Origin of the sequence: Paracoccus yibinensis, assembly GCF_030846195.1 — a bacterium.
GTDB classification, from domain to species: Bacteria; Pseudomonadota; Alphaproteobacteria; order Rhodobacterales; family Rhodobacteraceae; genus Paracoccus; species Paracoccus yibinensis.
In genome coordinates this window covers 168,769-222,874 of record NZ_JAVCWH010000004.1, presented here as the reverse complement: position 1 = coordinate 222,874, position 54,106 = coordinate 168,769, and the positions used below count along the sequence as shown (strand labels likewise).

The 54,106-nt window shown below is 66.5% G+C and carries 60 protein-coding genes (2 of these 60 running past the window's edge); 16 read left to right on the top strand and 44 right to left on the bottom strand.

The annotated features are described in order from the left end of the window. The 3 genes in view from RAH32_RS11355 to RAH32_RS11345 are tightly spaced (each overlapping or abutting the next) and all read right to left on the bottom strand, a layout consistent with a single transcriptional unit that may run on beyond the window. Positions 1-271 carry the 5' portion of a phosphoadenylyl-sulfate reductase gene (locus RAH32_RS11355; RefSeq protein WP_306608051.1) on the bottom strand. The gene continues 461 nt to the left of window position 1, outside the view, so 271 of the gene's 732 nt are visible here — the first part of the coding sequence; its start codon is at positions 269-271; its stop codon lies off the left edge, out of view. Continuing rightward, positions 264-1,922, bottom strand: a complete 1,659-nt coding sequence (locus RAH32_RS11350) for a nitrite/sulfite reductase (protein WP_306608050.1) — start codon at positions 1,920-1,922, stop codon at positions 264-266. Before RAH32_RS11350 ends, RAH32_RS11355 begins: the two co-directional genes overlap by 8 nt. Further along, positions 1,915-2,256, bottom strand: coding sequence for a DUF2849 domain-containing protein (locus RAH32_RS11345; protein ID WP_306608049.1), 342 nt, complete (start codon positions 2,254-2,256; stop codon positions 1,915-1,917). Before RAH32_RS11345 ends, RAH32_RS11350 begins: the two co-directional genes overlap by 8 nt. A 100-nt stretch (positions 2,257-2,356) precedes the next feature. On the opposite strand from RAH32_RS11345, the gene RAH32_RS11340 reads away from it, so the two are divergent. From RAH32_RS11340 to RAH32_RS11330, 3 genes are read left to right on the top strand one after another with little or no spacing between them, the layout of a single operon-like run. Continuing rightward, positions 2,357-2,872 carry an Lrp/AsnC family transcriptional regulator gene (locus tag RAH32_RS11340; RefSeq protein WP_306608048.1) on the top strand — a complete coding sequence of 172 codons (516 nt, stop codon included), beginning with the start codon at positions 2,357-2,359 and terminating at the stop codon, positions 2,870-2,872. A 10-nt stretch (positions 2,873-2,882) separates the two neighbouring features. Next, entirely contained in the window at positions 2,883-3,239 is a 357-nt protein-coding gene (arsC, locus tag RAH32_RS11335) for an arsenate reductase (glutaredoxin) (protein ID WP_306608047.1), read from the top strand. Continuing rightward, entirely contained in the window at positions 3,239-4,219 is a 981-nt protein-coding gene (locus RAH32_RS11330) for a hypothetical protein (protein ID WP_306608046.1), read from the top strand. The genes arsC and RAH32_RS11330 overlap by 1 nt, the downstream gene beginning before the upstream one ends. Here the strand turns inward: RAH32_RS11330 and RAH32_RS11325 are convergent. From RAH32_RS11325 to ileS, 3 genes are read right to left on the bottom strand one after another with little or no spacing between them, the layout of a single operon-like run. Next, entirely contained in the window at positions 4,216-4,629 is a 414-nt protein-coding gene (locus RAH32_RS11325; RefSeq protein ID WP_306608045.1) for an OsmC family protein, read from the bottom strand. The two genes, RAH32_RS11330 and RAH32_RS11325, sit on opposite strands and share 4 nt — an antisense overlap. Before the next feature lie 54 nt (positions 4,630-4,683). Then, a complete protein-coding gene (gene mgrA, locus RAH32_RS11320) occupies positions 4,684-5,727 on the bottom strand; it encodes an L-glyceraldehyde 3-phosphate reductase (protein ID WP_306608044.1) in 1,044 nt (347 codons plus the stop codon). Beyond that, positions 5,724-8,705: an isoleucine--tRNA ligase gene (ileS, locus tag RAH32_RS11315; RefSeq protein WP_306608043.1), complete on the bottom strand. Its 2,982-nt coding sequence runs from the start codon at positions 8,703-8,705 to the stop codon at positions 5,724-5,726. The genes mgrA and ileS overlap by 4 nt, the downstream gene beginning before the upstream one ends. Positions 8,706-8,849: 144 nt before the next feature. On the opposite strand from ileS, the gene RAH32_RS11310 reads away from it, so the two are divergent. Continuing rightward, positions 8,850-9,674 (top strand): DUF6635 family protein, encoded by an 825-nt coding sequence (locus RAH32_RS11310; RefSeq protein ID WP_306608042.1) that lies wholly within the window; start codon positions 8,850-8,852, stop codon positions 9,672-9,674. Here the strand turns inward: RAH32_RS11310 and queF are convergent. Next, positions 9,671-10,132: a preQ(1) synthase gene (gene queF / locus RAH32_RS11305; protein ID WP_306608041.1), complete on the bottom strand. Its 462-nt coding sequence runs from the start codon at positions 10,130-10,132 to the stop codon at positions 9,671-9,673. The genes RAH32_RS11310 and queF overlap by 4 nt on opposite strands. Positions 10,133-10,217: 85 nt before the next feature. Here queF and RAH32_RS11300 point away from each other — a divergent pair, with 85 nt between their 5' ends. Then, positions 10,218-10,631: a group III truncated hemoglobin gene (locus tag RAH32_RS11300; RefSeq protein ID WP_306608040.1), complete on the top strand. Its 414-nt coding sequence runs from the start codon at positions 10,218-10,220 to the stop codon at positions 10,629-10,631. Here the strand turns inward: RAH32_RS11300 and RAH32_RS11295 are convergent. From RAH32_RS11295 to RAH32_RS11275, 5 genes are all read right to left on the bottom strand, one after another. Then, a complete protein-coding gene (locus tag RAH32_RS11295) occupies positions 10,628-11,260 on the bottom strand; it encodes a trimeric intracellular cation channel family protein (protein ID WP_306608039.1) in 633 nt (210 codons plus the stop codon). The two genes, RAH32_RS11300 and RAH32_RS11295, sit on opposite strands and share 4 nt — an antisense overlap. Then, positions 11,257-11,724: a ribonuclease HI gene (rnhA, locus tag RAH32_RS11290; protein ID WP_306608038.1), complete on the bottom strand. Its 468-nt coding sequence runs from the start codon at positions 11,722-11,724 to the stop codon at positions 11,257-11,259. The genes RAH32_RS11295 and rnhA overlap by 4 nt, the downstream gene beginning before the upstream one ends. Next, a complete protein-coding gene (locus tag RAH32_RS11285) occupies positions 11,717-12,322 on the bottom strand; it encodes a glutathione S-transferase family protein (protein ID WP_306608037.1) in 606 nt (201 codons plus the stop codon). The genes rnhA and RAH32_RS11285 overlap by 8 nt, the downstream gene beginning before the upstream one ends. 71 nt (positions 12,323-12,393) lie before the next feature. Further along, positions 12,394-13,350, bottom strand: a complete 957-nt coding sequence (gene ispH / locus RAH32_RS11280; RefSeq protein WP_306608203.1) for a 4-hydroxy-3-methylbut-2-enyl diphosphate reductase — start codon at positions 13,348-13,350, stop codon at positions 12,394-12,396. A 47-nt stretch (positions 13,351-13,397) separates the two neighbouring features. Beyond that, entirely contained in the window at positions 13,398-14,831 is a 1,434-nt protein-coding gene (locus tag RAH32_RS11275) for a cobyric acid synthase (protein WP_306608036.1), read from the bottom strand. A gap of 72 nt (positions 14,832-14,903) precedes the next feature. Between RAH32_RS11275 and secG the strand changes: the two genes are divergently transcribed. Then, complete coding sequence (secG, locus tag RAH32_RS11270; RefSeq protein ID WP_306608035.1) at positions 14,904-15,467, top strand: preprotein translocase subunit SecG; 564 nt, start codon at positions 14,904-14,906, stop codon at positions 15,465-15,467. Positions 15,468-15,631: 164 nt separating this feature from the next. Beyond that, on the top strand, positions 15,632-17,275 hold the full coding sequence (gene pyrG / locus RAH32_RS11265; protein ID WP_306608034.1) for a CTP synthase: 1,644 nt from the start codon (positions 15,632-15,634) through the stop codon (positions 17,273-17,275). 40 nt (positions 17,276-17,315) lie between these two features. Here the strand turns inward: pyrG and RAH32_RS11260 are convergent, their stop codons facing one another. Then, positions 17,316-17,867 carry a LabA-like NYN domain-containing protein gene (locus tag RAH32_RS11260; RefSeq protein WP_306608033.1) on the bottom strand — a complete coding sequence of 184 codons (552 nt, stop codon included), beginning with the start codon at positions 17,865-17,867 and terminating at the stop codon, positions 17,316-17,318. Positions 17,868-17,952: 85 nt separating this feature from the next. On the opposite strand from RAH32_RS11260, the gene folK reads away from it, so the two are divergent. The 4 genes from folK (at position 17,953) to RAH32_RS11240 (ending at position 21,798) form a co-directional block, all read left to right on the top strand. After that, positions 17,953-18,552, top strand: coding sequence for a 2-amino-4-hydroxy-6-hydroxymethyldihydropteridine diphosphokinase (gene folK, locus RAH32_RS11255; RefSeq protein ID WP_306608032.1), 600 nt, complete (start codon positions 17,953-17,955; stop codon positions 18,550-18,552). Between the two features lie 72 nt (positions 18,553-18,624). Beyond that, entirely contained in the window at positions 18,625-18,978 is a 354-nt protein-coding gene (rpoZ, locus tag RAH32_RS11250; protein WP_306608031.1) for a DNA-directed RNA polymerase subunit omega, read from the top strand. A gap of 31 nt (positions 18,979-19,009) precedes the next feature. Next, entirely contained in the window at positions 19,010-21,124 is a 2,115-nt protein-coding gene (locus RAH32_RS11245) for a RelA/SpoT family protein (protein WP_306608030.1), read from the top strand. 35 nt (positions 21,125-21,159) lie between these two features. Next, positions 21,160-21,798 carry a DUF2062 domain-containing protein gene (locus RAH32_RS11240; protein ID WP_306608029.1) on the top strand — a complete coding sequence of 213 codons (639 nt, stop codon included), beginning with the start codon at positions 21,160-21,162 and terminating at the stop codon, positions 21,796-21,798. 51 nt (positions 21,799-21,849) lie between these two features. Here RAH32_RS11240 and RAH32_RS11235 read toward each other — a convergent pair whose 3' ends face one another. Beyond that, positions 21,850-23,205, bottom strand: coding sequence for an alpha,alpha-trehalose-phosphate synthase (UDP-forming) (locus tag RAH32_RS11235; RefSeq protein ID WP_306608028.1), 1,356 nt, complete (start codon positions 23,203-23,205; stop codon positions 21,850-21,852). After that, positions 23,205-23,951: a trehalose-phosphatase gene (gene otsB, locus RAH32_RS11230; RefSeq protein ID WP_306608027.1), complete on the bottom strand. Its 747-nt coding sequence runs from the start codon at positions 23,949-23,951 to the stop codon at positions 23,205-23,207. Before otsB ends, RAH32_RS11235 begins: the two co-directional genes overlap by 1 nt. Before the next feature lie 144 nt (positions 23,952-24,095). On the opposite strand from otsB, the gene RAH32_RS11225 reads away from it, so the two are divergent. From RAH32_RS11225 to msrA, 3 genes are all read left to right on the top strand, one after another. Further along, positions 24,096-25,061, top strand: a complete 966-nt coding sequence (locus tag RAH32_RS11225; protein ID WP_306608026.1) for an NAD(P)H-dependent flavin oxidoreductase — start codon at positions 24,096-24,098, stop codon at positions 25,059-25,061. Positions 25,062-25,122: 61 nt separating this feature from the next. Further along, positions 25,123-25,569 carry a peptide-methionine (R)-S-oxide reductase MsrB gene (gene msrB / locus RAH32_RS11220; RefSeq protein WP_306608025.1) on the top strand — a complete coding sequence of 149 codons (447 nt, stop codon included), beginning with the start codon at positions 25,123-25,125 and terminating at the stop codon, positions 25,567-25,569. Beyond that, positions 25,566-26,072 (top strand): peptide-methionine (S)-S-oxide reductase MsrA, encoded by a 507-nt coding sequence (gene msrA / locus RAH32_RS11215; protein ID WP_306608024.1) that lies wholly within the window; start codon positions 25,566-25,568, stop codon positions 26,070-26,072. Before msrB ends, msrA begins: the two co-directional genes overlap by 4 nt. Positions 26,073-26,081: 9 nt before the next feature. On the opposite strand, the gene RAH32_RS11210 is transcribed toward msrA, so the two are convergent. Then, positions 26,082-26,693, bottom strand: a complete 612-nt coding sequence (locus RAH32_RS11210; RefSeq protein ID WP_306608023.1) for a YqgE/AlgH family protein — start codon at positions 26,691-26,693, stop codon at positions 26,082-26,084. Between the two features lie 102 nt (positions 26,694-26,795). On the opposite strand from RAH32_RS11210, the gene RAH32_RS11205 reads away from it, so the two are divergent. Further along, positions 26,796-27,566, top strand: a complete 771-nt coding sequence (locus tag RAH32_RS11205) for a protein-disulfide reductase DsbD domain-containing protein (RefSeq protein ID WP_306608022.1) — start codon at positions 26,796-26,798, stop codon at positions 27,564-27,566. On the opposite strand, the gene RAH32_RS11200 is transcribed toward RAH32_RS11205, so the two are convergent. Genes RAH32_RS11200 through RAH32_RS11190 form a run of 3 tightly spaced genes read right to left on the bottom strand, consistent with a single transcriptional unit; the run spans position 27,563 to position 29,607 of the window. Next, complete coding sequence (locus RAH32_RS11200) at positions 27,563-28,381, bottom strand: uracil-DNA glycosylase (protein ID WP_306608021.1); 819 nt, start codon at positions 28,379-28,381, stop codon at positions 27,563-27,565. The two genes, RAH32_RS11205 and RAH32_RS11200, sit on opposite strands and share 4 nt — an antisense overlap. Beyond that, complete coding sequence (locus RAH32_RS11195) at positions 28,381-29,085, bottom strand: response regulator (RefSeq protein ID WP_306608020.1); 705 nt, start codon at positions 29,083-29,085, stop codon at positions 28,381-28,383. Before RAH32_RS11195 ends, RAH32_RS11200 begins: the two co-directional genes overlap by 1 nt. A 9-nt stretch (positions 29,086-29,094) precedes the next feature. Beyond that, a complete protein-coding gene (locus RAH32_RS11190) occupies positions 29,095-29,607 on the bottom strand; it encodes a MarR family winged helix-turn-helix transcriptional regulator (RefSeq protein WP_306608019.1) in 513 nt (170 codons plus the stop codon). A gap of 153 nt (positions 29,608-29,760) precedes the next feature. Here RAH32_RS11190 and RAH32_RS11185 point away from each other — a divergent pair, with 153 nt between their 5' ends. Further along, on the top strand, positions 29,761-30,630 hold the full coding sequence (locus RAH32_RS11185; protein ID WP_306608018.1) for a branched-chain amino acid aminotransferase: 870 nt from the start codon (positions 29,761-29,763) through the stop codon (positions 30,628-30,630). A 270-nt stretch (positions 30,631-30,900) separates the two neighbouring features. On the opposite strand, the gene RAH32_RS11180 is transcribed toward RAH32_RS11185, so the two are convergent. The 25 genes from RAH32_RS11180 to chvE form a co-directional block, all read right to left on the bottom strand. Next, positions 30,901-31,179, bottom strand: a complete 279-nt coding sequence (locus tag RAH32_RS11180) for an RNA ligase family protein (RefSeq protein ID WP_306608017.1) — start codon at positions 31,177-31,179, stop codon at positions 30,901-30,903. Between the two features lie 271 nt (positions 31,180-31,450). Beyond that, on the bottom strand, positions 31,451-31,639 hold the full coding sequence (locus tag RAH32_RS11175; RefSeq protein WP_306608016.1) for a hypothetical protein: 189 nt from the start codon (positions 31,637-31,639) through the stop codon (positions 31,451-31,453). A 63-nt stretch (positions 31,640-31,702) separates the two neighbouring features. Further along, positions 31,703-32,164, bottom strand: a complete 462-nt coding sequence (locus tag RAH32_RS11170) for a PTS sugar transporter subunit IIA (protein WP_306608015.1) — start codon at positions 32,162-32,164, stop codon at positions 31,703-31,705. An 81-nt stretch (positions 32,165-32,245) separates the two neighbouring features. Beyond that, positions 32,246-32,821 (bottom strand): ribosome hibernation-promoting factor, HPF/YfiA family, encoded by a 576-nt coding sequence (gene hpf, locus RAH32_RS11165; RefSeq protein WP_306608014.1) that lies wholly within the window; start codon positions 32,819-32,821, stop codon positions 32,246-32,248. 177 nt (positions 32,822-32,998) lie between these two features. After that, positions 32,999-33,748, bottom strand: a complete 750-nt coding sequence (gene lptB, locus RAH32_RS11160) for an LPS export ABC transporter ATP-binding protein (protein WP_306608013.1) — start codon at positions 33,746-33,748, stop codon at positions 32,999-33,001. Then, positions 33,748-34,224 carry a lipopolysaccharide transport periplasmic protein LptA gene (gene lptA, locus RAH32_RS11155; protein WP_306608012.1) on the bottom strand — a complete coding sequence of 159 codons (477 nt, stop codon included), beginning with the start codon at positions 34,222-34,224 and terminating at the stop codon, positions 33,748-33,750. Before lptA ends, lptB begins: the two co-directional genes overlap by 1 nt. 20 nt (positions 34,225-34,244) lie before the next feature. After that, on the bottom strand, positions 34,245-34,814 hold the full coding sequence (locus RAH32_RS11150; protein WP_306608011.1) for a hypothetical protein: 570 nt from the start codon (positions 34,812-34,814) through the stop codon (positions 34,245-34,247). A 3-nt stretch (positions 34,815-34,817) separates the two neighbouring features. Next, a complete protein-coding gene (locus RAH32_RS11145) occupies positions 34,818-35,717 on the bottom strand; it encodes a KpsF/GutQ family sugar-phosphate isomerase (RefSeq protein WP_306608202.1) in 900 nt (299 codons plus the stop codon). A gap of 121 nt (positions 35,718-35,838) precedes the next feature. Then, entirely contained in the window at positions 35,839-36,453 is a 615-nt protein-coding gene (locus RAH32_RS11140; protein ID WP_306608010.1) for a ribonuclease D, read from the bottom strand. A 134-nt stretch (positions 36,454-36,587) separates the two neighbouring features. Next, positions 36,588-37,295, bottom strand: a complete 708-nt coding sequence (locus RAH32_RS11135) for a hypothetical protein (protein ID WP_306608009.1) — start codon at positions 37,293-37,295, stop codon at positions 36,588-36,590. A gap of 116 nt (positions 37,296-37,411) precedes the next feature. Continuing rightward, positions 37,412-38,032 (bottom strand): 2-dehydro-3-deoxy-6-phosphogalactonate aldolase, encoded by a 621-nt coding sequence (locus tag RAH32_RS11130; RefSeq protein WP_306608008.1) that lies wholly within the window; start codon positions 38,030-38,032, stop codon positions 37,412-37,414. Continuing rightward, positions 38,029-38,907: a 2-dehydro-3-deoxygalactonokinase gene (locus tag RAH32_RS11125; protein ID WP_306608007.1), complete on the bottom strand. Its 879-nt coding sequence runs from the start codon at positions 38,905-38,907 to the stop codon at positions 38,029-38,031. The genes RAH32_RS11130 and RAH32_RS11125 overlap by 4 nt, the downstream gene beginning before the upstream one ends. After that, positions 38,904-39,875 (bottom strand): aldose epimerase family protein, encoded by a 972-nt coding sequence (locus RAH32_RS11120; protein ID WP_306608006.1) that lies wholly within the window; start codon positions 39,873-39,875, stop codon positions 38,904-38,906. The genes RAH32_RS11125 and RAH32_RS11120 overlap by 4 nt, the downstream gene beginning before the upstream one ends. Continuing rightward, positions 39,872-40,717 carry an SMP-30/gluconolactonase/LRE family protein gene (locus RAH32_RS11115; protein ID WP_306608005.1) on the bottom strand — a complete coding sequence of 282 codons (846 nt, stop codon included), beginning with the start codon at positions 40,715-40,717 and terminating at the stop codon, positions 39,872-39,874. The genes RAH32_RS11120 and RAH32_RS11115 overlap by 4 nt, the downstream gene beginning before the upstream one ends. Continuing rightward, complete coding sequence (gene yjfF / locus RAH32_RS11110) at positions 40,714-41,685, bottom strand: galactofuranose ABC transporter, permease protein YjfF (protein ID WP_306608004.1); 972 nt, start codon at positions 41,683-41,685, stop codon at positions 40,714-40,716. The genes RAH32_RS11115 and yjfF overlap by 4 nt, the downstream gene beginning before the upstream one ends. Then, the gene (locus tag RAH32_RS11105) at positions 41,682-42,695 is read right to left on the bottom strand and encodes an ABC transporter permease (protein ID WP_306608003.1); all 1,014 of its coding nucleotides are present in this window, start codon (positions 42,693-42,695) and stop codon (positions 41,682-41,684) included. The genes yjfF and RAH32_RS11105 overlap by 4 nt, the downstream gene beginning before the upstream one ends. Continuing rightward, a complete protein-coding gene (locus RAH32_RS11100; RefSeq protein ID WP_306608002.1) occupies positions 42,695-44,188 on the bottom strand; it encodes a sugar ABC transporter ATP-binding protein in 1,494 nt (497 codons plus the stop codon). Before RAH32_RS11100 ends, RAH32_RS11105 begins: the two co-directional genes overlap by 1 nt. A 57-nt stretch (positions 44,189-44,245) precedes the next feature. Next, a complete protein-coding gene (gene ytfQ / locus RAH32_RS11095; RefSeq protein ID WP_306608001.1) occupies positions 44,246-45,205 on the bottom strand; it encodes a galactofuranose ABC transporter, galactofuranose-binding protein YtfQ in 960 nt (319 codons plus the stop codon). Between the two features lie 55 nt (positions 45,206-45,260). Continuing rightward, positions 45,261-46,775: an aldehyde dehydrogenase (NADP(+)) gene (locus tag RAH32_RS11090; protein ID WP_306608000.1), complete on the bottom strand. Its 1,515-nt coding sequence runs from the start codon at positions 46,773-46,775 to the stop codon at positions 45,261-45,263. A gap of 10 nt (positions 46,776-46,785) precedes the next feature. Continuing rightward, positions 46,786-47,697, bottom strand: a complete 912-nt coding sequence (locus tag RAH32_RS11085) for a Gfo/Idh/MocA family protein (RefSeq protein WP_306607999.1) — start codon at positions 47,695-47,697, stop codon at positions 46,786-46,788. After that, complete coding sequence (gene araD / locus RAH32_RS11080; protein ID WP_306607998.1) at positions 47,697-49,439, bottom strand: L-arabinonate dehydratase; 1,743 nt, start codon at positions 49,437-49,439, stop codon at positions 47,697-47,699. Before araD ends, RAH32_RS11085 begins: the two co-directional genes overlap by 1 nt. Positions 49,440-49,448: 9 nt before the next feature. Continuing rightward, positions 49,449-50,438, bottom strand: coding sequence for an AraD1 family protein (gene araD1, locus RAH32_RS11075; RefSeq protein ID WP_306607997.1), 990 nt, complete (start codon positions 50,436-50,438; stop codon positions 49,449-49,451). A 3-nt stretch (positions 50,439-50,441) separates the two neighbouring features. After that, entirely contained in the window at positions 50,442-51,647 is a 1,206-nt protein-coding gene (gene mmsB / locus RAH32_RS11070; protein ID WP_306607996.1) for a multiple monosaccharide ABC transporter permease, read from the bottom strand. Then, complete coding sequence (gene mmsA, locus RAH32_RS11065) at positions 51,644-53,176, bottom strand: multiple monosaccharide ABC transporter ATP-binding protein (protein ID WP_306607995.1); 1,533 nt, start codon at positions 53,174-53,176, stop codon at positions 51,644-51,646. Before mmsA ends, mmsB begins: the two co-directional genes overlap by 4 nt. 50 nt (positions 53,177-53,226) lie before the next feature. Then, positions 53,227-54,106, bottom strand: partial view of a multiple monosaccharide ABC transporter substrate-binding protein gene (gene chvE / locus RAH32_RS11060; protein ID WP_373429705.1) — the 3' portion only. 182 nt of this gene lie beyond the right edge of the window; only the last 880 of its 1,062 coding nucleotides appear in the window; the start codon falls outside the window, past its right edge — the gene reads right to left on this strand; the stop codon is at positions 53,227-53,229.

Genomic DNA, 54,106 nt, shown 5'->3' with positions numbered 1-54,106 from the left:
TGGTCAGGCCCAGCCTGGCCGAAACCTCGCGCTGATAGTCCAGCGTTTCGGGGAACAGCATCTGCGTGTCGATGAACAGCACCGGCAGGCCCGGCGCCGCGCGGCTGACCATGTGCAGCAGCACCACCGATTCCGCGCCGAAGGACGACACCAGCGCCACCCGCCCCAGGTCGGGGTCGGTCACGGCACGGCGCAGAACCTCGGTCGCGGCATGGTGGCGATAGCGGTCGTTCAGCCGCCCCGCCCGCATGTCGAGGTTCCCGTCAAGCATCGGCAGGCTCGGGATAGAGCGCGGCCTTGAAGGGGGCAGGACCAAGACGGCGATAGGCGTCGATGAAGCGTTCGGACGCGTCCTGCCGCACCTCCAGATAGGCGCGCAGCAGCCGGTCGATGGCGGGCACGACCTGGTCATAGGGGAAACCCGCGCCCGCGCGTTCACCGATGGCCGGGATGTCGTATCCGTCGCCGCCCAGGGTGATCTGATAGTTTTCCACCCCTGCCCGGTCCAGGCCCAGGATGCCGATATGGCCGAGGTGGTGATGCCCGCAGGCGTTGATGCAGCCCGAGATACGGATGTTCAGCTTGCCGATCTCGTCCTCAAGGCCCGCATCCTTGAAATGCGTCGCGATTTCCTGGGCGATGGGGATCGACCGGGCGGTGGCCAGCGTGCAATAGTCCATGCCCGGGCAGGCGATGATGTCGCTGGTCAGGCCCGCGTTGGCAGTGGCCAGCCCCGCCTTTTGCAACGCCGCATAGACGGCCGGCAGGTCCGACTTGTGGACATGGGGCAGCACGACGTTCTGGTCGTGGCTGATGCGCAGGTCGGCATGTCCATACTGTTCCGCCAATTCGGCCAGCAGGCGCATCTGCTCAGCGCTGGCATCGCCCGGCGTCTCGCCATGCGTCTTGAAGGTGACGATCACGCTGGCATAGCCATCCACCTTGTGGGCATGCAGGTTGGTGTCGGTCCAGCTGCGGAACGCGCCGTTCTTCGCCCTCTCTGCCTCATAGCCATCGGTCGGGCCGTTGCGGAAGGCGGGCGCGGCGAAGCGGTCGCGGAAGATCGCCAGCGCCTCGCGGTCGGCGCCGTGGAAATCGCGGCGGCGGTTCTGGAATTCCTCCTCGACCTCGGCCTTGAAGACATCCAGGCCGCGCTCGTGCACGGTGATCTTGATGCGGGCCTTGTACTTGTTGTCGCGCCGTCCCGACAGGTTGTAGGTCGAGATGATCGCCTCGATATAGGCCAGCAGGTCGCCTTCGGGCAGGAAGTCGCGGATCACCTTGCCCAGCATGGGCGTGCGGCCAAGGCCGCCGCCGACCCAGACTTCGAAGCCGGTCTGGCCGTCACGCTGGATCAGACGAAGCCCGATGTCATGGGCCGCGACCAGGGCGCGGTCGCGCGCGGCGCCAGTGATGGCGATCTTGAACTTGCGCGGCAGGAACTGGAATTCCGCATGGTCGGTGGACCAGCTGCGCAGCAGTTCCGCATAGGGGCGCGGGTCCATCCATTCGTCGGCAGCCGCGCCTGCGAAGGCGTCGGTCGTGACGTTGCGGATCGTGTTGCCGGACGTCTGGATCGCGTGCATCCCGACGGATGCAAGCTTGTCCAGCATGTCGGGGATGTCCACCAGCTTGGGCCAGTTGAACTGGATGTTCTGGCGGGTGGTCCAGTGGCCGTAGCCCTTGTCATAGGTTTCGGCCAGATGGGCCAGCATCCGCATCTGGTCGGGGCTGATCGTGCCATAGGGAATGGCGATCCGCAGCATATAGGCGTGCAGTTGCAGATAGACGCCGTTCATCAGGCGCAGGGGCCGGAATTCGTCCTCGGTCAGGCTTCCGTCCAGGCGACGTTCGACCTGGGCGCGGAACTGGGCCGCACGGTGGCGCACATAGTCGGTATCGACGGGACGGACGTCAAACATTGCTGGCCTCGGACTGCTTGGCTTGCTTCAGGGTCTGGATGCCGTGGAAATAGTTGGACGGCCCGCGCTGCCGGAAGGCCTCGCGGAAATGGGTAGGCTCGGGGCCGTTGGGACCGCGCCGCGCCTCGACCAGATAGGGGCCGACGACGATGTTCGATTGGCCCACCGCCTTCAGCAGCGCCAGATCGGCGATGGCTTCGTCCTCGAACAGGATCGCCTGCGCGGGATCGGCGGTCCAGCCGTCCTCGCACATCCATACGTTATGGCCTTCGCGCAGATCGTTTGCGGTGATGACGCCGGGTTTCGCGGCCGTCGGGACGAAGGCTTTGCTCATGATCGGACCCTTTCGGATTGGTCTGTCCAATATAGAATTTTGTTCTGGATCTTTACGATAGGGTCGGGAAAATAAGGACATTCAGCCCCTATGGTCAAACATGACGGAACAGCTTCCACAGATTTCGGGTTCGCCGAAAACCAATTTCCGCCTGGACGAGGTGGATCGCAAAATCCTGTCCCTGCTGCAAGAGGATGCAAGCCTGTCGCTGGACCAGATCGCCGATCGCGTGGGGGCGTCCAAGACCCCGGTCTGGAACCGGATCCGCAAACTGCGCGAAGCCGGCGTGATCCGCCGCCAGGTGGCGATTCTGGACCCCGAGGCGCTTGGGCTGGAAGCCTGTTTCTTCGTGCTGATCCGCACCAGCGAACATGACAAGACTTGGGCCGCGCGGTTCCTGAAAGCCCTGCGGGAACGCCCCGAGGTGATCGAGGCGCACCGGCTGGCAGGCGACATCGACTATATCCTGAAGGTGCAGGTGCGAAACGCCCGCGCCTATGACCGCTTCTACCAGTCGCTGATCGGCGAGGTGAAGATCCACAACGTCACCGCCCTTCTGTCGATGGAGGAAATCAAGGCGACCAGCGCGCTTCCCATCCCCGACAGCGCGCGCTAGGGCTGCGTCCATGGCTGACTATACCATCTGGCACAACCCGAAATGCTCGACCTCGCGCTTCGTCCTGCAAGCCTTGCAGGAGGCCGGGGTGGATGTGGAGGTGCGCGACTATCTGGCCCAGCCGCCTTCGACCAGCGAACTGCGCGATGCGCTGGATCGGCTGGCGATCGCGCCGCGCGCCCTGCTGCGGCGCAGGAACACGCCCCATGACGACCTGGGCCTGGACGATCCCGCGCTGTCCGACGATGCGCTGATCACGGCCATGGCGAAACACCCGGCGCTGATCGAACGCCCGGTGGTCTTCGGGCCGAAGGACGCGCGGCTGTGCCGCCCCAAGGAAACCGTCTTCGACTTGCTGGCGGGCTGATGGCCGCGCCGAACCTGCTGATCGTGGCCCAGGCCGGGCGGCTGGAATTCGAGGCGATTATCTTCGCCGCCAGCCTGCGCCATTCGGCACCCGATTTCGCGGGCCGCCTGATCGTGGCCGAGCCGCGTCCTGATGGCGCCTGGGCGGGGCACGACACGCTGATGGGCGATGACACGCGCGGCGTTCTCGAAAGCCTGGGTGCCCAGATCCTGCCCTTCACCGCCCGCCATTTCGGCGCGGCCTACCCTTACGGCAACAAGATCGAGGCGCTATCAGTCCTGCCCCCGGACCAGCCCTTCGCCTTTTTCGACACCGACACGCTGATTGTGGGGCCGCTGGACCAGGTGCCTTTCGACCGCCCCCCTGCCGCGTCCATGCGGCGCGAGGGGACCTGGCCCGAACCGCCGCTTTACGGACCCGGCTATGGAGCCATCTGGAAATCGCTCTACGACCGTTTCGGCCTGGATTTCGCCTCCTCGCTGGACCTGTTGCGGCCTGACGAGCATTGGGAACGATACCTGTATTTCAACGCGGGCTGGTTCTTCGGTCCCGATCCGGCCGTCTTTGGCCAACGCTTCCTGGACTGGGCCTTGTCGGTGCAAGGCGACCCACCCGAGGAACTGGCCTGCCAGAGCCTCGATCCCTGGCTGGACCAGGTGATTCTGCCCTTGGTGATCCACAGCCTGGACGGCGGGCGTCCCGGCCCCGCGCTGGCGGGCCTTGATGGCGCCGTCACCTGCCATTACCGCAAGCTGCCGCTGCTCTATGCGCGCGAACCCGACGCGGTTCTGGAGGTGCTGGAGGCTGCAGCCGCGCCCAATCGCATCAAGCGGCGGCTGAAGGACTGGGAGCCGGCGAAGAAGCTAATCTACCAGGGCAAGGGCCGCGACAAGGTGCGCCCGCTGTTCGCGGGCGGGCTGCCGCCAAGGGAAAAGCCGATCCGGCAGGCGCTGAAGAAGAACGGCTGGTGGTGGGACTAGCCACCCTGCCCCACCGACACCGCAACAGGTATGCCGCGCGGCAGCGAACAGCCGACCATCGAGCTGTCCCTGGCCTCGTCGATCAGGGATTGCGGGTCGGAACCGTCCTCCATGGTGCATTGCACCACCATCTCGGCCCCTGTGGCGATCAGCGGATCGCCCTCCATCGCCAGATGCACCTTCACCGCGACCGAGGCGATCGCCACCCCGCGCCGGTGCGCAATGTAGCGCAGGTCGTTGCAGAAACAGCCGCCGATGGCCAGCGCCAGCAGTTGCGCGCCGTTGAAGCCAAGGCCCATGCCGCCCGCCTTGCCTTCGGGCCGGTCGGCGATGATGCAATGGCTGCCGGCCCAGCCCAGGGCGGCCTCGGTCCCCGGCAGGTTCATCAGGCTGACGCTGACCACGGGCATGGCGATCCCCTTGCTGTCCAAGGCCAGCCTAGCATGATCGGGACGCGCTGTCTGTCACCGCTCGCCCGCGTCCTCGGTCGAGCCGCGCCAGATGTTCACATCGCCGCCTGCCGACAACTCGTCGATGCGCGCCAGTTCCTCGGCGGTGAAGTCCAGCCGGTCCAATGCGCCCACGCAATCTGCGACCTGAGACGCGCGCGATGCACCGATCAGCGCACTGGTCACGCGGCTGTCGCGCAGCGTCCAGGCCACCGCCATTTGCGCCAGCGTCTGTCCGCGTTCCGCCGCCAAGTCGTTCAGACCGTTCAGCCGTTGGATCAGGTCATCGGTCAGCCAGTCCGGCGCCAGCGACTTGCCCTGCGCCGCCCGGCTGTCGGCGGGAATGCCCTTGAGGTATTTGCCGGTCAACATCCCTTGCGCCAGCGGCGTGAAGACGATGCTGCCCATGCCTTCGTGTTCCAGCGTGTCCAGCAGCCCGTCCCGCTCGATCCAGCGATTCAGCATGTTGTAGGAGGGCTGGTGGATCAGGCAGGGCGTGCCCAGGTCGCGCAGGATTTCCGCCGCCTCTCGGGTCCGCGCGCTGTTGTAGCTGCTGATGCCGACATACAGGGCCCGGCCCGACCGCACGATGTGGTCCAGCGCGCCCATGGTTTCCTCCAAGGGCGTGTCCGGGTCGAAGCGGTGCGAATAGAAGATATCGACATAGTCGAGGCCCATCCGCTTCAAGGATTGATCGCACGAGGCAATCAGGTATTTGCGGCTGCCGAATTCGCCATAGGGGCCGGGCCACATGCGCCAGCCCGCCTTGCTGCTGATGACCAGTTCGTCCCGGTGGCCCGCGAAATCGCTGCGCAGGATCTCTCCAAAGGCTTCCTCGGCGCTGCCGGGGGGCGGGCCATAGTTGTTGGCCAGGTCGAAATGCGTGATCCCCAGGTCGAACGCGGTTCGGCAGATGTCGCGCTTGGTATCGTGGGGCGTGTCATGGCCGAAATTGTGCCACAGGCCCAGGCTGATCGCCGGCAGCATCATCCCTGACTGGCCGCAGCGGCGGTATTGCATCCGATCGTAACGGGTGTCGGCGGGCCGGTAATCAGTCATGACAGAACCTCATCGCAGCGAGCGCAGACGCCCGGATGCCTGTGCGTGCCCACGTCCGGCAGGATCTTCCAGCAGCGCTGGCATTTCTCGCCCTCGGCAATCTCGAAGACCACGCCGATGCCGGGGGTTTCGGCCATGCGGAAGGCCTCGGCCGGGGCCGGATCGGCGGTCAGCGACAGGTCCGAGGTGATGCAGACATCCGCGAAGGCCACCGATTTCAGCGCAGCCAGCATCTCGCGGTCCTCGACATGGATGACCGGCGCAGCTTCCAGGCTGGCGCCGATGGTCTTGTCGGTCCGCTTCACCTCCAGCGCGGCGGTGACCACGCGGCGGGCGCGGCGGACATGGTCCCACTTGACCGCCAGCGGTTCGTTCAGCCAGTCGGCAGGCGTCACCGGGAAGTCTTGCAGATGCACGCTGTCCTCGTAAGACGGGAAGCGCGACAGCCACACGTCCTCGGTCGTAAACGGCAGGATCGGGGCCAGCCAGGTGACAAGGCGGTGGAACAGGATGTCCAGCACCGTCCGCGCGGCCCGGCGGCGCGGGTCGGTGGGGGCATCGCAGTAAAGCGAATCCTTGCGGATGTCGAAATAGAAGGCCGACAGATCGACCGTGCAGAACTGGAACAGCGTCTGGAACACGCCCTGGAAATCGAACTGGTCATAGCCCTTGCGCACCGCGTGATCCAGCTGCGCGAGCCGGTGCAGGATCCACTGTTCCAGTTCGGGCATCTGCGCCGGTTCGACCTTCTCGGCATCCGTGAACCCATCCAGCGCCCCCAGCAGGAAGCGCAGCGTGTTGCGCAGCCGGCGATAGCTGTCGGCGGTCCCTTTCAGGATTTCCGGCCCGATCCTCTGGTCGGCGGTATAATCCGCCTGCGCCACCCACAGGCGCAGGATATCGGCGCCGTATTGCTCGATCACCTTGGCGGGGACGATGGTGTTGCCCAGGGACTTGGACATCTTCATGCCCTTCTCGTCGAGCGTGAAGCCATGCGTGACCACGTTGCGATAGGGCGCGCGGCCCTTGGTCGCGCAGCCCTGCAACAGCGAGGACTGGAACCAGCCGCGATGCTGGTCGGTGCCTTCCAGGTACACGTCGGCGATCCCGTCGGGCGCCCCATCCGCCCGGTCGCGCAGCACGAAAGCATGGGTCGAGCCGGAATCGAACCACACGTCCAGCACGTCCATGACCTGATCGTAATCGTCGGGGTTCACGATGCCGTCCAGCACCTGCGCCTTGAAGCCGTCGCGATACCAGACATCGGCGCCCTCGGCCTCAAACGCGGCAATGATGCGGTCGTTGACCCGCTGGTCGCGCAGCAGGAAGTCGTCGTCGGTGGGCTTGGCGCCGCGCCGCACGAAGCAGGTCAGCGGCACGCCCCAGGCCCTCTGGCGCGACAGCACCCAGTCGGGGCGGTTTTCCACCATCGAATGGATCCGGTTCCGCCCGGTCTGCGGCCACCATTTCACCAGCTTGTCGATGCTGTTCAGCGCCCGCGTGCGGATCGTGTCGCCATGCGCGCCCATGCCGTCAGCCAGCGGCTTGTCGATGGCCGCAAACCATTGCGGCGTGTTGCGATAGATCAGCGGCGCCTTGGACCGCCAGCTGTGCGGATAGGAGTGCTTGATCTTCCCCTTGGCCAGCAGCGCGCCCGCATAGGCCAGCTGCTTGATGACGCTGACATTGGCCGGGCCGTCCTTGCCATCCGCGTCGATGATCGCCTGGCCCCCGAACAGCGGCAGGTCGGTGCGGTAGCTGCCGTCGGGTTCGACGTTGTAGGTCATCGGCAGCTTGAAGCGCAGGCCAAGCTGATAGTCGTCGTCGCCGTGGCTGGGCGCGGTGTGGACGAAGCCCGTGCCGGCATCGTCGGTGACGTGATCGCCGGGGAGGAGGGGCACGTCATAGTCCCATTCGCCATTGGCGCCTTCGATGCCACGGAACGGATGCGCAAGGGTCACGCCTGCAAGTTCGTCAGCCGGCACGTCGCGCAGGCGGGCAAACTCCTCGACCTTCGCGGCTTTCATGACGCTTTCCGCCAGGGCATCGGCCAGCACCAGCTTCTCGCCCGGCTGCGCCGTCGCATTCTCGGCCACGGTCCCGACCTCGTAAAGGCCATAGGCAATCGCCGGGTTATAGGCCACGGCACGGTTCTGCGGGATGGTCCAAGGCGTCGTGGTCCAGATCACCACGCTAGTACGGGCTTCAAGACCATATGGCACGCCACCAATTTTTGCCTCTCCAGAGTGGAGTGGAGCAATCTCAACATCGGTCGCTTGAACACCGAAAGTCACTCCAAACCGCACCCAGATCGTATGGCTGGTGTGGTCTTTGTATTCCACCTCGGCCTCGGCCAAGGCGGTCTTTTCCACCGGCGACCACATCACGGGCTTGGACCCCTGATACAGCGCGCCGTTCATCACCAGCTTCATGAACTCGGCCGCGATCACGGCCTCGGCGTGGAAATCCATCGTCAGATAGGGATCGTCCCACTTGCCGGTGATGCCAAGGCGCTTGAATTCCTGCCGCTGGATGTCGATCCATTCATCGGCAAAGCGGCGGCACTCCTGGCGGAACTCGACCACGTCCACGGCGTCCTTGTCGCGGCCCTCCGCCCGGTATTTCTCCTCGATCTTCCATTCGATCGGCAACCCGTGGCAATCCCAGCCGGGAACATATCGCGCATCGCGGCCCATCATCTGGTGGCTGCGCACGATGATGTCCTTGATGGTCTTGTTCAGCGCGTGACCGATATGCAGGTGGCCATTCGCATAGGGAGGCCCGTCATGCAGGATGAAGGGCGCACGGCCTTCAGCCCGTTCGCGCAGGCGGTCATAGATGCCGATGCGGTCCCAGCGGGCCAGCCATTCGGGCTCGCGCTGCGGCAGGCCGGCGCGCATCGGAAACTCGGTCTGCGGCAGGAAAACGGTGTCGCGGTAGTCGGGGGCATCGGTCGTAGCGGGGGTATCGGCGGCCATCGGGGCATCCTTCGAGGGCATGAGAGGCGGTCGGGGGTTCGGACAAGCGGCGACCCGGCGGCGCGAAACCTCACGCCACCGGGTTGCTAATTCGGGGTCCGAACGCCAGAAATTCCATGCCGCCCTCTATAGAAAGCCGCCCGCGTGCCCGCAACCCTGACCGACGATGCCCTGGCCCGGCGCCGCGCCGCCGTGTCGCGCTTTGTCCGCGACCGATACGGGCCGCGCGGCACGCTGCGTCTGCACCGCGCCGCGCTTGGGTGGGACCTGCTGCGCGCGCCGGTCAACGTGATGCTGTCGCCGGTCTTTCTTCTGACGCGGCTGGTGGGTTGGGCGCTGCCCCGGCTGGGCCTGCGCCGCGCGGGCGCCTGGCTTTCGGCGCGCCGGGTCTTCCTGCCCTCGGACATGGGCCGGGTGATCCAGACCGACCTGGAGGCCCTGGTGGCCGACCTGGACGCGCAGGGCATCGGCCCCACTGCCCCGCTTGCCCTCACCCGCCAGGCCGCCGCCGCCATGGCCGAGACCCGCAACGCCGTGTCCGAGATCACGACCTCGGTCATCGTTCTGGTCTCGGGCTGGCTGCTGTTCAACCGCGCCACACCCGGCGTGATCTCGCTGGCCGGGCCGCTGGCCGAGATGCGCGCGCATTCGACCGCCGTCAGCGACTTCCTGCTGGGCGACTGGCTGGGCCGCGCCTGGTACTGGGCCTTCCCGGTCGAGCTGTCCCCGTGGGAGGTGATCCTGACCGGGGTGGCGCTTGCGGTGATCGGATCGCTGGTCACGACCTTCGCAGGACTGGTGGCCGATCCGGTGCAGGTCGTGACCGGCACCCATCGCCGCCGCATCCTGCGCCTGCTGGACCGGCTGGACCGCGCCCAGCCAGGGCCGGGCCTGGAACGCGAACATCTGCTGGCACGGGCGGGCGATCTGTCGGACGCCGCGATGATGATCTGGCGGAACCTGCGCTAGCCGCGTCCGCGATAGCCCGCGACACCCTGGTCGGGCAGCCACAACCCCGCAGGCGCCGCCCCGGTCTGCCAGAACACGTCGATGGGCATGCCCCCGCGCGGATACCAGTAACCGCCGATCCGCAGCCATTGGGGCGCGATGGTGTCAACTAGCCGCTTGCCGATGCCCACCGTGCAATCCTCGTGGAAGGCGCCGTGGTTGCGGAAGCTGCCGAGGTAAAGCTTCAGCGACTTCGATTCGACCAGCCAGTCGCCGGGAACATAGTCGATCACCAGATGCGCGAAATCCGGCTGGCCCGTGATCGGGCACAGGCTGGTGAACTCCGGCTGGGTGAAGCGCACGACATAGATCTCGCCCGCCTGCGGGTTCGGCACCCGTTCAAGAACGGCTTCCTCGGGACTTGCAGGCAGGTCAGTCTTGGCGCCAAGCTGGATCAGCGCATCGGTGTAATGGGTCATGGGATCTCCTTGGCGGCGGATGGCGATAGCAGCCGCCGCCCGATGCGTCAAACCGCGCCTTGCGAAACACCGGCAGGAAGGCCACATGGTGCCTGCCATGATCCCGCCCCGCTTCGATGTCACCGCAGACCAGATCGACCAGGTCGTCGCCGTCTTCTACCGTGCCGTCCGGCGGCACGAGGTGCTGGGCCCGGTCTTTGCCAACCACATCAACGACTGGCCCGCGCACGAGGCGAAGATCGCCGCCTTCTGGCGCAACGCGATCCTTTACGAACGCAGCTATGACGGCAGCCCAATGCGCGCCCACATGCAGGCGGGCGACGTGCGGGCCGACCACTTCCCGATCTGGCTGGCGCTCTTCGACGAAACCCTGCGCCGCACCCTGTCCCCGGATGCCGCCCGCGCCTGGTCGGCCCTGGCGCATCGGATCGGCCAGGGCCTGCGCATGGGGGTCGAGGACATCCGCCCCACCCATGACGGCCCGCCGATCCTGCGCTAACGTCGCGGCGGCCGCGCCCGATAGGTAGGCAGGCTCCACCCCAGAAGCAGGCTGCCCGCGCGCAGGGCAATCACCACCAACCCGCAGAAGATCAGCGCCATCGGCCGGGGCATCCCCACCCCGATCAGCGTCACGGCCACCACCGCGCCGCCAAAGGCCGCGGTGACATACAGCTCGCCCTGCTTCAGCACCATGGGCAGTTCGTTGCCCACCACGTCGCGGATCAGCCCGCCGAAAGTGCCGGTCACGACTCCCATGGCGACCACGACGACCGGACTGACACCCGCCTGCAGCGCAATCCCCGCCCCCGCAGGCACGGCCACTGCCAAGGCAAGCGCGTCCAGCCAGACGATCAGGCGATAGCGGCTTTCGAACAGATGCGCGGTAAAGAACACCAGCACCGCCGCGCCCGAGGTCAGCAGGATCAGCTCTGGCTGGCCCACCCAGAAGACCACGTCGCGGTTCAGGATCAGGTCGCGCACCGTGCCCCCGCCGATGCCAGTCAGGGTGGCGAAGAAGATGAAGCCCACCAGATCCAGTTGCGCCCGGCTGGCCACAAGCGCGCCGGTCAGCGCAAAGACCAGCACCGCCGCATAATCCAGCAGCGGAACCAGCAGGCCGGGCGTCACCCCGCGACCTTCGCGGGCTTGAAGGGCGCCATGCCGCCCCGCGCCAGTTCGTCTGCGCGTTCGTTTTCGGGATGGCCCGCATGGCCCTTGATCCAGGCCCAGGTGACGGTGTGGCGGCGCTGCGCCTCGTCCAGGCGCTGCCACAGTTCGGCGTTCTTGACGGGCTTGCGGTCGGCGGTCTTCCAGCCGTTGCGCTTCCAGCCGTGGATCCACTGGGTCACGCCGTTCTTCACATAGGCGCTGTCGGTGGTGATGGTGATCGCCGACGGCCGCGCCAGCACCTCGAGCGCGGAAATCGCGGCCATCAGCTCCATCCGGTTGTTGGTGGTCAGCGCCTCGCCGCCCGCCAACTCGCGTTCCTTGACAACCGTACCGCCATCCATGGCGCGCATCAGAACACCCCAACCCCCGGGGCCGGGATTGCCGCTGCAGGCGCCGTCGGTCCAGGCGAATAGTTCAGCCATCCAGCCCCACATATCCCGGAAGCGCCGCAACGCGGGCCAGCCAAGCGTTGACGGCGGGAAAGCGCGCCATCTCGAACCCGCCCCGCCCGCCTGCCGTATGGGTATAGGCGTAAAGGCAGATATCGGCCAAGGTCGCGCCCTCGCCCACCAGCCATTCGCGACCCGTCAGCCGATCCTCCATGACCTGCAACAGGGCATGGCCGCTGTCCAGCAGCGCGGCCAGCCGGTCAGGCGTCGCCTGCGCACGCCGATGCGGATAGGTCAGCAAGGCGGCCCGGACGGCGATCACGCCCTCATGCTGGTTCTGTTCCCAGAACATCCATGACAGCATCTCGGCCCGCGCGAAAGGATCGGCCGGCACGAAGCCCGTTCCTTCCCCCAGCCAGCACAGGATCGCGTTCGATTCCGGCAGCAGCCTCCCGTCATCCAGTTCCAGCACCGGGGCCTTGCCAAAGGGCAGCCGCCCCGAGGCCTTGGCCCCCTCCAGCGCCTCGGTCATGTATTCCACATCGACCACGCCCACCGAACGCCCCAGCAGCGCCAGCAGCAGCCGCACCTTGTAGCTGTTGCCCGACGAAGGCATGGAATAAAGCCGCATCCCTGGCATCTCTTGTGTCCAAATATCCTCGGGGGGTCCGGGGGGCGAAGCGCCCCCGGCGCATGCGTGCCTCAGGCGGTTTCCCGCAGGACCTTCGGCACCTTGAATTCCACATTCTCCTGCGCGGTCTCGACGATCTCGACCGTCACGTCATAGCGGGCGCGGAAGGCGTCGATCACCTCGTTCACCAGCACCTCGGGCGCGCTTGCGCCTGCGGTGACGCCCACGGCGGTCGCCCCATCGATGGCGCGCCAGTCGATCTGGTCGGCGCGCATCACAAGCTGCGAATAGGCGCAGCCAGCAGCCCGCCCGACCTCGACCAGGCGCTTGGAGTTCGAGGAATTCGGCGCCCCGATCACCAGAAGCGCGTCGATCTTGTGCGCAATCGCCTTGACCGCCGCCTGACGATTGGTGGTGGCATAGCAGATGTCTTCCTTGGCCGGGCCCGCGATGGCCGGAAACCGCGCCTGCAAGGCCGCCACGATTTCCGCCGTGTCATCGACCGACAAGGTGGTCTGGGTGATGAAGGCCAGCCGGTCAGGATCGCGGGGGGCAATGATCGCCACATCCTCGACCGTCTCGACCAGGATCACCTCGCCCTCGGGCAACTGGCCCATCGTGCCCAGCACCTCGGGGTGGCCGGCATGGCCGATCATCACCATCTGCAGCCCCTCGGCGTGATGGCGCGCGGCCTCGTTATGGACCTTGGTGACCAGCGGACAGGTCGCGTCCACATGGATCAGGTTGCGCCGCCGCGCCTCGGCGGGCACCGCCTTGGGCACGCCATGGGCGGAAAAGACCACCGGGCGATCGTCGGGAACGTCGTCCAGTTCCTCGACAAAGACCGCGCCCTGGTCGCGCAGCCCGTCCACCACGAACTTGTTGTGGACGATCTCGTGACGGACATAGACGGGGGCGCCCCATTTCTGCAGCGCCAGTTCCACGATCTTGATCGCACGGTCCACGCCCGCGCAAAAGCCGCGCGGCGCGGCAAGATACAGCATCAGGGGGGGCTTCGCGTGTTCCATGCCCCCGAGGTAGCGCGCCCGGACCGCTTCGTCCAGCGGCAAGCCCGTCACAAACCGGCCAGTGTCAGCAGTCCCGCCACGTCCAGATGCGCCTCGAGGTGGCCCGCCAGGTCATCCAGCACCTGATCCACCCCCGCCTCGTATCCGGGCCGCGACGGTGCGCCGAACTGCGCCAGCCAGGCGGCGCGGAAGCCGTCGTCGGAAAACAGCCCGTGCAGATAGGTGCCCGCGATCCGGCCGTCGCGGCTGATCGCGCCGTCGGGGCCGGACAGGTGGGCAAAGGGCCGCGCACAGTCAGGCCCGGTGGTGCGGCCCATGTGGATCTCGTAGCCAGTGACCCTCTGCCCAAGCGCCGTGCCCGTCACGCGCTCCAGCCGTTTTTTGGGCGCCATCACCGTTTCCACGTCCAGCAGGCCAAGGCCCGCGACCTCTCCGGCCAGTCCGTCGCTGCCTAGGGGATCGCGGACCACCCGGCCAAGCATCTGGAAACCGCCGCAGAGGCCCAGCACATGCCCGCCCCGCCGGACATGGGCGGCAAGGTCGATGTCCCAGCCCTGCGCCCGCAGGAAGGCCAGATCGCCAAGGGTGGATTTCGTGCCGGGGATCACCACCACGTCGGCATCGCCGGGTATCGCCCGGCCGGGACCCAGCATGGTCAGCCGCAGCCCCGGTTCCGCCGCCAGCGGGTCCAGGTCGTCGAAATTGGCGATCCGCGACAGGCACAGGCAGACCACATGCAGCCCCTGCCCTTGTGACGCCCGCAGATCCACCGCATCCTCGGACGGCAGGCGGTGCGCGCTGGCGAACCAGGGCAGGACGCCAAGGCCGGACCAGCCGGTCGCCTGCTCGATCATCTGGTAGCCGTCGTCGAACAGCCGCAAATCGCCGCGGAACTTGTTGACCAGGAAACCGCGGATCATCGCGGCGTCTGCCGGATCGATCACCGCCTTCGTGCCCACGATCTGCGCGATCACCCCGCCCCGGTCGATATCGCCTGCCAGCACTACCGGCACGCCCGCCGCACGGGCAAAGCCCATGTTGGCGATGTCGCGGGGGCGCAGGTTCACCTCGGCCGGGCTGCCCGCCCCTTCGACGATCACAAGGTCATGGGCGGCGGACAGCCGGGCGAAGCTGTCCATCACGCCCGCCAGCAACCGGGGACGCAGCGTTGCATAATCACGCGCCTCGGCGCGCGCGATGGCGCGGCCCTGCAGGATCACCTGCGCGCCGGTATCCGTTTCGGGCTTCAGCAGCACCGGGTTCATGTCGGCCAGCGGTTCGATTCCGCAGGCCCGCGCCTGCAAGGCCTGCGCCCGGCCGATTTCTCCGCCGTCGGCGGTGACGGCTGCGTTGTTCGACATGTTCTGCGGCTTGAAGGGCGCGACCGACAGGCCCCGGTTGCGCGCGGCGCGACACAGGCCCGCCACCAGCAGGGACTTTCCGACATTTGATCCGGTGCCCTGGATCATCAGCGCGGGCATGGGTTTACTCTGCTTGCCAACATCTGCCCGGATGACTAGATAGGCGCGTCCGAAAGCGAAAGGCCGAAAGCCGTGGAAAACGTCGTCCTGACCATCCATCTGATCCTTGCCGTGCTGCTCACCGGCGTGGTGCTGCTGCAACGATCCGAGGGTGGCGGGCTTGGCATGGGCGGCGGCGGTGGCGGCGTGATGACCGGCCGGCAGGCCGCGAACGCCCTGACCCGGCTGACCTGGATCTTCGGCATCGCGCTGTTCGTGACCTCGATCGCGCTGACCATCATTGCCGCGCGGCAGGTGTCCAACAGCTCGATCATGGATCAGTTGGGCGTGCCCGCCGGCCGCCAGGAATCGACGCTGCCGGCGGCGCCGGCCTATGTTCCGCCGCCTTCGACCGGCACCGCGGGCGATCCGCTGACCCCGCCCGCGCCTGATGCGCCCGCGGCAGGCACCGCCGCACCCGAGGCAGCGGCACCCGCTGTCGAACCCGTGGCCCCGCCTGCCGCGGAACCCGCGACCCCGGCACCCGCACAGCCTGCAGCGACCCAGCCTGCCGAACCGCAGGCCACCGCCCCGGCTCAGCCCGAGGCCCCTGCCGCAGCGGCGCCCGCCGCCCCGGCCGAAGCCCCGGCAAACTAAGTCATACCACAACTAGGGGCGGGACTTCTTGCCCCCACATCAACTTGCGGTTCCTTGCGACCACGGGGCGAATCGGCTATATCTCGGGTCCCGTGATGCAGGTCGCAGGACCCGCAACCATTTTGAACTTGCGAAATCACGCTTTCAGGAATCACGGGGGCCTCATGGCGCGTTACATCTTCATCACCGGCGGCGTCGTGTCCTCGCTCGGCAAGGGCCTGGCTTCGGCGGCACTGGGCGCGCTGCTGCAGGCCCGTGGCTTCACGGTGCGCCTGCGCAAGCTGGACCCCTATCTGAACGTCGATCCCGGCACCATGTCGCCCTTTGAACATGGCGAGGTCTTCGTGACCGATGACGGCGCGGAAACCGACCTGGATCTGGGCCATTACGAACGATTTACCGGCGTGGCCGCGCGGCGCACCGACAGCGTGTCGTCGGGCCGCATCTATTCCAACGTGCTGGAAAAGGAACGCCGGGGCGAATACCTGGGCAAGACGATCCAGGTGATCCCCCACGTCACGAATGAGATCAAGGACTTCCTGGCCGTCGGCGACACGGAGGTCGATTTCATGCTGTGCGAGATCGGCGGCACCGTCGGCGACATCGAGGGCCTGCCCTTCTTCGAGGCAATCCGCCAGTTCATCCACGAACGCCCACGCGGCCAGTGCATCCTGATGCACCTGACGCTGCTGCCTTATCTGGCGGCCAGCGGCGAACTGAAGACCAAGCCCACCCAGCATTCCGTCAAGGAACTGCAATCCATCGGCCTGGCCCCCGACGTGCTGGTCTGCCGGTCCGAACACCCGATCCCGGAAAAGGAACGCGCCAAGATCGCGCTGTTCTGCAACGTGCGCCCCGACGCCGTGATCCCCGCCTATGACCTGAAGACCATCTACGAGGCGCCGCTGGCCTATCACCGCGCGGGCCTGGACCGCGCCGTGCTGGATGCGTTCCAGATCAGCCCCGCCCCGCGTCCCGACCTGTCCAAGTGGGAAGACGTGATGGACCGGCTGGAGAATGCCGAAGGCCAGGTGAACATCGCCGTGGTGGGCAAATACACCCAGCTGGAAGACGCCTACAAATCCATCGCCGAGGCGCTGACCCATGGCGGCATGGCCAACCGGGTGCGCGTCAAGGCCGACTGGGTGGACAGCGAGAAGCTGGAAGGCGAAGGCGCGCATCTGCTGGACGGCTATCACGGCATCATCGTGCCCGGCGGCTTTGGCGAGCGCGGCACCGAGGGGATGCTGGCCGCCGCGAAATACGCGCGGGAAAAGAAGGTGCCCTATCTGGGCATCTGCCTGGGGATGCAGATGGCCGTGATCGAGGCCGCGCGCAACCTGGCCGGGATGCCCGACGCCGGATCCGAGGAGTTCGACCACGAGGCGGGCAAGACGCGCTTCACGCCGGTTGTCTATCACCTCAAGGAATGGGTGCAGGGCAATTACACCGTGCAGCGCAAGGTGACGGACGACAAGGGCGGCACCATGCGGCTTGGCGCCTATACTGCCGTGCTGACGCCCGACTCGAAGATCAGCGAAGTTTATGGCGGCGCGACCGAAATCGAGGACCGCCACCGCCACCGCTACGAGGTGGACGCGACCTATCGCGAGGCGCTGGAACAGGCGGGCCTGTGCTTTTCAGGCATGTCGCCCGATGGCAAGCTGCCCGAGGTGATCGAATATCCCGACCACCCGTGGTTCATCGGCGTCCAGTCCCACCCGGAACTGAAATCGAAGCCTTTCGAGCCCGCCCCGCTGTTTGCGGGCTTTGTGCGGGCAGCGATGGAAGAAGGGCGATTGGTCTGAGCCGCGGGAACCCGGTCCTATCGGGGGCCGGGCGGAACGCTCAGCTTTCGCCCGCCTGCTGATCCCGCGGGGGCCGGCCCACGATGTCGCGCAGCGCGTCCAGTTCGATGAAGTTGTCGGCCTGCCTGCGCAGGTCGTCGGCGATCATCGGCGGTTGGCTGCGGATGGTGGACACCACGGACACGCGCACCCCCTGGCGCTGCAAGGCCTCGATCAGCGGCTTGAAGTCGCCGTCACCGGAAAACAGCACCGCATGGTCCAGCCGGGGGGCAAGCTGCATGGCGTCGATGGTCAGTTCGATGTCCATGTTGCCCTTGACCTTCCGGCGGCCCATCGTGTCGGTATATTCCTTGGCCGGCTTCGTCACCACGCAATAGCCGTTGTAATGCAGCCAATCCACCAGCGGGCGGATGGGGGAATAATCCTCGCCCTCCATCAGGGCGGTATAGTAGTAGGCGCGCATCAGCTTGCCGCGACGATCAAATTCCTGCCGCAACAGCTTGTAGTCGATGTCGAAGCCCAAAGCCTTCGCCGAGGCGTAAAGGTTGGCTCCGTCGATGAAGATCGCCAGGCGATCGTCCTTGTAAAACATTCCTGTTGCCTTCAATGAGACTGCTCGTTCCAGGGCGGGACGCCGATGGCCCGGCCGCAAGACTTCATAGAACGAACAGGGGCCTATGGAAAACTTGTCTTTCGGTATCGTTGCCCTGGGTGCCAACCTGCCGTCCGCCGCAGGCGCCGTGACCCAAAGCCTCTGCGATGCCATGGCGATTCTGCATGCCGAACCAAACATTTCAATAGCGGCCGTCAGCCGCATCTGGCGGACGCCCGCGGTTCCTGCGGGGTCTGGACCCGATTACGCCAATGCCGTGGCCGCCATCCGCACGGAACTGGATGCAGCCGCCCTTCTGGACCGCCTGCACGGGATCGAGGCACGGTTCGGACGCGACCGCAGCACGGGCCGCTGGTCGGCGCGGGTGCTTGATCTGGACCTGATCGCCCTGGACGGACTGATCCTGCCCGATCCGGAAACGGTGCGGCACTGGATGGACCTTGGCGCCGCCGATCAGCGGACCTTGGCGCCCGACAGGTTGATCCTGCCCCATCCCCGAATGCAGGACCGCGGCTTCGTCCTGGCGCCCTTGGCGGAAATCGCACCCGGCTGGCGCCACCCCTTGACGGGGCAAGACGTGTCGCAGATGCTGGCGGCGCTTGGACCCGATGCCCTGTCGGGGATGACACCGCTGCCACCGGGCGGCGGGTTGGCGTGTTCTTGACATTTCCAGCCACGACGTTCAGAACCTCGGTTTCCGCCCAGGATATCTGATTCGCAACTGCACAGGTGAGACATGGCCCGCGTAACGGTTGAAGACTGCGTTGACAAAGTCCCGAACCGCTTTGATCTGGTGATGCTTGCCTCGCATCGCGCGCGCGAAATCGCCGCCGGCAGCCCGGCCACGGTGGACCGCGACAACGACAAGAACCCGGTCGTCGCCCTGCGTGAGATCGCCGAGGAAACGCAGCCTGTCGACGACCTGCGCGAACGCATGATCGAATCCACCCAGACCCAGATCGAGGTGGATGAGCCGGAGGAGGACGCGATGGCCCTGCTGCTGGGGGCCGAGGTGGATCGTCCCAAGCCCGCCGACGAGGAATCCGAGGAACGGATGCTGCGCATGATGCTGGAAGCGAACCAGCGTTAACGGCCACGAAACAGGGTCTTCGGCACAAGACATGATCGACGTCGAAGACCTTATCGCGCTTGTCCGCAACTATAACCCTCGCAGCAATGCCCGCCTGATCCGCGACGCCTATGAATACGGGATGCGGATGCACGAGGGGCAGTTCCGCCATTCTGGCGAACCCTATTTCACCCATCCCATCGCCGTCGCCGCCATCCTGACGGAAATGCGGCTGGACGATGCGACTATCGTCACCGCCCTTCTGCACGACACGGTCGAGGATACCCGGTCCACCAAGGACGACCTTGCCGCCGCCTTCGGGGCCGAGATCGCCGATCTGGTCGATGGCGTCACCAAGCTGACCAACCTGGAGCTGTCCTCCGCGCAGTCCAAGCAGGCCGAGAATTTCCGCAAGCTGTTTATGGCCATGTCGCGCGACCTGCGCGTGATCCTGGTCAAGCTGGCCGACCGGCTGCACAACATGCGCACCATCCGGTCCATGCGTCCCGAAAAGCAGGTCAAGAAGGCGCGCGAGACGATGGACATCTTCGCGCCCCTGGCCGGGCGCATGGGGATGCAGTGGATGCGCGAGGAACTGGAAGACCTTGCCTTCAAGGTCATCAACCCCGAGGCGCGCAACTCCATCATCCGCCGCTTTGTCAGCCTGCAAAAGGACAGCGGCGACATCATCGGCCAGATCACCGCCGACATCCGCGCGGAACTGGAACGCGAGGGGATCGAGGCCGACGTGTTCGGCCGCGCCAAGAAGCCCTTTTCCGTCTGGCGCAAGATGCAGGAAAAGCAGCTGGCTTTTTCGCGGCTGTCCGACATTTATGGCTTCCGCATTATCACCCGGTCCGAGATGGACTGCTATCGCGCGCTTGGCGTGATCCACCAACGCTGGCGCGCGGTGCCGGGGCGGTTCAAGGACTATATCAGCCAGCCCAAGTCGAACGGCTATCGGTCGATCCACACCACCGTGTCGGGCCGCGACGGCAAGCGGGTCGAGGTGCAGATCCGCACCCGCCAGATGCACGAGGTGGCCGAGGCGGGGGTGGCAGCCCACTGGGCCTATCGCGACGGCGTTCGCACCAAGAACCCCTTTGCGGTCGATCCCGCCGAATGGATCGACGCCCTGACCGACCGGCTGGAGGGCGAGGACCACAACGAGTTCCTGGAAGCCGTCAAGCTGGAGATGTATCAGGACCAGGTCTTCTGCTTCACGCCCAAGGGCGACGTGATTCAGTTGCCCAAGGGGGCCACGCCCATCGACTTCGCCTATGCGATCCACACCCGGCTGGGCAACTCCTGCGTCGGCGCCAAGGTGGACGGGATCCGCGTGCCCTTGTGGACGCGGCTGAAGAACGGCCAGGCGGTGGACATCATCGCCGCATCGGGCCAGCGCCCGCAATCGACCTGGCTGGACATCGTCGCCACCGGACGCGCCAAGTCCGCGATCCGCCGGTCCCTGCGCGAGGAAGACCGCGACCGCTTCATCCGGCTGGGCCGCGAACTGGTCCGCGTCAGCTTCGAACATGTCGGCCGCAAGGTTACGGACAAGGCCCTGCGCACCGCCGCCAAGCAGATGGGTCTGGCCGACGGCGACGAATTGCTGGCCCGGATCGGCAGCGCCGAGAATTCGGCCAAGGAGGTGCTGCAGGTCCTGTATCCCGACCTCGCCGCCCACCAGGACGAGATCGACGGCACCCGCCCCTTCGCGGGGGTCGAGGCCGATGCCGACTTCAAGCGCGCGCCCTGCTGCCGTCCGCTGCCGGGCGAACGCATCGTCGGCATCACCTATCGCGGCAAGGGGGTGGTGATCCATGCCATCGACTGCCCGGTGCTGGCCGAATACGAGGACAGCCCCGACCGCTGGGTCGATGTGCAATGGCGTGCGGGCAGGCACCCGGCGGTCTATTCCACGATCCTGTCTCTGACGATCCGCCACGATGCAGGCGTTCTGGGCCGCATCTGCAGCCTGATCGGCGCGCAGGGGGCCAACATCTCGAACCTTGAATTCAAGGACCGCAAGCCCGACTTCTATCGCATCGAGGTCGAGGTGGAATTGCGGGACCAGGAACATCTGCATAACCTGCTGACCGCGCTTGAAGCCGAAAGCGATGTCGCGCAGGTTGCGCGCATCCGCGATATCGCGAAGAAGCCCTGAACGGATATTGCCCAGGGAATAAGGGAACGGAAACCGTGTTCAAGCGCAGCAAGCCGCGCACATACGGGCAACTGGCCAGCGAATTCGTCTATCCGCCGGGCGGGTTTCGCCGGTCCACCACCTATCTCTGGTACCGGTTGCGGCGTCTGCCGGATCAGCCGCATCGCATCGCGCGCGGCATGGCGGCGGGGGTATTCCTGTCCTTCACGCCGCTGCATGGGTTTCATTTCATTGTCGCCGCGCTTCTGTCGCTGGCGATCCGCGGCAACGTTCTGGCGGCCTTCGTGGGCACATTCGCGGGAAATCCGCTGACCACGCCCTTTATCGCGCTTGGCGCGGTGGGGCTGGGGCGGACGCTGCTGGGCCTTCCGGGCGACATGTCGCCGCAGGTGATCTTTCGCGAATTCGCCCATGCCACGGCGGAAACCTGGCACAACGTCATGTCCGTCCTGGGTCCCGGCCCGACCAGTTGGAGCGGGCTTTCCGAGTTCTGGCAAGAGATCTTTCTGCCCTATGCGGCGGGCGGCGCGGTCCTGGGCGGAATCGCCGCCGTCGCGACCTATTACCTGACGATCCCCATCGTGCGCCGCTATCACCGGCGCAAGGCGCAGGCGATGGCCGCGCGCATCGCCAAGGTGCGCAAGGCAAGGGATCAGGATCGCGGCATCGGCTGATCGCGCCCTGTGACAGACGGGGCCCCATGACATTCGGGGCAAGGCGGGAAATCAGCCGCGGACCTGTGAAAGGGCGTCCAGATAGGCCGCCGACCACCAGCCGACATCCTGTTCCATCACCCCTTGCAGCAGGGCCGAATGGCGGGCACGGCGTTCGTCCAGCGGCATGTCCAGCGCCTGCTGCATCGCCTGGGCCAGTTCGTCGGGATCGTGGGGGTTGATGATCAGGGCATCCGTCATCGCCTCGGCCGCGCCAGCAAAGCGCGACAGGATCAGGACGCCGGGATCGGCGGGATCCTGGGCCGCGACATATTCCTTGGCGACCAGGTTCATCCCGTCGGCCAGGGGCGTGACCAGGCCCACCCGCGCCTGGCGGTAAAGGCCCGCCAGTTCGTTTCGCGGGATCGGGCGGTGGATGAAGCGGATCGGCGTCCAGTTGACGGTGGCGAACTGGCCGTTGATGCGGCCCGCCAGATGTTCCGTTTCCTCGCGGATCTGCTGATAGGCATCCACCGATTCACGTGTCGGCGGCGCGATCTGCAGCAGCATCACCTTTTCCGTCAGCGAGGGGTTGTTTTCCAGCAGATACTGAAAGGCCCGGAACCGCTGCGGGATGCCCTTGGAATAATCCAGCCGGTCCACGCCGATCATGGACAGGGCCCCGGTCAGGCTGCGCATCCGGTCTTCCTCTCGTGCCCCGCCTGCCTCGGCCACGAAGGCCGCCGCATCTATGCCGATGGGAAAGACACCCGCGCGAAGGGGACGGCCCGCGATGCGGAAATCCGTGTCCGACACCTGTTCGGCATCCGCGAGGCTGCGGGCGCTTGCGGCAAAATGATCCAGGTCACGCTGCGCCTGAAAGCCCACCAGATCGTAGTGGGACAACCATTCGAACAGTTCGGCCGGGTTGGGCAAGGTGGCGCAGTCGGTGGGGCCGGGAAAGGGAATGTGCAGGAAATGCCCGATCGGTCCCTGCACCCCCAGCCTGCGCAGTTCCTGGGCCAGCGGGAACAACTGATAATCCTGAACCCAGATGCGATCGTCCGGGCGCAGATGCGGCACCAGCAGCCGGGCGATGCGTTCGTTCACCCGGCGATAGCCTTCCAGGTATTCCGGCAGGATCCGCATCAGGTCAGCCCGGCCATGACAGACCGGCCACAGGACGGAATTGGAATAGCCCAGATAATAGTCGTCGTGATCCTGCACCGTCAGGTCGAACGAAGCGCGCTGAAAGGCCGCCCCTTCATGAAAGGCCAGGTCTTCGGAAGGTTCCTCCACCGTCTCGCCCGAGAAACCGACCCACAGCCCGCCTGAACTGCGCAAGGCGTCCTCCAGGGCCACGACAAGCCCGCCGGACGGGCTGTCCCCCAGCGGAATACGGTTCGAAACGGCGACCAGACGCGACATCAGCGCAACTCCTCCAGCGCGTCGTCCAGCCAGCGGGCAAGGGCGGCGGGATCGGGCAGGCGATGGCGGGCGACGGTTTCACCGGCGCCGATCTTGATGCCATGCCCGCCCAGGGCCTGGGCGCGGGCCATCGCCACCTCGTCCGTCAGGTCGTCGCCCGCATAGACGGGAACCCGGCCCGCAAAGGGGGCCGTCGCCAACAGCCTGTCCAAGGCGCCGTCCTTGCCGGTGCCCGCGGGACGCAGTTCCATCGCCATCTTGGCTGGTTGCAAGACCATGTCCGGGTGCGCATCGGCCAGCCGGGCCATAACCTCTTCGACCACCGGGCGCAGGGACGGATCAGCGCGGTAATGCAGCGCGACCCCATGCGGCTTGCGTTCGACCAGGATCGCGGGATGATCCGCCACCGCATCGGCCGCCGCGCGGTGCAGCGCGGCGGGATCCAGATCGGCCTGATGCGTGGTTTCGATCACATGCCCCGCCAGCGACAGTTCCGCCCCGTGGCTGCCCGCGATGGCGCCGGGGAAGCCAGGCAGGTGACGGCGCAGATCGGCCACGTCCCGCCCCGAGATCAGCGCCACCGCCCCGTCCAGCACATCATGCAGGCGCGCCAGCCGTTCTGGCAGGCCCAGGGGAATCACCACCGCGTCCGGGCGGGGGGCGATGTCCACGAGACAACCGTCGAAGTCCAGGAACAGGGCGGTGTCTGGGGTCAGGACGGGAAGTGACAGGGCCAGCGGCTGCATCGGCGCGCATTCTCCTTTGCAACGAATGTCATGACCCAACCCCCGGACGTGGTTCTGGTTCACTGGCGTCCCCGGTTTTTCCGCCGCGTCAGGCTTGCCCGATCCCGACACGCAGGCCATCGTCGCGCAAACCCGGAGGATCCCATGCTGCCGCCCATCCTGTCCAACCTGCGCATTCCCGTCGTCGCCTCGCCCATGTTCATCGTTTCGGGGCCGGACCTGGTGATCGCGCAATGCAAGGCGGGCATCGTCGGAAGCTTTCCGGCGCTGAACGCCCGCGAAAAGGATGGCGAGCCGCCCCTGCTGGATGCCTGGTTGACCCGCATCGCCACGGAACTGGACCGCCACAACCAGGCCAATCCCGACCATCCCGCCGCGCCCTTTGCGGTGAACCAGATCGTGCATCGCAGCAATGCCCGGCTGGAACGCGACATCGAGATCTGCCACCGCCACCGCGTGCCGATCTGGATCACCTCCCTGGGGGCACGGGCCGAGGTGAACCAGGCCGCCCATGACTGCGGCGGCATCGCCCTGCATGACGTGATCAACAACGTCTTCGCGAAAAAGGCCATCGAGAAGGGCGCGGACGGGCTGATCGCGGTGGCGGCGGGCGCGGGCGGGCACGCCGGGCCGCAGTCGCCCTTTGCCCTGGTCCAGGAAATCCGCGACTGGTTCGACGGCCCGCTGCTGCTGTCGGGCGCCATCGCCACGGGGCGCGCAGTGCTGGCGGCGCAGGCCATGGGGGCCGATCTGGCCTATATCGGCAGCCCTTTCATCGCGACCGAGGAAGCCAATGCGCCCGGCGACTACAAGCGGATGATCACCGAAAGCGGGGCCATGGACATCGTCACCTCGTCGCTGTTCACGGGGGTGTCGGGAAATTACCTTGCCCCCTCGATCCGGGCGGCGGGAATGGATCCCGACAATCTGGAAACCGCCGATGCCTCGGCCATGAACTTCGGCAGCGGCTCGTCCAAGGCAAAGGCATGGAGCCAGATCTGGGGATCCGGCCAGGGAATCGGCGCGGTGCGCGACATCGTGCCGGCCGTCACGCGCATCGACCGGCTGGCCGCCGAATATGCGGCGGCAAGGGCTGCAATCTGCGGCTGACCTTTGCGATTCCGCCTGGCCTTCCCATATTGGGGCCAAACAGGACCAGCGGAGGATAAGCATGGCCTATCAGAAAACGCCGGAAGCCGTGGCCCGGCTGACGCCCGAGCAGTATCGCGTCACCCAGGAAAGCGGCACCGAACGCCCCTTTACCGGCGAATACGACCACCATTTCGAACCGGGGATCTATGTGGACGTGGTGTCGGGCGAGCCGCTGTTCGCGAGTTCCACGAAATACAATTCCGGCTGCGGCTGGCCCGCCTTCACCAAGCCCATCGACGACAACATCACAGAATTGCGTGACACGTCCCATGGAATGATCCGGGTCGAGGTCCGGTCGAAGCACGGCGACAGCCACTTGGGCCACGTCTTCCCCGATGGCCCGCGCGAGGCAGGCGGCCTGCGCTATTGCATCAACTCCGCCGCGCTGCGCTTCGTGCCCAGGGACCGGATGGAGGCCGAGGGTTATGGCGCCTATCTGTCCCAGGTCGAGGAGGCGGCACGATGACCGAACGCGCCGTTCTTGCCGGAGGCTGCTTCTGGGGAATGCAGGATCTGATCCGCCGCCTGCCGGGCGTCATCACGACGCGCGTGGGCTATACCGGGGGCGACGTTCCGAACGCCACCTATCGCAACCACGGCACCCATGCCGAGGGGATCGAGGTGATCTTCGACCCCAGCATCATCAGCTATCGCAAGCTGCTGGAAGTGTTTTTCCAGATCCACGATCCCACCACGCCGAACCGGCAGGGCAACGACATCGGCCCCAGCTATCGTTCGGCCATCTATTACGCGGACGATGACCAGAAGCAGATGGCCGAAGACACCATCGCCGATGTCAACGCGTCCGGCCTGTGGCCGGGGCGGGTCGTGACCGAGGTGGAGCCTGTGGGCGATTTCTGGGAGGCGGAACCCGAGCACCAGGACTACCTGGAACGGTTCCCCAATGGCTATACCTGCCATTTCCCGCGCCCGAACTGGGTGCTGCCCCGCAAAAGCGCCGCCGAATAAGGCGGCGCGTCAGGCGCGACCCGCCGCAGCGGAGAGCAGCGACGGGTCGATGCCCTGGGCGCGCAGGGCAGCCTGCCACTTGTCGGAATGGGCAGTGCCGAAGACCAGCTCATCGGCACCCTCGCCCGTCAGCCAGCCGTTCTGCAACATTTCCTGTTCCAATTGCCCCGGACCCCAACCGGCATAGCCAAGCGCCAGCACGGCGGAAGCAGGACCGTGCCCATGGGCCAGTTCCTCCAGAATGTCGCGCGTCGTGGTCATGGCCAATGTCTGGCCGATGCGCAGCCGCCCTTCCGGGTCGTCGCCATATTCGGGGACGTTGTGCAGCACGAAACCCCGCCCCGGTTCGACGGGGCCGCCGAACCGCACCTCGATCCGCCTGGCCGAGGCGTCGGTGGCGATTCCAAGCTGTTCCAGCAGGTCGCCGAAGTCGATTTCCGGCATGGGCCGGTTCAGGACCAGACCCATCGCACCTTCGTCGGTATGGGCGCAGATCAGCACGACCGACCGTTCGAACCGAGGATCGGCCATGCCGGGCATGGCGATCAGGATCTTGCCGGTCAGGTTGGTCCGGCTGGGGACGCCGATGGGTCGGCTGCCATGAATGTCGGGACTGCTCATCGGTTCTCCTTCCTGTTCAAGATCGGTTCTGGGCCGTTTCGTTGCAAGGGCTGCGCGCGATTGTGACTTCATCCCTGTTCCGCCAACCGTTATCGCTGGGCCATGATCCGATATCTGTCCTTCACCTGCCTGTTCCTGTCGGCCACGGCCCTGGCCGCGGAAAGCCCGTCGCCCGGCCTGGCGGATGCCCGCATCCTGCCAGGCTGGACCCTGTCTGACGGAAGCCGCATCGGTGCCATCGAGTTCCGGCTGCACCCCGGCTGGAAGACCTATTGGCGGAATCCGGGCGACACCGGCCTTCCCCCCACCTTCGACTGGTCGGGATCGGCCAACCTTGCCGGCCTGACCCTGCACTGGCCCGCCCCCGAGGCAATCCCGTCCGGCGATGGCGTGGCGCTTGGGTATCACGACCGGCTGGTTCTGCCCTTTACCGCCCGGCCTGCCGATCCCGGCCAGCCGGTCGATCTGGCGGTCAGCGTCGATTTCGGCTTGTGCAAGGACATCTGCGTTCCAGCCCATGTCACGCTGACGGCGGGACCGCCTGCCGCTGCGCCCGATCCCGCCATCCTGTCCGCGATGGAGGCCGTTCCCGGCCCCGCCCCCGGCCAGCCCGATTGCACGGTGAAGGCGATCGACGACGGAATGCGCGTGACCGCCACCCTGCCCGGTCCGGTCACGCTGGCGGCGATCGAACTGGCGGACAGCGATGTCTGGACCTCGGGGACCGAAATGCAGGTCACCCCGGACAAGACCACGATGGTCACCGATTTCGTGCCCCCCGAAGCCGCGCCTTTCGATCTGTCCCGGGACCGGCTGGTCTTTACCGTGATCGACGATGACGGCGCGGTCGAGATGCGGGGATGCGCAGGCTAGGCCCGCCCGTCAAGCCGCGCCGACAGGGACAGCAGATCCGCCCAGGCTTCCCGCTTGGCAGGGGGGTTGCGCAGCAGATAGGCGGGATGCGTCATCGGCAGGGCGGGACGGCCGAAAGCCTGGTCCCAGGTTCCGCGAAGCCGCAGGATGCCGCGCCGTCCCAGACCCACCTCGCAGGCGATGTTGCCCATCAGCACGATCAGGTCGGGCGCGGCCAATTCGATGTGGCGGCGCACGAAGGGCATGCTGACGGCGATCTCGTCCGGCTGGGGGTCGCGGTTGCCGGGCGGCCGCCAGGTCAGGACATTGGTGATATAGATCGCCCGTTCCGCGTCCACCGCCTGGCGCGACAGGCCGATGGCGTCGAACATCCGGTCCAGCAACTGCCCCGACCGGCCCACGAAGGGGCGGCCCTGCCGGTCTTCCTCATCCCCCGGCGCCTCGCCCAGGATCAGCACGCGTGCCGCCGGGTTGCCGTCGGCAAAGACGAAATTGCGCGCGCCCTTCTTCAGTTCGATCCCGTCAAAGGCTTCCTGCGCGGCGGCAAGGGCATCCAGCGTCCCGGCCTGCGCCGCCAAGGCCTCGGCCTGGGCCACGCGGGCGGGCAGATCCTCATCGTCCGGGGTCAGCGACAGCGCCGGCGCCACGGGCGCGGCCAGCGGGATCTGCGGTGCTGCGGGGGGGGCCGGCAGGTCGAAGCGATCCAGGGGCGCGTCCAGCAGGGGCTCGTCCGCGCCCATCTCGGCCTGCCATTCCAGCAGGGCAAGCGCCGTTTCCGCGTCAAGCTCGATCCCGTGCCAGGTCGGATGGTCCACTAGTCCACCACCAGCATATAGCCTGTGCCGCGCACGGTTTGCAGAAAGCGCGGCTCACGCGGGTCGGGTTCGATCTTGCGGCGCAGGCGGGTGATCTGCACGTCGATGGCGCGTTCGCTGTTCTCGGCCTCGTCCGCGCCGCCCCGGCCCAGATCCTCGATCAGGTCGGCCCGGCTGACGGGTTCGCCCCGGCTGGCGGCCAGACGGCGCAGCAGCGCCTGTTCCGTGCCGGTCAGGCGCAGGTGATTCTCGCCCTGCCACAATTCGCCCTTGTCGATGTCGTATCGCAGCGCGCCCAGCGTCAGAAACTTGGGCTGGTGCATTTCTGGGGCGGGAATGCGGCGCAGGATCGCGCCGATGCGCAGCAGCAGTTCGCGCGGCTCGAAGGGCTTGGGCAGGTAATCGTCCGCGCCCACTTCCAGCCCGGTGATGCGATCCTCGGTATCGCCGCGAGCGGTCAGCAGCAGGATCGGCGTCGTCAGCCGTTCGCGCAAGGATCGGGTCAGGGCAAAGCCGTCCTCGCCCGGCATCATCACGTCCATGACGATCAGGTCGAATTCCAGCCCCGCCAGCAAGCGGCGGGCCTGCGCCGCATCGCGGGCCAGCGTCACCAGAAAGCCGTTCTTGCGCAGAAACCGGCCCAGCAGCGCGCGGATGCGTTCGTCGTCATCGACGATCAGCAGATGGGCATCGTTCTGGCTCATGGCGGGCCTTTATAGGGGCAGATCCTTCATCGACTGATACTGCGCCCGCGTATCGGGGTCCATCATCGCTTCCAGCACCTGACGAAACCCCGCCACCGCCTGCGGTCCCGCCGCGCGATAGGCCTGGCGCATCCGCGCCCGCTGCGCCTCGGACAGGCGGCGTTCCAGGGCCGCGCCCTCGGCGGTCAGATGGAGGTGGCGTTCGCGCCGGTCGCGGCGGCCGACGCGGCTTTCGACCAGGCCATCCTCGATCAGGGTGCGCAGCACGCGGTTCAGCGATTGCTTCGTCACCCCCAGCACCGCCAGCAGGGAGGTGACGGTCAGGCCCGGATCACGATGGATGAAATGCAGCGCACGGTGATGCGCCCGGCCATAGTCCATTCCCGCCAGGATCAGGTCCGGGTCGGCGGTGAAGGCACGATAGGCGAAAAACATCGCCTCGATCCCGCGCCGGATCTGCTCGTCCGTCAGGAACAGCAGATCCTCGCCCCCCAGGGTATGCACGCGCATCGTCTCGGCCATGGCCTTCCCTTTCCCGAACGCCGCCTTGATAGGGCAGTCTTGTTGACTTTCCAAGATTCGATTGCTAGGCGTCAAGCACTTCGCGCAACAAACTGTTTGGTTCCGGGCAAGCTGGCGCAAGAATCGCAAAGCCCGGCGGGATTGGAGAGAAAGATGACGGCGGCCTATGACGATCGCGACGGCAAGATCTGGATGGACGGCGAACTGGTCGATTGGCGCCAAGCGAATGTGCATATCCTGACCCATGCGCTGCATTATGCAAGTTCGGTCTTCGAGGGCGAGCGGTGCTATGACGGCAAGATCTTCAAAGGCCACGAACATTCGCTGCGCCTGATCGAATCGGCGCGTCTGCTGGACATGGAATCCCCCTATACGGCGGACGAAATCGACGCCGCGAAAGAGGCGGTGCTGAAGGCCAACGGGCTGACCAACGCCTATGTCCGCGCGGTGATGTGGCGCGGTTCGGGCCCGGACATGGGCGTGTCGGCCGCGCGCAACCCGATCCGCATGGCCATCGCGGTCTGGGAATGGGGCAGCTATTACGGCGATGCCAAATGGCAGGGCGCGAAACTGGACGTGGCGAAATGGAAGCGCCCGTCGCCCGAAACCATTCCCACCGCAGCCAAGGCCGCCGGCCTTTACATGATCTGCACCATGTCCAAGCACGCGGCCGAGGCGAAGGGCTGTTCCGACGCGCTGTTCATGGACTGGGAAGGCTATGTGGCCGAGGCGACCGGCGCCAACATCTTCTTCATCCGCGACGGAGAGGTCCACACCCCCCAGGCAGACCGCTTCCTGAACGGCATCACCCGCCAGACGATCATCCAGATGCTGCGCGACAACGGCACGACGGTCCACGAACGCCGCATCAAGCCCGAGGAGCTGGAGGATTTCCAGGAATGCTTCCTGACGGGAACGGCGGCCGAAGTGACGCCCGTGGGGCAGATCGGCGACTGGCACTTCCAGGTCGGCCAGATGACGCGAAAGGTGGCCGAGGATTACGAGCGGCTGGTGCGGGCGTAAGGGAAAGGGCTGCCCCGGGCGGCCCCCACCCGTAGGGTGCGTGCTTGCACGCACCATGATCCTGCCTGATGTGGTGCGTGCAAGCACGCACCCTACGCTTGCTGCTGTCGTTAAACTGTGGCCAAGCGATTTGGGATGAGTTCAGCCTTCATCCAGTGGGTTTCAGACCGAACATGTCCTTGGCGGACATGTTTCCCTACTCGCCTCGGCATGTCGGCTTCATGGAATGAGTCAGCGACCCTTGCTACGAAACCTTCCTGCCGCCCCCAATCAAGCGACTGCGTCAGATCGGCGGTAAGGGCCTCGATACAGCGTCGGAACAGGCTGGATGCGCAACTCTTTGAAACGTGACTGCATCAGATCCCACGATTGCACTTCATCGCCGACGATCCAGGCGAAGCCAAGAAAATATGAAGGCAGTGCATCATAGGCGACCGAATGACGTGCATAAAGGTTCTCACCAACAATGCGTTCGCCCTCTGCCAGATAGGGTGAAATCCCTGCGGCAAACCCCTTGAGCCAGTCTCGGGATGTCAGGACTGCGCGCATGAGAGCCGCCAGCATGAATGGTCGTAGTCTCACCGTCCATCTTTTCAGTAACGACAAGGTCTTCCACCATCAGTCCATCCAGCGAAGACATGATCTTGTCGTCGCTGGTGGCACCGGGTGAGATCGGCAGATGAAATGTGCGACCGTATTTCCTCAAAGGGAAGCGATAGCACGGGTCCTTGGAACAGCCAGAACAGCAGCCGAGACTCAATACAACGGCCGGCTTGAACAAGAAGGCCGCCCTTGCCGAACGGCCCCAGGTCTTCAACCCTTAACTCACCCGTCCGCGTTCGATTCGGGTGTATTCCATGGCTCTGCGGTTCTCCTCGCTCCGCGTCTGCGGGCGGGTCCGCAGCACCTCGATGGCCGGATGGGTGCCTGCTTCGCGCTCCTGCCGGGTGAACGCGCGCAGACGGCTGTTTCCACGGTCCTCGGGCTTGTCGCTGATCGGCTTGGTCATCTTCGCCTCCTGTTTTAAAGGTGGAGGCCCTGTATAGGACCGAATCGGCCCCGATCCAAAGCCTTATGCGGCCTTGACCCCCTGGGCGGCCAGAACCGCGTGCAGGGCCACCGGATCGTCGTTGGCGCGCAGCTTCGCGCGCAGGTCTGTGTCGCGCAGCGTGCGGGACACCAGCGCAAGCGCCTTGAGGTGATCGACGCCGCTGGTCTCGGGCGCCAGCAGGCAGAAGATCAGATCAACCGGCTGGCGATCCACCGCGTCGAAATCCAGCGGCTTGTCCAGCCGCACGAACAGCCCGACCACGCGGTCCAGCCCATGCAGGCGCGCGTGCGGCAATGCCACGCCCTGCCCCACGCCGGTTGGTCCCAGGCTTTCGCGTTCCTGCAGTGCATCCAGAACCTCGGTCGCGTTCAGGCCGTATTCGGCATGGGCCAGGTCGGCCAATTCCTGAAACAGGCGCTTTTTCGACGTAACCTGGCCCAGGGACCGCACGGCGCCCGGTCTGAGGATTTCGGTCAACTGCATGGCTTTGCGTCTTTCCCAAGGCTCAAGCGCCCCCGCAACGGCAGGGGCGCGTCGATTCAGTCAGGGATGCCGCGCGCGGCCCTATCCGTTGCCGCGCGGGTCGATCCAGCCCACATTGCCGTCTTCGCGGCGATGGACCACATTGACGCCCCCGTGTTTTTCATTCCGAAACACCAGAAGCGGCGTCCCCGACAACTCCATCTGCATCACCGCATCGCCCACCGACAGGGTCGGGACGCGGGTTTCCATTTCCGCGATGATGATCGGTTGCAGGCCGCTGTCCTGCGCTTCCCATTCATCCTCGTCAGCGGCCAGCACATACATGCCTGCCTGGCCGAATTCAACCGGCTCGGACCTGTCCTTATGATGGTCCTTCAGGCGGCGCTTGTAGCGGCGAAGCTGCTTGTCCATCTTTTCGCGGCAAGCCTCGAATGCGGCATAGATCTCGGTGGCGGCGCCCCGGGCCGTCACGTTCAGTCCGGTGGACAGGTGCACCACGGCGTCGCACATGAACTGGTGGGCATCCTTGGAAAAAGTGACGGTCGCATCCGTCGGGCGCTGCGAGTACTTGCCGACCGTTTCGCCCAGTTCCGTCTTCACATGCGTCGAAAGCGCATCGCCGATGTCGATCTGTTTTCCGCTGATGGTATAGCGCATCGTCATTCCTCTCGGTTGCCCGTCTTCCAATGCGCCGGCCCGTCTGCCGGCACAGGGCGGAAACGGGGGTGGCGGGATACGGTTCCTGCGCGTCCCGCATATGTTAATCTGGTGATAGCCAAAGCCGTCTGTCAACGGGGCGCTTGCAGAGGGAACGCAGATTCACATGCGCGGCCCTCAGGCCATGCGGAACCCCTCGCCCAGATAAACCTCGCGGACGCGGGGGTCGGCCACGATCTCCTCGGTCGAACCCGACATCAGGACATGTCCATCGTGCAGGATATAGGCGCGGTCGACGATGCCCAGCGTCTCGCGCACGTTGTGGTCGGTGATCAGCACGCCGATGCCGCGCGATTTCAGGTCATGGACCAGGCCCCGGATCTCGCCCACGGCGATCGGATCGACGCCCGCGAAGGGTTCGTCCAGCAGCAGGAAGCTGGGATCGGACGCCAGGCAGCGCGCGATCTCGGCCCGGCGCCGCTCGCCCCCGGAAAGGGCCAGGGCGGGTGCGGCGCGCAGGTGTTCGATGGAGAAATCGCCCAGCAACTCCTCTAGCCGGTCGCGGCGGTGGCGGGGATCCTCGTGGACGACCTCAAGGACGGCCATGATGTTCTGTTCCACGGTCAGGCCGCGAAAAATCGACATCTCCTGCGGCAGATAGCCGATGCCCATCCGCGCGCGGCGGAACATCGGCAGGCGGGTCGCGTCGCGGCCGTCGATCAGCACCTGCCCCGCATCGGGCGGCACAAGCCCCGCGATGCAATAAAAGCAGGTGGTCTTGCCAGACCCGTTCGGACCCAGAAGGGCCACGACCTCTCCGCGCGCAAGATCGACCGAAACATCACAGATCACCGGCCGGTTGCGATAGGACTTGCGCAACCCCCGGACCTTCAGGCCGTCCCCGGTGCGTGCCGCCGCACCCCGCATCAGTTGCCGCCCGGCTGCAGGACCGACCGCACCCGGCCCTGCACCTGCGCGGTGCCCGATGCCAGGTTCACCTGCATGGTGTCGCCGGTCAGAACGTTCTGCCCCTGGGTCAGCACCACGTCGCCGGTCAGCGTGACATTCCCGGTTTCCACGTCATAGGTCGCGGCCTCTGCCTCGGCCGCGTCGGGGCCGGACACCAGCGTCACGTTGCCCTTGGCGTCCAGCGACCGGATGCGGCTTTGCCCGCCCTCGGCATAGATCACCGTCACCTGGTCGGCGGACAGGCGCATCTCGCCCTGGCCGATCACGACATTGCCGGTGAAGACCGCGCTGCCGTCGGCCTGGTTCACGGACAGGTTGTCCGCCGCAACCTCGACCGGGGCCTGGATATCGGCGCGCATTCCCCCGAAGGCCACGTCCTGCGCGACAGCCGGCGGGGCGGCAAGGATCAGGGCTGTCAGCAGAGGGCGCAGCATCGGAATTGTCCTTCGATGGATCAGGGCTGGTATATCAGACGGACATCGCCCGAGAAATTCAAGATCGAAGCATCCTCGTCCGCGCCGGGCGCAAGCTCCATCCGCTGCGCCGAAAGCGTGCCGAAGGGCGCCTCGGCCTTCACCCCCGCCTCGGCGGCGATGCGGGACCGGTCGGTCGCGGCTTCCACGCTTTGGGCGTCCAGCGTCCAGCCGGTGGAGGTCGTGATCCGCACCCCGCCGTCCAGCCGGATCGCCCCATCCGCAAGCCCCCCCTGCGGCGCGGTCACATCCGCGCGCAAGCCGTCAGGGCGTTGCCAGTCCAGCCGCAGGTCGCGGGCGGACCCGCCGCCCTGCCCCGGCGCGGCCTCGGTCGCGCGCAGGGTCAGCTGCGCCCCGTCATCGGTCACGCCCGCATATTCCGGGGCGACCAGACGCGGATCGCGGGCCATTGCCTCGGCATCCACGTCGGCATAGGGGATCCGCGACGGGCTGTCCCCCCCGCGCGAGAACAGGAACAGCGTCGACAGCATCGCAAGCGCCGCCAAGGGCAGCAGCACGCGCAGCCAGCGGACGGTGCGGGTGCGGTTCATCGCCTAGACGATCCCGGCGCGCAGGCAGTCGTGGATATGAAGGATGCCCTGCGGCATGTCGTCGGCCACCGCGAACAGGCAGGTGATCTTGCGGTCCTGCATCTGTGCCAGGGCCGATTCGGCCAAGGCATCGGGCGCGATCACGCGGGGACTGGGGGTCATCACCTCGGACGCGCGGTGATCCAGCAGGCCCTGCATGTGCCGCCGCAAGTCGCCATCGGTGATGATGCCGGTCAGCCGTCCCGCCGCATCGGTCACGCCCGTCACGCCGTAACCCTTCTGACTGATGACCAGCAGCGCGTCGGTCATCGGCGTATCCTCGGACACCAGAGGCATGTCACGATGCATCAGGTCACCCACCTTGGCCAGCCGCGCGCCCAGCTTGCCGCCAGGATGAAAAGTGCGGAAATGTTCGGGCGTGAACTGCCGGTGCTCCATCAGCGCGACGGCCAGCGCATCCCCCAGGGCCAGCGTCATGGTCGTCGAGGTGGTGGGCACGATGCCGCTGCCGCAGGCCTCGGGCGCCGTGGGCAGCACAAGCGCCACATCCGCCTGCCGCAGCAGGGTCGATTGGGACCGCGAGGCGATGCCGATCAGCGGGATCTCGAAACGGCGGGTATGGGCGATCAGGTCGGCCAGTTCCGGCGTCTCGCCGCTGTTGGACAGCACCAGGGCCACATCGGCGGGCGTGACCATGCCCAGGTCGCCATGGCTCGCCTCGGCCGGATGGACGAACTGCGCGGGCGTCCCGGTGGAGGCCAGCGTGGCCGCGATCTTGCGCCCGACATGGCCCGACTTGCCCATGCCCGACACGATGACGCGCCCTTGCGCCTTCAGGATCAGATCGACCGCACGCGCGAAATCGCCATTCAGCCCCTGGGCCAAAGCCTCCAGCCCGGTCATCTCGCAACGGATCACCCGCCGCGCCGTGTCCAGATAATCGCTCAAACCGCCTGCCTTTGCCTTGGTCCAAATATCCTCTGGGGGTCCGGGGGGCGAAGCGCCCCCGGCCTTGGCCGGACATCTAGTGCTTGAAGATGTCGTTTTCATCCCCCCAGCCCAGCAGGTCCAGGTGGGCGCGGGCGGGCAGGAAATCGAAACAGGCCTGCGCCAGGCCAATGCGGTTTTCGCGGCGCAGCCGTTCTTCCAGCGCTTCCTTCAGCCTGTGCAGGTGAAGCACATCGGAAGCCGCGTATTCCAGTTGCGCATCCGTCAGATCCGCCGCGCCCCAGTCGCTGGTCTGCTGCTGCTTGCTGACATCGACATTCACCAGTTCGCTCAGCAGGTATTTCAGCCCGTGCCGGTCGGTGAATGTGCGCACCAGCTTCGAAGCGATCTTCGTGCACCACACCGGCGCGGTGACGACGCCAAAGGCGTTTTCCAGGGCGGCGATGTCGAAGCGGCCGAAATGGAACAGCTTCAGAACCTTCGGATCGGTCAGCAGCCGGCACAGGTTCGGCGCCTCGGTCTGGCCGCGCTCGATCTGGACCAGATGCGCGTTCCCGTCGCCCGAGGACAGCTGCACCAGGCATAGCCGGTCGCGGCGCGGGTCAAGGCCCATGGTTTCCGTGTCGATGGCCACCACCGGGCCAAGGTTGAGGTCTTCGGGAAGGTCGTTGGGGTAAAGATGTATGCTCATCGCATCGTCCGTCCGGGCCAAGGCTGTGATCGCGCCCCTCTCATCAGAAAGCGGCGCGTCATTCCAGCCTTATTTGCCCGAACGGCCATGATCGGCAAGTATGGCGGGGGCATCGGCCCCCGCCTGGGCGTTCATCACATCGATTGTGCTGCCTGCACGGCCTTCATGCAGGCTTCTTCGTCGCCGGCGGCAAGCGCGTCGCGCGCGGCCTGGATATGCGCGTCACGGGTGGAATGGTCTCCGGCGCCGGCCGAATGCCCGGTGGAAGCCTGTTCGCCCATGGCCTGTTCGGCCGCGGTCGGCTGGCCTTCCTGCTGGGCCTGCGCATCGGCGCCCGACATGGCGACCCCCGCCTGCTGGCCCGAGGCATCCTCCAGCGGCATGTGGGATCCGTCCTTGGCAATTCCCTCGCCCCCGGCAGCGGCCGTATCCGTCGATGCCGTTCCGCTGGCTGCTGTGTCCGTTGATGCCATGCCGGTGGCGGCGGTATCCGCCGATGTGCTGCCATCAGGCGCGGCACTGTTCATGCCTGCCGCCTCGGCCGTATCTGCCGCGCCTGCAGCCGCCGGGTCGCTGGACGCAGAGGCGGCGGTTGCCGCACCAGTGGCCGTGGCATCGCTGGTTGCCGTGTCGGTGGACATGGCTCCCGTGGCCGCGGAACCGGTGGCAGCCGCGTCAGATGCACCCTCCAGCGGCGCCAGCGATCCGTCCTTGGAAATTCCCTGGGATGCGCTGCCGGATGCGCCGCCTTCGGTCAGGCGCGCAAGCTCGGCGGCGCAATCGGCCTGTGCGGAAACAGCGGTCATTGCCAGCAAGGCAGCCCCGACAATCCCTGTGGTCATGGGTTTCATCTGATCCTCCCGGATGTTGTCGCGCCTTCCCCTGCGGCGCACGGGCTCAAACGCACCCATTGGGGCAATGTTCCCCCAACGATGGCAGGCTTAACTTAAGTCAAGGCCTACAAGGCCCGCCAGGCAGCCATGAAGTCCTGCGCCCGTCGGCCTGTTGTCGCAGCATCCTGGCCCGGCCGGTAGAGCGCCGATCCCAACCCGAATCCGTCCGCCCCCGCCTGGACGTACTCCGCCATGGTCGCCGGGCCGATGCCGCCAACCGGCAGCAGGCGCGTCTCGCGCGGCAGGACCGCGCGCATCGCCTTGACGGCTGCCGGGGGGATCATCTCGGCCGGGAACAGCTTCAGCGCGCTCGCCCCTGCCTCCAGCGCGGCAAAGGCTTCGCTGACCGTGCCGACGCCGGGACAATAGGAAAGCTCCAGGCGCCTCGCCTCGGCGGCGACGCGAGGGTCGAAGTTCGGCGCGATGATGATGCGGCCGCCCGCATCCGCCACGGCGCCAACCTGATCGGGGGTCAGGACGGTGCCCGCGCCGATGACGGCATCGGGGGTTGCGGCGACCATCCGGGCGATGCTGTCCAGCGGCTCGGGCGAGTTCAGCGGCACCTCGATGATCGTGAAGCCCGCGCCGGTCAGGGCAAGGGCGGTGTCGGCCGCCTCCTCGGGGCGCAAGCCGCGCAGGATCGCGATCAGGGGATTTGCGGCGAAGGCGGTGTCGAAGTCGGTCATGTCAGTCCCCTCGTCCGGGCGATTTCCCAAAGCCCCCGCTGCGCCATGCCCGGCGGTGCGATCTGCGCGGCCATGCCCAGCACCTCGAAGGCTGCCTGATAACGCGCGGCCAGATCGCCGCGCCCGATGATCGTGACGGGGCCGCCTGCGTCGCGCGCGCCTTGCGCGACCTCGTCCCCGATCAGCAGGCCCGACAGGTAATCCGCGATCTGATCAGACGCCAGCCGGTCCATCAGGGCCAGCGTCCGGGCCGAGAAGATGCGCCCCAGCAGCGCCCCGCCCTGCCGCCCGGCCTCGACACCGCGGCGGAAGGCTTTCTCGCTGCCCGGACCCGGCTGGATCAGGCGGCCCAGGATGGTGTGGTCGCGCAGCGCCCCGAAGACCTCGCCCGTCATCACGGTGCGGAAGGCGGTCAGCTTGCCGCCCCGGGCCATGGCCCATTTGCTGTGGGTGCCGGGCAGAACGAACAGACCGTCGCCGCCTCCGCCTGCCAGATGGCCGATGATCTCGGTTTCCTCGCCGCGCATCACGTCGGGGGCGGGGCCGTCGGGGTCGCTGACCGCGCCGGCGACGAAATGGATGCCGTCATGCAGGGTCAGGCTGCCGGTCAGGGTGGCGGTGTCAAGCGGCAGGGGCAGGTAAGGCGTCTCGACCCAGCCATTGCGGCTGGTGATCATGCCCGATGCGATGATCGGAGCGGTGCCAAGCCAGCCGCCGATGCTATCTGTCAACACCTGCCGGAACCCGCCCGGCAAGGCGCCGGCGGCCAGAATGCCGGGGCCGTCGCTGACGGTTTCCAGCACCTCGCCCCCCTGCCCCATGCGCCAGGCGCGGAACGATGTCGTGCCCCAGTCGATGCCGATCAAAGCCGTCATCGGGAAAACCTGTAGGCGGCGTGATGGCGGTAAACCTGGTCAGGGCGCAGGATCGCGTCGGGGAAATCAGGCCGGTTCGGCGCGTCGGGCCAACCCTGCGTTTCCAGGGCCACCCCGGCGAAGCGGTCATAGCGGCGGCCATCCAGCCCCGCCAGGCCGCCGAAATGCACGCCGTCATAGACCTGCAATCCGGGCCGGTCCGTCTCGACCTGCATGCGGATGCCGCTTTGCCCGGTCAGTTCGGCCACCACGCACGGAGCGACGGGGCCGTCAGACAGACAGAAATTGTGATCGTATTCGCCCGGCTCGATCTGCCGCGCATGCCGGAAATCGAAGCGCGTGCCCGCGACCTGCGCGATGCCCGGCAACGGGATCAGGTCGTCATCAACGGGCAGATAGCGGTCCGCCGCGACCCGCAGCCGATGCTTCCGCACATCGCCCCCGCCATCGAGGTTGAAGTATCCGTGATGCGCCAGGTTGCATGGCGTCGGTGCGTCTGTGCTGGCCTGGATGTCGAAGACCAGGGCACCATCACGCAGGGCGACGGTGGCACGGATGGTCATGGCGCCGGGAAAGCCCATCTCTCCATCCGGCAGCAGCAGCGACAGGGTGGCGCTGTCGTCACGCGCAGCCTCGACCGTCCAGATGTGCCAGTTCGTCCCGTGCTTCCCGCCATGAAGGGTGTGGCGGCCCTTGAAATTCGGATCGGTGCGGTGTTCCCGCCCGTCCAGCGTGAACCGCGCGCCGCCGATGCGGTTGGCAAAGCGCCCGACAATGGCGCCCATGTAAAGTCCGCCGCCCAGATAATCCGCCGGGTTCGGGCAGCCGAGGACCAGGGGATGATCCACCCCCTCCATCCGCAGATCCTGCACGGTCGCGCCCAGCGTCAGGACCTGCGCCGTCAGCCCGCCGCCGCGCAGGGTCAGCCGGTCAACCTTGCGCCCGTCCGGCAGGGTCCAGTCGCTCACAGGATCACCTGCGGTTCCGGCAATCCGGCCAGGCCGGTTTCCAGCAGATAGGTCTTGCCCTGAGCATCATCGGGATCCTCGATCCCGTCCAGGGCGGTCGTGACCAGCAGGTGCGACAGGCCGGGGCCGCCAAAGGCCGGGCAGGACGAATGCTGGCCGCCGACCTTCCATTCATGAGTCCGGTTGCCGTCGGCGTCAAAGCGCATCACCGCGCCCTGCCCCCAGATCGCGCAGCAGAAGCCGCCATCGGCGTCGATCACCGCGCCATCAGGCGACCAGCCCTGCGCGGACAGGTCCAGATAGACCTGGCGGTTCCCCACCGGCCAGCCGTCGCCGTCCAGCCCCTGCCGCCAGACGATGCTGCGGTCCGTGTCCGAATAATGCACCGTCCGCCCGTCGGGCGAAAAGCAGAGGGAGTTCGGAATGGTGATGGGATCCACCAGCTTGCGGATCTCTCCGCGATGGAAGCGGTAAAGCGCGCCCTTCCCAGGCTCACCCTTCTTGCCCATCGTGCCGAACCAGAACCCGCCCTGCCGGTCGGCGCGGCCGTCGTTCGACCGCGTGGCGGGATTGTCGGCCTCGACCTTTGCCACCTCGGTGAGCGACCCGTCTTCCAGCGACAGGACCGCCAGCCCCGTTTCGGTCGCGACCAGCAGCCGGTCGCGGTCGATCCAGCCCGCGGCCGAGGCGATGCGGTCCAGTCCCCATTCCAGCGGCTTGCTATCCGCGTCCTGCGACAAAAGCCGCCGGCCCAGGATGTCGAACCAGAAGAACTGCTGGCGCTCGGGGTGCCAGAAGGCGCCCTCGCCCAACTGGCACTGGCGGTTGTCGTGAATCATCATGTCCCCTTGGCAAGCCGCATCTGCGACAGTTTCAGCAATCCCTTTTGCAGAAGGATGAAGGCCAGCAAAAGGATCCCGATGACGATCTTGGTCCACCAGGACGACAGGCTGCCGTCGAAGACGATATAGGTCTGGATTAGCCCCATGGTCAGCACGCCCACGAAGGTGCCGAACATGTAGCCCGCGCCCCCGGTCAGCAGCGCGCCGCCGATCACCACGGCGGCAATGGCCGTCAGTTCGGTCCCCACCGTCGCCAGCGAATAGCCCGACCCGGTGTAGATGGAAAAGACGATCCCGGCCAATCCAGCCATAGCGCCAGAGAACGCATAGACCAGCACCGTCGTGCGCCCCTGCCTGACGCCCATCAGCCGGGCCGTCGCCTCGCCCCCGCCCAGGGCATAGACGGATGCGCCGAAGCGGGTCTTGTGGGCGACGATCATGCCAACGACAAAGGTCAGGACCATCAGCACCCCGATCAGCGTCAGCCGCCCCTTGCCCGGCATCAGCCAATAGGCCTTTTGCAGCGCCTCATAGAAGGGGTGCTGGATCGGGACCGAGTCGATGGACAGGATATAGGCCGCCCCCCGCGCCAGGAACATGCCCGCCAGCGTGACGATGAAGGCGGGCATGGCCAGCCGGTCGATCAGGAAGCCCATGCCCGCCCCGAAGGCAGTGGTCAGCGCCAGCAGCAGGGCAAAGACCAGCAGCGGATGCAGCGAGGTGTCGCGCAACAGGATCGCGATGAACACGCCGGAAAAGGCGATCACCGAGCCCACCGACAGGTCGATGCCGCCCGACAGGATCACCAGCGTCATGCCGACCGCAACGATGCCCAGATAGGCATTGTCGGTCAGCAGGTTGCCTATCACACGCGTAGACAGGATGTTCGGGAACTGGAGCCAGAAGACCAGATAGGCCAGCAGGAAGATTCCGACGGTGACGTAAAGGGGCAGCGCGCGGGTGTTCATGTCGGCCTCCGCAACGTGGCCTCGCGCTGCGCGCGGTGGCTGTCGCGCCACAACCGCCATTCGGCGGCGATGCGCGGCGATTGCAGGACCAGGATCACCAGCACCAGCCCGGCCTTGATGATGAGGTTGTATTCCGACGGAAAGCCGATCAGGCGGATGCCGATGCTGATGGTCTGGATGATCAGCGCGCCGATGATGGATGCCGCGATGGAGAACCGCCCCCCCAGCAGGGAATTGCCGCCGATCACCACGGCCAGGATCGCGTCAAGTTCCAGCCACAGCCCGGCATTGTTGGCGTCGGCCCCGCGGATGTCGGCGGTGACGATCAACCCAGCCAAGGCGGCACAAAGGCCCGATGCCACATAGACCGCGATCAGCAGCACGGTGGCGTTGACGCCCGCCAGGGTGCTGGCGCGGCGGTTGATGCCGATGGCCTCGACCAGCAGGCCAAGCGCGGTGCGGCGCATCAACAGGGCGGTGGCGATGGCGGTGACGATCCAGATCCAGGTGGGCACCGGCAGGCCGAGGACCGCGCCCGAGCCGATCCAGCCGAAGCCCGGATCGGTGAAGGTGAGGATCCGCCCCTCGGTGATCAGTTGGGCCACGCCGCGCCCCATGGTCATCAGGATCAGCGTGGCGACGAAGGGCTGGATGCCGACAATGGCGACCAGCGTGCCGTTCCACAGCCCCGCCAAGACGCCCGCGCCAAGGGCCAGCAGCAGCGCGGCGGGCAGGCCCCACCCGGCGGCGATGGTGGCGGCGGCAACCGCGCCGCAGATCGCCATGATCGTGCCCACGGACAGGTCGATGCCGCGCGTGGCGATCACCAGCGTCATGCCGACCGCCAGAAGGGCCACAGGGGCCGCGCGCTTCAGCACGTCGATGACCGGCCCGACCAGCCGCCCGTCGTTCATTTGGATGGTCAGGAAGGCCGGATACAGCGCCGTCACCACCGCGACCAGGGCGGCAAGGGCGATCAGTTGCGGGGCAAGGCGCTTCAGCATCTCCATCACGCGGCCCTTTCGGTGGCGGCGATGGCCTGCATGATGCGGTTCGGGGCGATCTCCTCGCCCGTCAGTTCGGCGACATGGCGGCGGTCGCGCAACACGATCACGCGGTCGGACACGGAGATCAGCTCGTCGATTTCCGAGGAAATCACCAGCAGAGACATGCCCTGCTCCACCAGTTCGTGGATCAGGCGCACGATCTCGGCATGCGCGCCCACGTCGATGCCGCGCGTGGGTTCGTCCAGGATCAGGAAGCGCGGGTTCATCGCCAGCCAGCGGGCCAGCACGACCTTCTGCTGGTTGCCGCCCGAAAGTTCCCCGATGCGCTTTTCCCGACCCGAGGTGCGGATGTCCAGCCGCCGGATATAGTCGTCGGCCAGCCGGTTCTGCTCGCCGCGCGGAATGGGCCGCGCCCAACCGCGCCGGGCTTGCAGGCCCAGGATGATGTTCTCGCGGATCGACAGGTCCGCCACGATCCCGTCGGTCTTGCGCTCCTCGGGGACGAAGCCGAAGCCTGCCGCGATGGCCGTGCGGGGACTGCGCAGGTCCAGCGGCCCCTGCTGGTCGCGCGCCTGCCCCGAATGGGCGCCCAGCAGCCCGAACAGCAGTTCGGCGCTTTCCGTGCGGCCCGATCCCAGCAGGCCGGCCAGGCCCACGACCTCGCCCTGCCCCACCGCCAGGTCGAAGGGTTCCACCATGCCGCGACGACCCAGCCCGCGAAACTCCAGCATGGGCGGGCGGGGGCCGCGCGCCAGGGCCTGATGGCTGGTCGCGTCCTCCAGTTCCCGGCCCAGCATGTGTTCGATCAGGCGGACGCGGTCCAGGCTGGCGGTGTCGGCGGTCACGATCCTGCGGCCGTTCCTCAGCACTGTCACCCGGTCGGTCAGATCGAACACCTGGTCCAGGAAATGCGACACGAAGACGATGCCCAGGCCCCGTTCCCGCAACCCCCGCACCACGTCGAAGACCATCCGCACCTCGGCCGCGTCCAGCGATGCGGTGGGCTCGTCCAGGATCAGCACCTTGCCCGACAGCGCCACCGCGCGGGCGATGGCGATGATCTGCTGGATGGCCACGGAATAGGTGCCAAGGTCGCGGTCCACGTCCAGGTCCAGCCCGTATTGGGCCAGCATCGCGCGGGCCTGCGCCCGCATGGCGCGGGTCTGGATCAGGCCCCAGCGGCGCGGTTCGCGCCCGAACATCAGGTTCTGCGCGACCGTCAGGTTCGGCAGCAGGTTCACCTCCTGGTAAACCGTGCCGATGCCCAATTCCTGCGCATGGGCGGTGGACTGGGGGTCGATGGGGGCGCCGTCCAGCACCACCGTGCCGCCGTCGCGGCGATAGGCGCCGGTCAGGCACTTGATCAGCGTGGACTTGCCTGCGCCGTTCTCGCCCAGAAGCGCATGAACCTCGCCCGCGCGCAGGTCGAAATCGACCGCATCCAGCGCGCGCGTGCCCGGAAATGTCTTGGTCAGCGACCGGATGGACAGCAGCATGACGCCTTCCCCTTCGTCATGGAACACCGGGCCGCGCGGGGCGGCCCGGCGAAAGGCTCAGTAGCCCAGCCCCTTGCGGCGTTCGTATTCGCCGGCGGGATCGTCGGCCTGGGTGTACAGCTTCGATTCCGTCTGGATGAACTTCGGCGGCACCGTGCCGTCCGCCCAATAGGCCGCCAGCGCGTCAAAGGCGGGGCCGGCCATGTTCGGCGTCAGTTCGACGGTGGCATTCGCCTCGCCATTGGCCATGGCCTGGAACAGGTCGGGCACACCGTCGATCGAGACGACCAGAATGTCGCTGCCCGGCTTCAGCCCGGCCTCCTTGATGGCCTGGATGGCGCCCACGGCCATGTCGTCGTTATGGGCGTAAAGCGCGCAAATGTCCTTGCCGCCGTTCTCGGCCTGGAGGAAGCTTTCCATGACCTCCTTGCCCAGGGCGCGGGTGAAATCGCCGGTCTGGCTGCGCACGATGGACAGGTTCGGGTGGTCCTTGATGGCGTTCTCGAAGCCGGTCTTGCGGTCGATGGCGGGGCTGGATCCGGTCGTGCCCTGCAATTCGACGATGCGGCATTCGCGGTCGCCGACTTCCTTCGCCAGCCATTCGCCCGCAACCTCGCCTTCGTGGACCAGGTTCGAGCCCACGGCGGTCAGGTAGAGATCTTCGCTGCTATCCACCTGCCGGTCCAGCAGGACGACGGGGATCTCGGCCTCCTTCGCTTCTTGCAGCACGGAATCCCATCCGGTCGCCACCACCGGAGCCAGCAGGATCGCGTCCACGCCCTGGGCGATGAAGGACCGGATCGCGGCGATCTGGTTTTCCTGCTTCTGCTGCGCGTCCGAGAATTGCAGCTGGATGCCGCGTTCCTCGGCCTGCTGGCGGGTCAGCGTGGTTTCAGCCGCGCGCCAGCCCGATTCGGATCCGATCTGCGAAAAGCCGACAGTTTCGCCTTCGGCAAACGCGCCGCCGGCGGTCATGGCAAGAAATGCCGCTGTTCCCAGCAGGGTCTTGATGGTCATGGTCTTCCTCCCTTTTTGATCCCGCCGGTCCTTTGCCGACGGGTTGATGCAGGGCCTAAAGGCCCCGCAAATCCTCGGGCAACAGCGCCTCGGGGATGTTCTGATAGCTGACCGGGCGCAGGAAACGGCGGATCGCCATGGTCCCCACGCTGGTCGCGCCGAAATTCGTCGTGGCGGGATATGGCCCGCCATGGACCATCGCGTCCGCGACCTCGACCCCGGTGGGCCAGCCGTTCGCCAGGATGCGGCCCGCCTTGCGTTCCAGGATCGGCATCAGCCGCCGGGCCAGGTGCATGTCGCCGTCATCCAGATGCAGAGTCGCGGTCAGCTGGCCCTCCATGGCTTCGGCCACGTCTAGCATCTGGTTTCCGTCTGCGACGGTGACGATCACGCCCATGGGTCCGAACACCTCCTCGGCCAGGGTGTGATCGCGCAGGAATTCCTCGGCCGTGGTCTTGTAGATGGCGGGCAGGGCATTGCGGCCATGGCTTTCGCCCTCGAAGACTGGCGTGGCCACACCCGCTGCACGGTTGGTGCCCGCGCGATAGGCCTCGGCGATACCGTCGGACAGCATGACCTGGGGGCCGATCTTGGCCAGCGCGTCGCCCGCAGCCTTGGCGAAGGCCTCGGCCAGGACGCCCTTGGGCATCACGATCAGGCCGGGATTGGTGCAGAACTGGCCCGCGCCCATGGTCAGGCTGCCCGCCCAGCCTTCCGCCAGCTTGGCACCCCGCGCAGCAAGCGCCTGCGGCAGGACGAAGCCGGGGTTGATGCTGCCCAACTCGCCGAAGAAGGGGATCGGTTCGGGCCGTGCGGCACACAGGTCGAACAGCGCGCGGCCCCCGCGCAGGCTGCCCGTAAAGCCCACCGCCTTGATCAGCGGATGCTGGACGAGGGCCGCGCCGACGTGATGCGTGTTGCCGTGGATGAAGTTGAAGACACCGGCGGGCATTCCGGTCGCCTGGATGGCGGCATGGACGGCCTCGGCCACGATCTCGCCCGTGGCGGGATGGGCGGGGTGGCCCTTGACGACGACCGGGCAGCCCGCCGCCAGCGCCGATGCGGTGTCCCCGCCGGCCGTGGAAAAGGCCAGCGGAAAGTTCGAGGCGCCAAACACCCCGACCGGGCCGATCGGACGCTGGATCAGCCGCAGGTCGGGGCGCGGCAGGGGTTGGCGATCGGGTAGCGCGGGGTCGTGGCGGCGGTCCAGATAATCGCCCTTGCGGATATGGTCCGCGAACAGCCGCAACTGGCCGGTGGTGCGGCCCCGTTCGCCTTGCAGCCGCGCCTCGGGCAGCCCGGTTTCCGCCGTGCCCATTGCGGTGATCGCTTCGGCGCGTGCCTCGATTTCGTCGGCGATGGCCTCCAGGAAGCGGGCGCGGTCTTCGCGGCTGGTGGCGCTGTAGGCAGCGAAGGCCGCCTCGGCTGCCTCGCAGGCGCGGTTCACCAGATCGGCCGTGCCCGCGCTGAAGTCGTGACCGTCGCCCTGGGCGGGGGACGATCTGAATGTGCCTTCGCCATCTAGCCATTCGCCTGCGACCAGATGTTTGCCATGGGGGGTGAAGGTCATTGCAATATCCTCAGAAATGAAAATCCGCGACGGTGTTGCGCCGCCCGAGGGTGAAGGCATCGGCCACCAGAACCATGGGCGCAAGGTCCGCGTCCCGGTTCCCGCCGGAAACCAGCCTTGCCATCCCCGCATAGAGCGCGGGGTATTCGCCCATGATATCGTCGGCGCCCTGGACATGGCCGCCGTCGATTTCCAGCCGGTTGCCGCCCATGCGCAACGCCATCTGTCCGCCGTCTGTTCGGAACTCCATATCCCAGGTCTGCGGGCCTTCCTGGCTGAAGTCGAAATCCGCGCTGATCCCCTGGCTGAACTGCAACCGAGCGGCGATAGGGGCCTGGCGGTTGGCCGGGAAATCCAGATCGGCGGAGAGCAGGCGCACCGGCTGGGGCAGGATCTCGGTCAGGATCGACAGGGCGTTGATGCCGGGGTCGAAGACGCCCATGCCGCCCGCATCGAAGATCCAGTCCTGGCCGGGATGCCATTTGCGCACATCCTCGCGCCAGGTGATGCGGCCTTCATGGACGGTCTTGTCCGCCAGCCAGTCGCGCGCGGCGGCCACAGCCATCGCCATGCGCGAATGCCAGGTGGCATAGATCGTGACGCCCTGCCGTTCGGCCAGATCGCACAGCGCATGAACCTCGGCCAGGGTCGCACCGGGGGGCTTTTCCAGCATCAGGTGGCGGCCCGCCCGCAGCACCGCCTGCGCCGCGTCAAAGCGCGGCACGGGCGGCAGGCACAGGCTGACCACGGGGATGTCGGGCCGCGCGTCCAGCATGGCGTTGATGTCGGTGAAGCGCTCGACGCCTTCCACGGTGCCGTGGCGGCTGACGGTCGCGGCCAGTTCCCAATCCGGGCTGGCCGCAAGCGCGGGCACATGCTGGTCCAGCGCGATCTTCCCGATGCCGACTAACGCGATCTTCATCAGTGGCTGTCCCGTCCGACCGGGTTGCCGCGGCAGCCCTTGAGGAAGTCCAGGTCCGCCCCGGTATCGGCCCCCTCGACATGGGCCTGGTGCAGCCAGGCATAGCCGCTGGTCGGCAGATCATGGCTGGGCCGCCATTCGGCCAGGCGCAGGGCCAGTTCCTCGTCCGAAATGTCCAGATGCAGGCGGCGGTTCGGCACGTCCAGTTCGATCATGTCGCCGTCGCGGACCACCGCAAGCGGGCCGCCCGCCGCAGCCTCGGGAGAGGTGTGCAGGACCACGGTGCCATAGGCCGTGCCCGACATGCGCGCATCCGAGATCCGCACCATGTCGGTGATGCCCTTGCGCAGCACCTTGGGCGGCAGGCCCATGTTGCCGACCTCGGCCATGCCGGGATAGCCCTTGGGGCCGCAGTTCTTCATCACCATCACGCAGGTCTCGTCGATATCAAGCGACTCGTCCTCGATCCGGGCCTTGTAGTCGTCGATATCCTCGAACACGACCGCGCGGCCGCGATGGACCAGCAGATGCGGGCTGGCGGCCGATGGCTTCAGCACCGCCCCCTTGGGCGCAAGGTTTCCGCGCAGCACCGCGATGCCGCCCTGGGCCGTCAGCGGGCGGTCGGCGGGCAGGATCACGTCCTCGTTCCAGTTGACGACATCCTTGACCTCGTCCCAGATCGAGGCGCCGCTGACGGTCAGCGCGTCCTTGTGCAGAAGCCCGGCTTCGCCCAGCCGCTTCAGCACCACCGGCAATCCGCCGGCATAGAAGAACTCCTCCATCAGGTATTGCCCCGAGGGCATCAGGTTCACGATGGTCGCCACGTCGCGGCCGCAGCGGTCCCAGTCGTCCAGCGTGATGTCCACCCCCACCCGGCCCGCGATGGCCAGCAGGTGGATCACCGCATTGGTGGACCCGCCGATGGCGCCGTTGGTGCGGATGGCGTTTTCGAAGGCTTGCCGTGTCATGATGTCGCTGGGCTTCAGGTCGTCCTTGACCATCTGCACGATCCGCCGCCCCGACAGTTGGGCCATGACGCGACGGCGCGAATCCACCGCCGGGATCGCGGCGTTGCCCGACAGCGCCATGCCAAGCGCCTCGGCCATCGAGGCCATCGTCGAAGCCGTGCCCATCGTATTGCAGGTGCCGGTGGATCGCGACATCGAGGCCTCGGCCTCCAGGAACTCCTCCTGCGTCATCTCGCCTGCCTTCACGGCCTCGGAGAACTTCCACAGATGCGTGCCGGACCCGACGCGCTCGCCCCGGAAGTAGCCGTTCAGCATCGGCCCGCCGGTCACGACGATCGAGGGGATGTCGCAGGACGCGGCCCCCATCAGCAGCGACGGCGTGGTCTTGTCGCAGCCGACCAGCAGCACCGCGCCGTCCATCGGCTGGCCGCGAATGGTCTCCTCGACCGCCAGTGCGGCCAGATTGCGGAACATCATCGCGGTGGGGCGGAAGGTGTTTTCGCTGGCCGAGAAGACCGGCACCTCGACCGGAAAGCCCCCAGCCTCCCACACGCCCGCCTTCACCTTTTCGGCCAGTTCGCGCAAATGGCCGTTGCAGGGCGTGAGATCCGCCCAGGTGTTCAGGATGCCGATCACCGGGCGGCCGTCGAACAGGTCATGGGGCCAGCCCTGGTTCTTCATCCAGCCGCGATGATAAATGGTGTCGCGCGAGGTGCCGCCATACCAGTGCTGGGAACGAAGCTGGCGGGGCCAGGGGGCGGGTTTGAAGGTCATCTTGGGCCTCTAGAGAGTGGCGACGGCGACGGGGGTTGCGCCGTTCTGCTGCTGGTCCAGCGGGTTCGAGAGCGGCAGGCCGAAACCCGGCGCCTCGATCTGGAAGACATCGCCGCCCTGCGCCTTGATGCCGTCGGCGAAGGACAGGGTGGCGGTGCCGAAGAAATGCACATGCACGTCGCCCGGTTGGCGGAACAGCGCATATTTGAAGTGGTGGTGTTCCAGATTCGCCAGCGAATGCGACATGTTGGATTCACCCGACAGGAAGGGCTTTTCCCAGATCGTCTGGCCACCCCGCAGGATGCGGCTGGTGCCCTCGACATGCTGCGGCAGATCGCCGACCAGCATCTCGGGGCCGTAGCTGGCCGGGCGCAGCTTGGAATGGGCAAGCCAAAGGTAGTTGCCGCGTTCGGTCACATGGTCGGAAAACTCGTTCGCCAGGGCAAAGCCCAGGCGGAAGGGCGTGCCGTCCAGGCCGATCAGGTAAAGGCCCGCGATCTCCGGCTCCTCGCCCGCATCCAGCGCGAAGCCGGGGGATACCAGCGCCGCGCCGGGGGCGACCGCGTTGACGCCATTACCCTTGTAGAACCATTCGGGTTGCACGCCGACCGCTCCGCCCTGCGGCTTGCCGCCTTCCAGTCCCATGCGGAACATCTTCATGCTGTCGGTCAGCGCCTCGGCATCGGCCTTGGCGTGCATCGAATTGCGCGTGGCGGCGCTGCCCAGATGCGTGAGGCCCGTGCCGGTCAGGTGCAGGTGCGCCGGGTCGTCGTGGTCCAGCGGCAGCAGCACCCGCCCTTCGGCCAGGGCGGCGGCCAGATCGACGGCCTCGCCCTGCCCGCGCGCCTTCACCTCAGCCTCAAGGCCATGGCCGGCGGCGATGGCGGCCTGCGCCAGGTCGCGGGTGGAACGCGCACCCGGCACGATCCAGGCACTGTCGTTCTCTCGTGCAGCGACAGCCCGGTCCCCGCCGGGGCTTTTCAGTTGCGACAGGAACATGGTTCAGCCTTGCTTGGTCTTGTTGTAAACGTCGAAGATCACGGCGGCGAGCAGCACCAGCCCCTTGATGACCTGCTGGTAGTCGATGCCGATGCCCATGATCGACATGCCGTTGTTCATCACGCCCATGATGAGGGCGCCGACCACGACCCCGATGATGCGTCCCGATCCCCCTGTCATCGAGGCGCCGCCGATGAACACGGCCGCGATCACGTCCAGTTCGAACCCGACGCCTGCCTTGGGCGTGGCGCTGTTCAGGCGCGCGGTGACGATCATGCCCGCCAGGGACGCCAGAACGCCCATGTTGACGAAGGTGAAGAAGACCAGCCGCTCGGTCTTGATGCCTGACAGTTTCGCCGCCTTCTCGTTCCCGCCCAGGGCATAGATGCGCCGCCCCGTGGTCGTCGATTCGGTGAAGAAGGCGTAAAGCACGATCAGCACCGACATGATCAGCAGCACGTTCGGCAGGCCCCGGAAGCTGGCCAGCTTCCAGCCCACGAACAGCAGGGCGATCACCACCACGGCATTGCGCGCCCAGAAGAAGCCTGCAGGCTCGGGGGCGATGCCGAATTCGGCCTCTCGGGCGCGGCCCCGGATGCCCGCCCAGACGATGGCGGCGGCGGCCACCGCGACCAGGATCAGGGCGGTGAAGTTCGGCTTGTCGGCGCCGAACAGGTCGGGGATGAAGCCGGTGGACAGCGCCTGGAAGGACCGCTCGAACGGGCCGATGTTCTGGCCGCCCAGCAGCCACAGCGTCAGGCCGCGAAAGACCAGCATCCCCGCCAGCGTCACGATGAAGGACGGGATGCGCCAATAGGCGATCCAGTAACCTTGCGCGGCGCCGATCAGCCCGCCCACCACCAGAACCATGGGGATCACCATAAGCACCGGCAGGTCGTATTGCACCAGCAGCATCGACGCCACCGCGCCCGTGAAGGCCGCGACGGATCCCACCGACAGGTCGATATGGCCCGCCACGATCACCAGCAGCATCCCCAGCGCCATGATGATGACATAGCTGTTCTGCAGGAACAGGTTGGTGATGTTCTGCGCCGACAGGAAGTCCACGCCCTGCACGGCGCGCACGATGATGAAAAAGAACAGGACGATGGCGATCAGCGCCAGCATCATCCCGTTCTCGCGCAGGTGGCTGCCCAGATGGGCGCCGATCCCCGACGGGGCCGGCTTGTTCGTTTCGGCGGTGCTCATGCGGCGTCCCCCTTCATTCCGTCTTGCAGGATCAGGGCCATGATCCGTTCCTGGCTGGCCTCGGCGCGGGTCAGCTCACCGGCGATCCGGCCCTCGTTCATTACATAGATGCGGTCGCACATGCCCAGCAGTTCAGGCATTTCCGAGCTGATCATGACGACGCCGTGGCCCTGCCCTGCCAGCTCGTTCATAATGTTGTAGATTTCGAACTTGGCGCCCACGTCGATGCCGCGCGTGGGTTCGTCCAGGATCAGCACCTTGGGATCGGTGAACAGCCACTTGGACAGCACCACCTTCTGCTGGTTGCCGCCCGACAGGTTCACGACCCGCTGGAAGACCGTGGGCGTGCGGATGTTCATGGCCTTGCGGTATTTTTCGGCCACCTGCTGTTCGCGCCCTCGCGACAGCACCGCCCCCTTCGAGATGCCCTCCAGGTTCGCAAGCGAGATGTTGCGCAGGATCGGCTCGTCCAGGATCAGGCCCAGGACCTTGCGATCCTCGGTCACATAGGCCAGCCCGGCGTCGATGGCCTTGGACACGGTGGACAGATCCGGCTTGCCACCCGCCAGGGTCACCTCTCCGCGAATGTCGCGGCCATAGCTGCGGCCGAACAGGCTCATGGCAAATTCGGTGCGCCCCGAGCCCATCAGGCCGGCGATGCCCACGATCTCGCCCTTGCGGACGGTCATGGACACGTCGCGGATCACCTGACGCGGCTGTTCGGGATGCATGACGGACCAGTTCCGCACCTCCATCAGCACCTCGCCGATCTTCGGCGTGCGGTCCGGGTATCGGTGGGCCATGTCGCGGCCCACCATGTCGCGGATGATCCGGTCCTCGGTGATCTCGCTGCGGTCCAGCGTGGATACCGTCGATCCGTCGCGGATCACCGTTACGCGGTCGGCGACGCGGCGGATCTCGTTCAGCTTGTGGCTGATGATGATCTGGGTGACGCCCTGGCCCTTCAGTTCCAGCATCAGGTCCAGCAGCTTCTGGCTGTCGTTTTCCTGAAGCGCGGCGGTCGGTTCGTCCAGGATCAGCAGGCGCACGTTCTTGGCAAGCGCCTTGGCAATCTCGACCAGCTGCTGCTTGCCGACGCCCAGCTTTTCCACCTTGGTGGTCGGCGCCTCGGTCAAGCCCACCTTCTTCAGCAGGGCTTCGGTCTTCTGGTAGGCCAGCGGCCAGTTGATGACGCCGCCCTTGGCGACCTCGTTGCCCAGGAACAGGTTCTCGGCCACGGACAGAAGCGGGACTAGGGCCAGTTCCTGGTGGATGATGACGATCCCCGCATGTTCGCTGTCGCGGATGTCGCGAAAGCGGGCGGGCTTGCCGTCATACAGGATCTCGCCGTCATAGCTGCCGTGCGGATAGACGCCCGACAGCACTTTCATTAGCGTGGACTTGCCTGCGCCGTTCTCTCCGCAGATCGCGTGGATTTCGCCTTCGCGGACCGACAGGTTCACGTTGCTTAGCGCCTTGACGCCGGGAAAGGTCTTGGTGATGCCCTGCATCTCGAGGATGGCCGTCATCGTGTTCCTCCGATCGTGTGGGGTCCCGGCGCAAGCCGGGACCACCATGATCACTTCAACTGGTCTTCGGTGTAATAGCCCGAATCCACCAGAACCTCTTTCCAGTTGTCGGCGGTGACCGAGACAGGCTCCAGCAGATAGGACGGCACGACCTTGACGCCGTTGTCATAGGTTTCGGTGTCGTTCACCTCGGGCTCCTTGCCCTCCAGCATGGCGTTGACCATGCCGACCGTGACCCTGGCCAGCTCGCGCGTGTCCTTGAAAACCGTCGAATACTGTTCGCCGTCGATGATCGCCTTGATGCCGGCGATCTCCGCGTCCTGTCCGGTGATGATCGGCATCTTCAGGTCGCCCGAGCCATAGCCCACGCCCTTCACGGACGAGATGATCCCGCGCGCCAGCCCGTCATTGGCCGACAGGACGCCATGAACCTCCTTGTCGCCGTAGTTCGCGGACAGGATGTTGTCCATCCGCGCCTGCGCCGTGGCCGCGTCCCACCGCAGCGTGCCGACCGTGTCCAGGCCCATCTGCCCCGAGGGGATCACGATGTCGCCCGCATCGATCAGCGGCTGCAGCACGCTCATCGCGCCGTCATAGAAGAAATAGGCGTTGTTGTCGTCCGGGCTGCCGCCGAACAGTTCGACATTCCAGGGCTTCTGGTCCGGGAAGCGCTCCTTCAGGCCCTCCACCAAGGCTGTGCCCTGCATCACGCCGACCTTGAAGTTGTCGAAGGTGGCATAATAATCGACGTTGGGCGTTTCGCGGATCAGCCGGTCATAGGCGATGACCTTGATGTCGGACGCGGCCGCGTTTTCCAGCGCGTTCGACAGCGTCGTGCCATCCAGCGCCGCGATCACCAGCACCTTGGCGCCGGTGGTGATCATGTTCTCGATCTGGCTCAGCTGCGCCGGGATGTCATCGTTGGCATAT

Excerpts from the sequence above, each read along its gene's own strand:
- RAH32_RS11130 (WP_306608008.1), bottom strand. The coding sequence starts at position 38,032 with ATGACCGACTTCGACACCGCCTTCGCCGCAAATCCCCTGATCGCGATC.
- mgrA (WP_306608044.1), bottom strand. The coding sequence starts at position 5,727 with ATGACTGATTACCGGCCCGCCGACACCCGTTACGATCGGATGCAATAC.
- RAH32_RS11105 (WP_306608003.1), bottom strand. The coding sequence starts at position 42,695 with ATGGAGATGCTGAAGCGCCTTGCCCCGCAACTGATCGCCCTTGCCGCC.
- RAH32_RS11285 (WP_306608037.1), bottom strand. The coding sequence starts at position 12,322 with ATGCGGCTTTATTCCATGCCTTCGTCGGGCAACAGCTACAAGGTGCGG.
- pyrG (WP_306608034.1), top strand. The coding sequence starts at position 15,632 with ATGGCGCGTTACATCTTCATCACCGGCGGCGTCGTGTCCTCGCTCGGC.
- rnhA (WP_306608038.1), bottom strand. The coding sequence starts at position 11,724 with ATGGCTGAACTATTCGCCTGGACCGACGGCGCCTGCAGCGGCAATCCC.
- yjfF (WP_306608004.1), bottom strand. The coding sequence starts at position 41,685 with ATGAACACCCGCGCGCTGCCCCTTTACGTCACCGTCGGAATCTTCCTG.
- ytfQ (WP_306608001.1), bottom strand. The coding sequence starts at position 45,205 with ATGACCATCAAGACCCTGCTGGGAACAGCGGCATTTCTTGCCATGACC.
- RAH32_RS11340 (WP_306608048.1), top strand. The coding sequence starts at position 2,357 with ATGACGGAACAGCTTCCACAGATTTCGGGTTCGCCGAAAACCAATTTC.
- queF (WP_306608041.1), bottom strand. The coding sequence starts at position 10,132 with ATGACCCATTACACCGATGCGCTGATCCAGCTTGGCGCCAAGACTGAC.
- RAH32_RS11325 (WP_306608045.1), bottom strand. The coding sequence starts at position 4,629 with ATGCCCGTGGTCAGCGTCAGCCTGATGAACCTGCCGGGGACCGAGGCC.
- RAH32_RS11145 (WP_306608202.1), bottom strand. The coding sequence starts at position 35,717 with ATGACCGGGCTGGAGGCTTTGGCCCAGGGGCTGAATGGCGATTTCGCG.
- lptB (WP_306608013.1), bottom strand. The coding sequence starts at position 33,748 with ATGCGGGGTGCGGCGGCACGCACCGGGGACGGCCTGAAGGTCCGGGGG.
- folK (WP_306608032.1), top strand. The coding sequence starts at position 17,953 with ATGGAAAACTTGTCTTTCGGTATCGTTGCCCTGGGTGCCAACCTGCCG.
- RAH32_RS11350 (WP_306608050.1), bottom strand. The coding sequence starts at position 1,922 with ATGTTTGACGTCCGTCCCGTCGATACCGACTATGTGCGCCACCGTGCG.
- RAH32_RS11195 (WP_306608020.1), bottom strand. The coding sequence starts at position 29,085 with ATGAGCCAGAACGATGCCCATCTGCTGATCGTCGATGACGACGAACGC.
- RAH32_RS11085 (WP_306607999.1), bottom strand. The coding sequence starts at position 47,697 with ATGAAGATCGCGTTAGTCGGCATCGGGAAGATCGCGCTGGACCAGCAT.
- msrA (WP_306608024.1), top strand. The coding sequence starts at position 25,566 with ATGACCGAACGCGCCGTTCTTGCCGGAGGCTGCTTCTGGGGAATGCAG.
- RAH32_RS11135 (WP_306608009.1), bottom strand. The coding sequence starts at position 37,295 with ATGACCACAGGGATTGTCGGGGCTGCCTTGCTGGCAATGACCGCTGTT.
- ileS (WP_306608043.1), bottom strand. The coding sequence starts at position 8,705 with ATGGCCGCCGATACCCCCGCTACGACCGATGCCCCCGACTACCGCGAC.
- RAH32_RS11140 (WP_306608010.1), bottom strand. The coding sequence starts at position 36,453 with ATGAGCATACATCTTTACCCCAACGACCTTCCCGAAGACCTCAACCTT.
- RAH32_RS11185 (WP_306608018.1), top strand. The coding sequence starts at position 29,761 with ATGACGGCGGCCTATGACGATCGCGACGGCAAGATCTGGATGGACGGC.
- msrB (WP_306608025.1), top strand. The coding sequence starts at position 25,123 with ATGGCCTATCAGAAAACGCCGGAAGCCGTGGCCCGGCTGACGCCCGAG.
- mmsB (WP_306607996.1), bottom strand. The coding sequence starts at position 51,647 with ATGAGCACCGCCGAAACGAACAAGCCGGCCCCGTCGGGGATCGGCGCC.
- RAH32_RS11330 (WP_306608046.1), top strand. The coding sequence starts at position 3,239 with ATGGCCGCGCCGAACCTGCTGATCGTGGCCCAGGCCGGGCGGCTGGAA.
- RAH32_RS11125 (WP_306608007.1), bottom strand. The coding sequence starts at position 38,907 with ATGACGGCTTTGATCGGCATCGACTGGGGCACGACATCGTTCCGCGCC.
- hpf (WP_306608014.1), bottom strand. The coding sequence starts at position 32,821 with ATGCGCTATACCATCAGCGGAAAACAGATCGACATCGGCGATGCGCTT.
- araD1 (WP_306607997.1), bottom strand. The coding sequence starts at position 50,438 with ATGTTCCTGTCGCAACTGAAAAGCCCCGGCGGGGACCGGGCTGTCGCT.
- RAH32_RS11090 (WP_306608000.1), bottom strand. The coding sequence starts at position 46,775 with ATGACCTTCACCCCCCATGGCAAACATCTGGTCGCAGGCGAATGGCTA.
- lptA (WP_306608012.1), bottom strand. The coding sequence starts at position 34,224 with ATGCTGCGCCCTCTGCTGACAGCCCTGATCCTTGCCGCCCCGCCGGCT.
- mmsA (WP_306607995.1), bottom strand. The coding sequence starts at position 53,176 with ATGACGGCCATCCTCGAGATGCAGGGCATCACCAAGACCTTTCCCGGC.
- RAH32_RS11225 (WP_306608026.1), top strand. The coding sequence starts at position 24,096 with ATGCTGCCGCCCATCCTGTCCAACCTGCGCATTCCCGTCGTCGCCTCG.
- araD (WP_306607998.1), bottom strand. The coding sequence starts at position 49,439 with ATGACCTTCAAACCCGCCCCCTGGCCCCGCCAGCTTCGTTCCCAGCAC.
- RAH32_RS11300 (WP_306608040.1), top strand. The coding sequence starts at position 10,218 with ATGGTGCCTGCCATGATCCCGCCCCGCTTCGATGTCACCGCAGACCAG.
- RAH32_RS11190 (WP_306608019.1), bottom strand. The coding sequence starts at position 29,607 with ATGGCCGAGACGATGCGCGTGCATACCCTGGGGGGCGAGGATCTGCTG.
- RAH32_RS11150 (WP_306608011.1), bottom strand. The coding sequence starts at position 34,814 with ATGAACCGCACCCGCACCGTCCGCTGGCTGCGCGTGCTGCTGCCCTTG.
- arsC (WP_306608047.1), top strand. The coding sequence starts at position 2,883 with ATGGCTGACTATACCATCTGGCACAACCCGAAATGCTCGACCTCGCGC.
- RAH32_RS11175 (WP_306608016.1), bottom strand. The coding sequence starts at position 31,639 with ATGACCAAGCCGATCAGCGACAAGCCCGAGGACCGTGGAAACAGCCGT.
- rpoZ (WP_306608031.1), top strand. The coding sequence starts at position 18,625 with ATGGCCCGCGTAACGGTTGAAGACTGCGTTGACAAAGTCCCGAACCGC.
- RAH32_RS11170 (WP_306608015.1), bottom strand. The coding sequence starts at position 32,164 with ATGCAGTTGACCGAAATCCTCAGACCGGGCGCCGTGCGGTCCCTGGGC.
- RAH32_RS11180 (WP_306608017.1), bottom strand. The coding sequence starts at position 31,179 with ATGCGCGCAGTCCTGACATCCCGAGACTGGCTCAAGGGGTTTGCCGCA.
- RAH32_RS11345 (WP_306608049.1), bottom strand. The coding sequence starts at position 2,256 with ATGAGCAAAGCCTTCGTCCCGACGGCCGCGAAACCCGGCGTCATCACC.
- ispH (WP_306608203.1), bottom strand. The coding sequence starts at position 13,350 with ATGGAACACGCGAAGCCCCCCCTGATGCTGTATCTTGCCGCGCCGCGC.
- RAH32_RS11210 (WP_306608023.1), bottom strand. The coding sequence starts at position 26,693 with ATGAGCAGTCCCGACATTCATGGCAGCCGACCCATCGGCGTCCCCAGC.
- RAH32_RS11260 (WP_306608033.1), bottom strand. The coding sequence starts at position 17,867 with ATGTTTTACAAGGACGATCGCCTGGCGATCTTCATCGACGGAGCCAAC.
- RAH32_RS11205 (WP_306608022.1), top strand. The coding sequence starts at position 26,796 with ATGATCCGATATCTGTCCTTCACCTGCCTGTTCCTGTCGGCCACGGCC.
- RAH32_RS11245 (WP_306608030.1), top strand. The coding sequence starts at position 19,010 with ATGATCGACGTCGAAGACCTTATCGCGCTTGTCCGCAACTATAACCCT.
- RAH32_RS11115 (WP_306608005.1), bottom strand. The coding sequence starts at position 40,717 with ATGATGATTCACGACAACCGCCAGTGCCAGTTGGGCGAGGGCGCCTTC.
- otsB (WP_306608027.1), bottom strand. The coding sequence starts at position 23,951 with ATGCAGCCGCTGGCCCTGTCACTTCCCGTCCTGACCCCAGACACCGCC.
- RAH32_RS11275 (WP_306608036.1), bottom strand. The coding sequence starts at position 14,831 with ATGCCCGCGCTGATGATCCAGGGCACCGGATCAAATGTCGGAAAGTCC.
- RAH32_RS11100 (WP_306608002.1), bottom strand. The coding sequence starts at position 44,188 with ATGCTGCTGTCCATCCGGTCGCTGACCAAGACATTTCCGGGCACGCGC.
- RAH32_RS11235 (WP_306608028.1), bottom strand. The coding sequence starts at position 23,205 with ATGTCGCGTCTGGTCGCCGTTTCGAACCGTATTCCGCTGGGGGACAGC.